We start from the raw sequence: 55,981 nt of genomic DNA on the forward strand, positions 1-55,981 counted from the left end.
GGCGCCGATTTTTTCAAGGAGGATTTGGGCTTCATCTTCGTTCCTTCGTCACTACGACGAAGCCCAAATCCTCCTTAAATCACAACCTCAAATCTGTGCCATTGGCGCTGACGGCGGACACAGTTGGGTTCGGTCAGCGCCTGATGGAACGCTGGGCGCCGCTCCGATTGCGGGATGGCCACACCCTTGGTGGTGCGCAAGCCAATGTCCGCTACGGCGTGACAGGTGGTGCAGCGGTCGGCCGAGGCCCCCTGAAACGGCGCGTGGCACGCAAAGCAATTGCTCTCCAGCCCCGCATGCGCCGGGATCAGGTTGCCAGGGCTGACCATTTCATGTGGCCGGGTGAAGCTGAGGTAGATGATTACCGCCAGTATCAGCGAACTCCCGATCCAGACTGAGCGTTTCACTTCCACCCCCAGAACAGGAAGGTTGAGAGGATGTGGGCAGTGGCAAGCACAGCGAACGCGCGCGCAATCGGCAGGTGAATGGTCCGCCATTTGCGCACCAGGCCGGCGGCCAGGCTGTCCCAAAACAAACGCTGCTCAATTTCAGGTTCAGCGAAACCTGCCTCTCGTAAATCGGCTTTGGCCTGCTTCATCCAGCGCTGGGAGCGCGACATGAGATACTTGCCAGTCAGACCACTGATTATGTTCACGCCCATCGCCGCAACAGCGAGCCAGGCAAGGACGGCATTGAAGTGAATGCCTGCGTGGACAAGGACAAGCGTGGAGCCGATCCAGGCCAGCCATTCGTGTAATCGTAGCAGGCGGATCGGGTTATCACTCTTGATCAAGCCCCGCTTGCGCAAGGAATGGCCGAACGACAGCAGTATCAGGATCACGCCGGGGATGCCGAGGTAGCGGCCAATCCAGACCAGATCTGTGAGGTGGAGAATGAGGTCGATGAACAGGGTGACAGCCGCAAGCACCACCAGCCTGAAGTAAAAAGGCACAATTTCCTTGAAAATCAGGCGAATTCTCATTTTAAAGGGACCTGACGTGAAGCGTTGTCATTCTGCCCTTGGCCTTTCTCACACTCGTGATTTGCTGGTGGCCATCAGCGCCGGCCCGGCAACATCCGGCGCAAGGTATCGTCCTTGACGACATAATGATGGAAGAGCGCCGCCAGAGCATGGATGCCAATCAGGAAGTATCCGATCGTCCCAACCGTCTCATGTAACTCCTTTACCTGCCCTGCCAGCGCCTTACTCTGACCGACTAGAGCGGGAAGTTCCAAGCCAAAGAAGGGGATCGTCTTGCCTGAGGCGCTGAGTATCACCCAGCCGGCGACAGGCATCGCCAACATGAATGCGTAGAGCGCAAAATGCGTCGCGCTGGCGAGCAGCGACTGCCAGGCTGGCGGTTCCGGCGAGATAGGCGGCCTACGGCTGCTGAGGCGCGCTATCAGGCGGATGATAACCAAGGCGAGGACAGTCAGCCCTAGCATGAAATGCCAAGCCTTAAGACCTTCGCGGATGTCGGTTCCCTTGGGATAGATCTCCCGCAAAAGGATCGTCGCATACACAGCGGAAATCAGCAGGACCATGACCCAGTGAAGAGCGATCGACAGGGAGTTAAAACGCTGGCGAATATCAGTTGAATTCATTGCGAGCCTCACATTCGGCTTTCAGGCTATATGCAGGGCCAAGAGCAATGCATTGTCCTTGGTCAAGGCCACTGATCACACGACCGTCCCGAATATCGATCCGATGCCCGCAGTCAGGGCCATGGCGAGCGCCCCCCAGAACGTCACACGGACAGTCGCCCGAACTATGTTCGCGCCTCCCGCCCGCGCGCCAATCGCTCCCAACAGAGCCAGGAAAATCAGCGAGGCGATCGAAACACCGGCGACCAGCAGTGTGTTAGGCAGAAGCACTACCATGGAGAGAGGCAGCGCAGCACCGACGGCGAAGGTAGCGGCCGAAGTCAGGGCAGCCTGTATCGGTCTCGCCGCAGTGACTTCCGAAATCCCAAGTTCATCGCGTGCATGGGCCGTGAGCGCATCTTTTGCCATCAACTGGTCAGCGACTTGGCGCGCCAGCTCTGCATCGACGCCGCGATCCATATAGATGCGCGTCAGCTCCTCTCGTTCGAATTCCGGCTGGCTGGCAAGCTCAGCCCGTTCACGCGCGAGGTCCGCCTGCTCCGTATCGGACTGCGAGCTGACTGAGACATACTCGCCCGCGGCCATCGACATGGCGCCAGCGACAAGACCGGCGACCCCGGCCACAAGCACTTCAGAGGTGGCAGCCGATGCCGCAGCCACGCCGACGATGAGGCTGGCGGTCGAGACGATGCCGTCATTGGCCCCGAGAACGGCCGCACGAAGCCAGCCAATGCGGGCGACCAGATGGCTTTCCGGATGTGGGTGAAGACGGGACACCGGCGTTTCTCCTGTTAATAGTGTAACAATAGGCCCGCGCCGATGGTCTGTCAGCGACGATTCACAAGCTGATAACCGAGACATTAAATCAAGGGGACTATTATCCGTGCAGAAATTTCTGGTGTTCCTCGGGTCAGTTCGTGACAGCACGCCTCCGCGCCCAGCCAGGCTTGGCCTGCGAGTTGCCTGGCAATGCGAGAAGCATCTGCAGGAAATGGGTCATGCCGTTGAATTAATCGATCCATTGTCGATCGAACTTCCGGCCGCGTTCAAGCCCCACTTTGCCTATGCGAAGAGCGCAGCTCCGGAGGCTCTGGACGCTTTGGCTGCGAAGATCGAAGCGGCAGATGGCTATGTGATGGTCAGCCCCGAGTACAACCACTCCATGAGCCCGGCATTGGCGCATCTGCTGAACCACTTTGGCAGCTCGCTCTTTTCCTACAAGCCCAGCGCCATCGTGACCTATTCGGCCGGACAGTGGGGCGGCGCCCGTGCAGCGGTGAACATGCGCACCTTCCTGTCGGAGCTGGGTTGTCTGCCGGTTTCGGCAATGATCCACCTGCCGCAAGCACAGGATATCCTGACCGAAATTGGCGATTTTGCCGAGGGCATCGATGCTGAGGCCTGGCAAGGGTATTTTGGACGCACACTTGCCCAGTTGGATTGGTGGGCTGCAGCCGCCCGGGCGCAGCGGGCCGTTGAGGGCATACCAGCCGCAGCGCCCACCTTCAGCCGCGATCCTTCACAGCGGAACGCCCCTTGAACAGGCAACCAATGGAACCGGTTATCACAGTGAAACGCATATACCCCGGATTCTCACACCACATCCGCTGCCGGGTTTGCACGGAAACGGTATAGATGACGGCAAGGCAGAAAAGCCCAGAAATGCGTCATTTCCGAGGCCTATACCTTCCGCGCCAAGGTTTAGGTGAAAAGAGACGAAAGCCGATCAGAGACTGATTTTGGCGTGTCTGGCAGTCTCTTGGGTTTAGGCGCCAACGGCAAAACGGCGCGTAAGCTGGGGGTTTTCTGGCCCCACGAGGCCGATCTCATTGATTCGCATTGAGATGTTGGCGGAGCGGGAGGTTTCAAGAACCTAACCGCATGTATTTGATATATATTTTCAAATACTTGCCGCGTAATTCGGGTCCCACACGGTGCTCCCCGTGCGCCTGAATTCATGACTCAGTCCGTAGAACCTCTATGCCATTTTATCCGATTCTTGTCGATCCTTTTCGAAGCTACGACATATCATCGAACTTAGATCGCGAACGAGGGCGGACCGGCAAGTGATGGAGCGGCGGAATAGTTTGGGTCGGGATTGCGCCGCGTCCCGGCGGCTTCGACCTGGATTCGCTTTAGTCGACAGCGGTCGGCCCACCGTCCCGTCTGTAGTGGAAAGTGTAGGCCGACAAGCGGGCTCGAAAAGATAGATTATCACTTCGAGCGATATTCCATCTTGCCATTCTTTCCTGGTCGTATATGAAGGAGGGGCGATGGTAGCTCATACTGAACCCGTCAGAAGCTGGGGCGAAAAGCCCTGTGGGGAGATTGTCTTCCCGACTACCACCTGCGTCTCGGCCGGGGGCGGTGCGCCGCGCCCGCCCGGGACCGGGCGCGGCAAGCCCGAGGTACAAACGCTCCGGAACAGTGCTCTCAACAGTGCCTACGGGGGCCGGCAATTTGTCGCCGGTCTGGCCGATAGGAGAGCAATCAATGAGCCGTCATCCTCGCACGCAGCGGCACCGACCGCCTCGTCCTCCTTCGCGTTGGCTCCTTCTGATGAAGGTTGTCATCGCGATCGGGCAGGTTGTTTCTTTCGTGAAGTATCTTCTTCACATGGATTAGTTGGTGACCTCGGGACAGCCGCACCATGACGAAGCGCAAGAGCCTCAACGACGCGCTTCGCCTCTTGCGTCTCTATTGCGGTTATTCGCAGACGGAGATGGCAAACAGGCTCGAAGTCGCGCAATCGCTCATCTCGGATATCGAAGGCGGCCGTAAGAATGTCACTATGGACCTTCTTGAGGCTTATAGCGCGGCGGTAGGGGTGCGCATGTCGCAACTTCTCTTCTTTGCCGAAGAAATCGAGGGCCAGCCGATTGCGCGCCGCGGGCAATTGATCGTGGCCGACAAAGTGCTCAAGCTCCTTGAGAAGCTGAAGCCCGCCGAACGTGAAACGGCGTAAAGTATCTCGTTACGAACGCTACGCGTTCGAGGATTCGCCGTGGGTCCAAAAACTGACCCAAAAAGAGCTTGCCACACTGCTCGGTTATACCAAGGATCAGCTCGAGGCATTAATCCGCGACAAAGACAAATGGATTGGTCGCCGCGCCGAGGTAATCGCAGGCAAGAAGCGGAACCTCGCGGTTCCTTATGGGCGTCTTCGTGGCCTCCACGAGCGGTTGAAGTTCCATCTCAACAAGATCCGCCAGCCCGATTATCTTTTTAGCCCGCGAAAGGGCAAGGCTCAGCGTGATAACGCCGCACATCATGTTGGTCAGACGCAGTTTCTCACGCTCGACATTCGCCAATTCTATCCATCCACGACGGGCGAACATATCTTCCGTTGGGCACATCATGAAGCCGGCTTGCGACCCGATGTCGCTGGGATGCTCGTCCATTTGGTTGCTGTCGATGGGAAGATGCCATTCGGCTCGCCGATCAGTCCCGTGCTGACTGCTCTCGTTCACCGACCTATGTTCGACGCGATTTCGGGTCTGTGCGCCGAGCGTGATCTCCATATGTCCCTGTGGGTTGACGATCTCACCATTTCGGGCCGCGAGGTCGGCGGCGACTTGATCGACCAGGTTCGCGCGATCATGCGCAAGGCTGGGTTTCAGACGCACAAAATCCGGTTCAAGATGGGCAATCGACCGGTGGTAGTCACGGGCGTGCCGATTGATGGTAGTCGCGTCACCGCGCCGCGTTCGGTGAATGAACGGGTCAGGATAGGATACGCAAACCTCCGCGTGGCTGCGAACGATAATGAACGTCGGCAGGCGATCGACGCTCTCCTCAGCGCACTTGGCACATACCGCTATCATATGGGACGGGGAACCGCGGAAGGCCGGAAAGCCGCCAATCGGATGGATGCTTTGCGGAGACGTCGAAGCGCGCTTTCAAACTCATATAGGTCGCCAGCAGAAGTTGAGCTCGATTCGGCAAGCGAGGCAGCAGCGTATGACGGAGAAGCGCCTCCCTGGGAGTAGGCGGCCAAGTCCGGATGGGCTACATTGCTTGCCATCATCGCAGGGCCACCGTGTTGAACATGTGGGCAAAAATGCGCTTGATCTCTGTCTATCATCCTCGCGCCAGCCAAGGCCAGGCTTCCTAGGCGGTCGTCGGCGCCGGATCGGATTTCATCCGGGGCGCGCGAAATGTCATAGGCGCCATCCTCGGCTCTAAAGGGGACGAGGTGTCTCGACGCGGCCGAACGCATAGCGAAACGGATCGCCGCGCGGGAGGTGTTCAGTGAGGCGATCCCATTCGGGGAGATCCTCCTGTCCCGCTCAGATTATGTGGGCGGGCTTGCCGGCGGATATTCGCGGCTGTTCGAAGCACGGCGCGGGGTCTAGAATGAAACGTGAACCTTTGAAGGAGTGGCGGCAAGTCTATCCGCCCTCCATCTCGCGCCGGTAGGTCTCGCGAAACATATTGACGCCGATGTCGATGATACCCGGACGTTTCGTGAACTCGGTGTCTTCGAGGATGGGAATGCGCAGCGGACTCTTGCTATTCGCTTTGATACGATCGAGCGGCTTGTCCGCCCTGCGATCGTTGAGTTTCAGGAACCAGCGGAGCCCACCGAGGCCGAATTCCCAGAGGCGCTTCTCGACCTTGTAGGGCGCGATGATCATCTCTTTGAGTTCGATGCCCTGACTCATCCATCGCTGGCGGATGATGACAAAAGTCGGATCATAGCGCCCCTCGGCGAATATCTTCTGTCGTAGCTGCCATTCCCATGGCCCCATATCCATATCGAAGGCGCTGTTCCGGGGCGAGACGGCGTGGCGCCAGACATGCGAGTATACGAACTTTGCGAGGAGATCGGGGCGAGGGTTGGCGACGGTGAGGAAGTCGCCGCATGGTGAGATTTGAGCATCGGCCTGGACATCGCGGACCCAATTGACCGCATAATCATCGCAATCTTTCAGATGATCTTCGTGAAGTTGGCAGAGGATTGTGCGGTCGAACGTGCCCGCCTGCGTATAGCGCGTTCCCTCATAGCCGATGCTTCCCTCATAAGCTCGCGTATCATTGCCGCGAATGTCATGAACGAAGGCACGCGGGGTGAGGTGCGATTTGACTGTCTTGGGATCGCCACAGATAAGGCAAGGCATAGGTAAGGCCTTTCGATATTTGCTTCATACCCGGACGCGAGATGAACTTCGCGCATGAGAAAATTTTGTGGTTCGCCAGAGAATTCGACCGTTGAAACCGATGCGGACCAATTATGTACTCTTCATCCCTTCCTTTTGCTTGAGTTCGTCTCGCTTATCGTGAAACTTGCCATTGGGAACTGGTTCGACAGCGTATCCGAGGATGTTCGAAAAGCACGGCGGGCCGGAAATTTGGAGGGGCTATGGCTAGCATCTTGGGTTCTGTTCCTGGGCCAAGGCGGAAGATTTTCGTGAGCTATCACCATAAAGGCGACCAAGCCTATTATGACGCTTTCTCAAAGGCTTTTCACGATACTTATGAAGCGATAACCGACAACTCGCTTGAGCGGGAAATCGACAGCGATGACGTCGATTACGTCATGCGGCGGATCCGGGAGAATCATATAACGGGCACGTCGTGCACCATCGTCCTGATCGGAGCCGAAACAGCGCTCCGCAAATATGTCGACTGGGAAATCAAGGCGACGCTCGACAAGAATCATGCCTTGCTAGGGGTGTATCTCCCAACCGCGGCGCGCTCGGTGGACAATAAGGTCATCGTGCCTGGACGTTTTCTCGACAATTACAACAGCGGCTATGCTGTCTGGGCGAGTTGGGCGAATCTGACGGCGAACATCACCAACTGCAAGAAGCTGATCGAAGAAGCCCGCACCCGAGATTGTGGCCTCATCGACAATAGCCGTGCGCGGCGGGTGAGGAATGGCTGATGAACAGCCTCTCGACGCGCCCCCCGCTTGCTCTCTACGTCGCTTGGCACCCTGCATTCACGGGCGGCGCCGAGCTGGCCGAAATATTGCGTGCCCATTTTCGCCGCGACCTTTTCGGAAGCGTCACGGGCGGCGCAGGCATTAGCCTGCTGTTCCGCTGGGAGGCGCCGCAAGGAGAAAATGTACCCATCCCCGTTGAGGCGGACGGTGCGGAGGCGACGGCGGTCATCTTGCTCGCCGACGATGCGATGGCTGCTGATGAGTCCTGGCGGGCCTACGTCGCGACAATCGCCGGGCAAGCGGCCGCCGCCGGCCTGGCTTTTCGTCTCATACCGGTGGCTATGACCCGCGAGGGGCTCGGCCTTACGACAGAGCAGGCAGTGCGGGTCGACAGCTGGTCCGAAACTGGGCAGGATATGTACGCTAGGCTAATCTCCGAGTTGACGCTCGAGATTTGTCGGATGCTGCGCTATTATCTGGCCCACCTCGAGCGTCCGTCCGACCCCATTACCGAGCTCGACCAGTATCTTGAACCAGTCCGCATATTCATCAGTCACTCCAAGCATGCCGGTAAAGGGGAAACCATCGCCCGCGCATTGCGCGACTATCTTCATCAGGGCCGCGGCATCGACAGCTTCTTCGACGTGTACGATATTCCCGCGGGGCTGAACTTCGATGCCGTGCTCGAGCATCGCGTTCGTCAATCGGCCGTTGTCGCCATCCATACCGATAGCTATTCGTCGCGCGAATGGTGTCGCCGCGAGATTATCGAAGCGAAGCTCCACAACGTGCCCCTGATCGTGGCCAATTGTCTGGGTGATCGCGATGAGCGAGGATTCCCCTATATGGCCAATGTTCCGATCGTTCGGATGAACCCGGACCGGATGGATCGCTTCGCCGTCTTGGTCGGAAGAATTTTGGACGAGGTATTGAAAGATTATCTCTGGAAATGCCGGTTGAAAGTGTCGGGGATCGCCGATTCGAAAATTCGCCCGGTTCCGCGACCACCCGAGTTGATCTCGCTAGCCGGACTGTCCGGTGCAGAGGCGACAGGCGGTCAAACGATCCTCTATCCCGACCCGCCGTTGAGCCGCGAAGAGCAGAGGCTCTTCGCATCGGTGTCGCCCAACGTTATACTCCGTACGATGAATGAGTGGCTGGCGGAGAATGCGTGATGGCTTATAGCGAAGCGCTTTCGACAAAGACCGTGGCGATATCCGTATCGGACAGCGCTGATCTCGGTGCGCTCGGCATGGGCGCTGCGCACCTTCAGGATGCCATGGCGGAGCTGGCACGACATGTGCTCGCGCTCGGTGCCCGCGTTGCGTACGGCGGGGACCTGCGTGCCGGAGGCTTTACCGAAATTCTCTTCGAACTAGTTTCGCGGCATCGCCGCGACGCCGACGAGGGCGACAAGCGGACACCCGTTGTAAGCTATCTTGCTTGGCCTGTTCATATCCTGAAGCCGTACGCAGAATTGCGCGACCTACGCCGCGACTTGGACAGCTTCGCTACACTCGAACTGCTCGACAATTACGGCGAAAGCTTGGCTGCCGCGGAGCGTGCGAAGCTCGATGCGCGCCAGCCGAGCCTGGAAGAATGGTCGACGGGACTCACCGCAATGCGGCATCGCATGAATGCAGAGGCGCACGCCCGAATTATCGTTGGGGGACAAATTTCCGGATATAAGGGTGCCATGCCGGGCCTTGCCGAAGAAGCCCTTCTTGCGATCGAAGCAGGGCGGCCGTTATTTGTGCTAGGCGGATTTGGCGGCTGTGCCGCGGATATTGCATCAACCATGGGACTTTGTGAACAGCCCGCGATTCCTGCTCGCGACTGGGAGCGGCGCGGCGATTTTGCAGGGGCCGACACAGGCACACTTTCAAACGGTCTCGACGAGACCGACAACCGAACGCTCGCGCGGACGCCTCACGTAGATGAGGCAGTCGCCTTGGTATTAAAGGGACTGCTGCGCTTGGAAGGAGCGCGCACCTGAAGACTGGATTTCCGAGCTTTCAGGCTCGAAGCCAGGCACGCAACTCGGTCGCTGTGTTGTCCTCCTCGTCGAGAACCATCCATATCTTTTCGGAATATTGCTGGTGGTCTCCCCATACGATCCGGTCGTAAAGGCCGAGATATTCCCATTGAGCCCAGCTTTTTTCGCTCTGATCTTCAACCGTCGGTAAAATCGCGACCCGGCCCATTCCCTTGTACCCGTCGGCCAACCCCAGTTCCCAAGGGACCCATCGACTGTCCTTGCTATTCTGCGACGCGAGCAGCACGAACTTTCTCGATTGCTGGATCCTGTTCTTGAGACCCGCGGCGGTGGCACGCGATGTATAAGGAGGCAACGCAGGATCCTTCTTATCGACATACACCGTCGCGCCATGATTTTCGAGAAGGGTGATAGCCGCGGGAAGCAGATCCTGGTCCTTGCTGCTATGCGAAAGAAATGTTGCGCCCGATGGAGAACGACTTTCGGCGCTTTTGCGCAAAGACGCCTGTTCGGTGGCGCTCTTGGTCGCTGCTATGCGCAGCATGTCCGAGCGCGTGGGATAGCGGATCAAGATTCATCTCCTGGAGCGGGCACGGCGAAAATTTTTTGCACGCTGGATTTCACAGTCGCTGGCGATCAACATTGACGATTATAGGACATGCGTTCGCGCGGATTAACGATCAGATGGGCGTGGGAGGTCCTGCGCTGATACGCTGCCTCGACCGCGTCGGTAAGCGCTGCCGTGGTGGCGGGGTAGTCCATATGCCGGGCGTAGCAGTCCTTTGCGGGCCAATCGGACGAGAGATTCGCCAGAAAGCGTTGGGGGAAGCTGGTGAAACCCGGTAACTTGATCCCGAGAAGACCATTCGGCGTCGCGCTTGAACCACTACGGAGAGAGGATTGAAGCTCCCAGTCCACATAGCGGCGCGCCCAGGTGCACTTCCCCATAAGTACGATTGTTACGGTCGAATCTGCCAGAAAGCGCTCGCGGATTTTCGCCATGACATAATCGGTGTTAGTGCTGTCGATGACATCGCCGGGCATCTCCTCGCCGAGACCCCGCGCTATGAAACAATCGTGCGAATGATCGAAGTCACGGACGAATTGATTCACCGCCGCCTGATCGGCGTGATGGTAAGAGATGAAGCATTTTCTTCGGACAGACGCCATATTTCCCCCTTTTGATCGAATATGCCAGCAGCTGTTGCGCTGGCAATATGCCAAAGCCGGATTGACCCATAGTGGACCTTAATTTGTGAGGCGGCATTTTGGTCGCCTCGCGCCTGTGGCGTGTCCGCTGCTGATTGATCTGGAACTGCCCGACATTCTCGGCGCTCGCGGCATGACGCGAGAGCCCCAGACATGTTGCATCAGCCGCAACGCTCGCTGGGCCGATTTACATCGCCGCTAGCAATAATCCGAGGCGTCTACCCGAATTGCTCAATTTGGACGCAATCGCGATGCTCCCGGCGCTTGTGAGCCGGAAAAATGAGCTACCTTTCCTCAAATAGAGGCATCGAGCTGCGTTGGGCTCTCGGGGGGCGGCTCTCGCTGCTTCCTGCTCGATTTGTAGGCTTGGACTCCTTGCTCTTTCCCTCCGACCTGTCCGCAATCGGTATCGCCCACCGGCTAAGCTGACTGCCGCGCTGCCTCTCGATGAGCTCGCGCAGGCTTTCGGTCAACACCAGCGTAGCAGCGCCCATTTTGACGATCTCCACGTCTCCCCGCGCTATCAGCAGATAAAGGGTGCTACGGCTGATGCCGGTAAATCGGCAGGCGTCAGGAATTCGCATGCTGATCGGCTCGATCACCAGAGGCGACGATGGCGGCGGGTATGAGAGCAGGACGGGCATCGCAGTCACCGGTTTGAGCGTGGGGTAGCGGGATGGCGGGGAGAAAGAGAGGGCAGCCACCGCGCCGCGTTTAATTATCCCGATTTGCGCCGCCAATTGCCACACGACATTTCTTACCCAGACTATCCTTTTCTACGATCAAATCCGGGAATCTCGCTTATTCCTCGGCACGATCCTCGACCCCAAGAAGCAGAGCCTGACCGAGATCGGTTCGACCGCTGGTGGCTATCGTTTTGCGACGTGGATCGATGCGACGCTCACCGAGCGCGGCGCCGCCATCATCATAATCGACGATCCGCTGAAGGTTAATGAGGCGCACTCGCCGACGGCACGCGGGACTTGCATCGAGTGGTTTAATTCGACAGTGCACACCCGCTTCGACGACCACAAGAAGGGCAAGATCATCGTCGTCGCTCATCGCCTGCACGCCGAGGACTTGCTTGGACAGCTCATCGAGACGGGCGGCTGGCAAACGCTGATCCTCCCCGCCATCAATCCCAAGGATCAGGTCTATCCCATCGTCGCGGGCGGTCAAAAGGCGCTGTTTAAGACTGGGCGCATCCTGCAGCCGTCACGGCACGACGAGGCCTATCTGGTGCAGTTGAAGAAGGAAACGGGTGAGCATGATTTCGAGGCCCAGTGCAGGCACGGCCGCAGCAGGGCGAGAAATGGATGATTGGCAGATTGATTGTATGGAATGATTGATCCAAACCTTCCGCTGAGGGGAACCGAGTTGAAGCACAACCCATACACTCATTTTGGCAAACCGCTGCTTGGATCGGGCCTTGCGACGATGGCGATCGGTGGCTTCCTACTCGCTGTAGGTGGTGAAGAGTTTCGGAAGGCGTATGCTCGCGAGGTGTTCATCCACTGTATTTACGCAGCCGCGATAGGGTTCTTGGTCTGGCTTGTCTTTGAAGTGAGGACAAACAGGTTCAAATTTCCGGAGGTTGCGAGGGTCATTCACCAAGATTTGATCCTCCTTTGCAAGCCAGAAGATTGGCTCGGCATGGGAGCAGCAGTTTCAATTTATCGAAGCGACGGAGACTACGAGCGTATCGTTGGGCCCGCGGAGGTGATAAACATCCAACAGAATGGCTTGGTCCAAATTCAAGTGCTCGACGTCTTTGAAGACGAGGTAGAGCGCCAGCAACTAACCGAAGCATTGCGCGCCATCGACAAAGCGCACTTTGTTATAAAGCCGGGAACAATGAAGGGTTGGTCACGATGACAGAGCAATCGGCGGAGAACGCGGACGCAATTCCCGCTCCTAAGGCAATACGAGTTGCTTCCGTCATAGATGACCGCCGCGTTGTGCTGAACGTCGGCTCGAACGACGGCGTAAAAATCGGTCAGACATATCTGATTTACGGTATTGGTCAAAACGTAGTCGATCCGGAAACCGGCGAGGATCTGGGAACGCTAGAATTAGTCCGTGGCCGTGGAAAGGTTGAGCATCTTCAGCCCGCAATGTGCACTGTCCGCAGCACTATGCAAAAAAAGGTTCCAGGGAATAAGAAAGTATATCGCCAAGGGAAGACGGGCCTCGGAAACTTTTTTGGGAATCCTATTCACGAAGTCGAGGAAGGCGAACGAATGATCGAGTTGCCCTTCGACGCTGCCACTGTCGGCGACTACGCGCGGCAGATTTAAGCGGTCAGCAATCGACCCAACTTCTAGAATCTCAGTCTGCCTGTAGAACGGTGCAAAGTCACACGGTGCCAAAATAAGAGGGCAAGATAAAAGCCGTGCCAGCTTCGGGCCCGGTATGGTCGGTTTTCAGCGGCTTTGCGCGTATGGCACTGCGCAAAAATGCCATACGTCGCGCGCGAGATGGCGCGCAGCCGCGCGCTTTTCGTATGGCATCGGATGGTCAGGAGCGAGTTGACGCGGTTGCTTCGAGCTGCGCGATCCGCTCCGAGCAGATCGCGTGGACCGCGCGGCCGAGCTCCTCGACGCAGCTGCCGAGCCAAGTCAGCTCCTCTTCGGTGATGCGGTAGTGCTTCGAATAACGGGCCTTTACATAGGCCTCTTTCAACTTCTCGAACCGCGCCCGATCCTCGCGGCGCTCACGTGGCCACGCATCGACCAAGCGCATGTCGATGCGCTCAGCCTGCGTGCGCAGGAAGGCGAGATTGTGAACGTGCGGCGTATAGAACGTGCAGACTAGCAAGACGCAGTGGTAAAGCCGCTCGGTGGATTGATGCAGCTGAAAGGCCGCATTGTTGTCACGGCCTTGGTCCTTGTTGAACCGATAATTGTCGAAGAACTCGCCGGCGCTCGGATACCATTCGTCGAAATATTCCCGCGCCATTGCGAGCGCCTGTTCGGGCGTTTTCGGTTTGGGAGTGTGCAAAGGCTTCTCGTCATATTCGTAGAGCGCGATCCCGTCGCGCTCGACGTCCATGAAGAAATAGCGGCCGTGCGCGAGCCCGTCGTTCACCTCCTGTAGCGTGTGAACGATGAAGTTGACTGGCGTCTTGAGCGTCTTGTCGATCGCGAGTTCACGAATGAGCCGATCTTCGAGCTTGCTCCAGAAATCGACCTTCTCGGTCAGGCGTTTGTCATTGACGATGATGAGAAGGTCGAAGTCCGAGCGATAGCCCTTCGCGGTGTGCGGTTCATCAACCCAACCGCCGCGCGCGTAGCTGCCGTAGAGGATGATCTTGTCGATCCGGCCCTTCTTCTTCCACCCCATCGTGCCGAGCGCGATGGCGTCTTCAAACTCTTCGAAGACGATTGCCTTCACGCGTTCAAGCTCGCGCTGTTTGTTGGCGGGAAGATGGTCGAGGTCGGTTTTCATCGCTGGCGGCACCCTGTCGGCGCGGCGGCTGCTTGGCAAGGTCTAGGCGGCCTTATCGCCTCCAGAATTGCCACCACCTACGGTTCTTTCTGTCGACCGATTGTGCGATGACCCGCAAACTGCGGATCATCGCGTCCTCGACTTCGGCAACGCTGACGCCATGGCGCTCGGCAAGCTGGCGATAGCTCAGCTCCTCGACCCGGTGGCCGAGAAAGATGGCGCGGTCGTGCTCGTCGATCCGATCCACGGCGCGCTCATATTGACGGAGCAGGTGGCGCCGCGCGCGGGTGTAGCTGCTCACCGCTTCCTCCCGTCGCAATAGTTCGCCCAATCCTCCATCATCAGGCGGCGCTTTTCGAGAAGGTTGCCGCGCCGATAGGCAGCCTCGACCTTGTTCGCGACAGTATGGGCGAGGGCGGCTTCGGCAACATCACTTGGGTGGTTCGTTTCCTCGCTTACCCAATCACGGAAGGATGAGCGGAATCCATGCGCCGTGTATGGCTCGCCCATTTCCTTGAGCAGCTTGGTCAGCGTCTGATCGGACAGCGGCCGATTGCGCCGCATGCCGGGAAAGACAAGGTCACACCCCTTGACCCGCAACCGCGCGCACCGCTCGACGATGCGCAGCGGGCGGCGGGTGAGGGGAACCACATGCTCCCGATATGCCTTCATGCGATCCTTGGAGAGCTTCCAAAGACCCTTTTCCAGATCGAACTCGTCCCACGTCGCCCCGCGAACCTCGCCCGACCGTGCCGCCGTGAAGATCGCAAATTCGAGGGCGAGGCGGCTGAACGATTCCCGCTCGCGCAGGCGCTGCACAAAGGCGGGCACATCCTCATAGGGCATGGCCGCGAAATGATTGTCCCGGCGCGGCTGGCGGGGCAGGCCTTTCGTGATCGCCCGCATCGGTGCATCGGTTTCGCGATAACCCGACGCGTAAGCCCAATCGAGGACGGCGCCGACGCGCTGACGGACGCGGCGCGCCGTCTCGGGCTTTGCGAGCCATATTTCCGCGAGCAGGTCGCGGATCATCGGGCCGCTGATCTGATCGACCTTGAATTTGCCGATATGCGGAAAGGCATAGAGTTCGAGCGTCCGCGTCCACTGCGCATGATGCTTGCCGTTGCGCCATGTCTTCGAGTGGATTTCGTAAGTCTTGGCGGCGGCTTCAATGAAGGTGGGCACTGCCTGCCGCTTGCGCCGCTCGAAATGCGGGTCGATCCCTATCTCGACCTGTTCCCGGATTTCCTGCGCCAGTTCGCGCGCCTGCGCGAGACTGACTTTCTGGCAGCTGCCAAGGCCGAAGTCTCGGCGCACACCGTCCTTCTGGACCCGGCACACCCAGCTGCTTGTGCCTCCCGGCCGATCGAGCCGGACGAGTCCGTCGCCAAGGCTGACCCGGCGCTGTTTGCCCTTGGGCTTCGGGAGCCCGTTCGAAGTGCTTTTCATCCCTTGAATCATAAGATTTAGTCCCACATTGGCAAAAATGTCGGACTGGACGATGTGGGACGCACAGGGATACGAAGCGCCCTTCAAACCCGCAGCTAAGCTGGGGTCTTGGGGACGGTTCGGGAGAGAGTGGGATTAGAACTTGGCGGAGCGGGAGGGATTCGAACCCTCGATACGCTTTTGACGTATACTCACTTTCCAGGCGAGCGCCTTCGACCACTCGGCCACCGCTCCGCATCTTGCACTGGAAGGCGCGCCCTAATCGCTTGGCGGGGCTTTCGCAAGTCGCATGGCCATGGCAGACAGGCGGCATGAAATATCTTTTGCTCGCCGCGGCTGCGGCATCGCTCGCCATTCCCGTTCAAGCCCAGGAAGCGACTGAGGTGCCGTCGCCGGGCGAGATTGCGGCCGCGGCGCCCGCGAAGGACTGGGTTGCGATCCCGACGTCGGATCTGCTCGTGATGGACCTTGCGCCCGACGCCAAGGGCAAGGCGCGCCGCGTGGTCATCCAGCTGATGCCCGCGCCGTTCAGCCAGGGCTGGATCGGCAATATCCGCAAGCTCGCCGCCGCTCACTGGTGGGACGGCACCAGCGTCAACCGAGTGCAGGATAATTATGTCGCGCAGTGGGGGGACGCGACCGAGAAGAAGCCTTTGCCCGAGGGTTTGGTAACGGTACCGGAGAGTGAATATTCGGTACCGCCCCATATTTTGGTGGCTCATGAAACCCGTAGTCCGGCCTTGGCGCCGTCCCCGCACCGACCGCGCGGCGATGCCTACGCAGAATTCACCGGTTTTGTCGCAGGCTGGCCTGTCGCCTATGATCATCAGAGCGAATGGCCCATCCATTGCTATGGCATGGTGGGCGTCGGCCGTAACATGTCGCCCGATACCGGTTCGGGCGCCGAGCTTTATGCCGTCATCGGCCACGCGCCGCGCCACCTCGACCGCAATATCGCGCTCGTCGGCCGCGTGATCAGCGGGATCGAATATCTGTCCAGCCTGCCGCGTGGCACTGGACCGCTGGGTTTTTACGAGGATGAAGCCGAGCGCGTCGGGATCCGCTCGATCAGGCTTGCCAGCGACTTGCCGGCGGCGGACCAGCCGCGCTTCGAATATCTGTCGACCGACAGCGATGCCTTCACTAACTATGCCGACGCCCGCGCGAACCGGCGTGATCCCTTCTTCATCCGCCCAGCGGGCGGCGCCGATATCTGCAATATCCCCGTGCCGATCCGGCCCATCGCGGCGAAATAGGCGCGCGTGGAAGATTTCACCGTCACAACGCCGCTCTGGCGCTGGCAGTCGGCGACCGCGCCCGCAGCCTGGTTTTTCCTGACCATCGCGGGTGAGGCGGCAGACGGGATCCGCTTCGCAGCGATCGGCGGACAGTGGCTCGACGGCCGCAAGGGATTCGGGTCGGCAAAGGTCCGCGCGACCGTTGGCGATACCTGTTGGAACACCTCGGTCTTCTCGCACAAGGAAAGCGGCGGCTGGCTGCTGCCGGTCAAAGCGGCTGTGCGCAAGGCAGAGGGCTTGGCGGAAGGCGACGCGGTAACGGTGACGGTCAGTCTTTAAGTGCGTCGTCGGACTTTTCGACTTGCGTCCGGGCTTCGCGCGTCTGTGCCTTGCGCTTGCGCAGGTTCGCGCGCAGCGCTTCCGCAAGGCGGCGTTCGCGCTCGATATCGGCGGGGGAAGGCGTCTTGGACATTGCCGCGTCCATGCCCGGGAATTCGGCAAAAGGTCAAGCCTCGCACCTTGACAGGCGCGGGCCGCCCCGCCATAGGCCGCGCCTGCCCAGCGAGCGTGACGCCGCGATGGGCCCGGATGCTGCTGTAGCTCAGTGGTAGAGCGCACCCTTGGTAAGGGTGAGGTCGAGAGTTCAATCCTCTCCAGCAGCACCATTTCTCCCTGAACTCATATGTGAGGACCGGTGCAATCCGGCGTCCCATATATTGCCACCTATGCGGTCGACTGCGTCGTCGCTAGAGAAGGGGAATTGCTGCAGGGGTAATGGATCATGGCGAGCGAGGGTGAAGGGCGGGGCACGGACGGGCGTTGGTCCTTTCTGGTCATCCTGATCGCCATCTCGGCCGCTTTTGCGCTCGTTCTGTGGCCATTTCTGACGGCCATCCTCTGGGCGGTGATCGCGGCGATCCTGTTCACGCCGGTCTATCGCCGCTTGCTCGCGCGCATGCCCGGCTGGCGGAACAGCGCCGCCTTGCTGACCCTGCTGCTGATCGTCGGGATCGTCATCCTGCCGGCGGCGATCCTGAGCGTGGCGCTGGTCGGAGAGGCGACGACGGTCTATCTGCGTATCCAGTCGGGCGATATCGACATTGCGCGCATTTTCACGACCTTGTTTGCCGGATTACCCGGTTGGGCGACGACCCTGCTCGCCAATCTGGGAGTCAAGAATCTCGCCGACGCGCGCGACGTCTTCGGATCGGGCGCGGCCGACGGCGTGCGCGCGGTGCTGGGGCAGGCGCTGCTGTTCGGACAGAGCATCTTCGGCCTGCTCGTGAAGCTGAGCGTCGTGCTCTATCTCGCCTTCTTTCTGCTGCGCGACGGCGATGCGCTGCAGCGCCGTGTTGCGGCCGCCGTGCCGCTGCGCGCCGACCAGCTTGGCCTGCTCGTCGATCGGTTCATTGTGGTGGTGCGCGCGACGATCAAGGGCAGCATCGTTGTCGCGATCATCCAGGGGATGATCGGCGGGACGGTGCTGTGGATGCTGGGGGTCGAGGCACCTTTGCTCTGGGGCGTGCTGATGGGCGCGGCATCGCTAATACCGGCGGTCGGAACCGGGCTCGTCTGGGTGCCGATGGCGCTCTATCTCTTTTTCAGCGGGGCGATCTGGCAGGGAGCGGTGCTCGTCTTTTGCGGCCTCTTCGTCATCGGCATGGTCGACAATCTGCTGCGCCCTATACTGGTGGGGCGCGAGACGCGCATCCCCGATTATGTCGTGCTGATCACGACACTGGGCGGGCTGCAATTGTTCGGATTTCACGGCATCGTCATCGGGCCGGTGATCGCGGCTATGTTCATCGCGGTTTGGGATATAGCTGCGCAGATGCGCGGCGAAGCCCTGTCGCCGCCGACCTAGCGTCCTGACCCTAGATCTTCGCTTCGAGCAGCCAGTCGTGGAACAGCTTGACCGCGGGCTGGCGCAGCGCGCGGGGGCGGCAGACGAACCAGTAGCTGTAAGGGCTGTCGACGTCGAAATCGAACAAGCGCACCAGCCGCGGATCCTGCGCGTCGTCGAAATGATGACCGTGCATGAAAGCGACGCCGATGCCCTGTGCTGCAGCCTCTAGCATCAGCGGTCCCGAATCGAAGAAATCGGTCCCCATCGGTTCGAGATACGGCATGCCGATCGCATTGCGCCATTCGTTGAAGGTTTCAGGCATTTCGCGGTGCAGCAGGATCGTCGCGCGCTGCAGCTGTTCAGGCACCGCAATCGGGCGCTCGCCATCGGTCAGTCCCCGCGCCGCGATCGGGAACACTTTGTCCTGATCGAGCCTGGCTGCATAAAGCGCCGGATCAATTGCGCGGGCAAGCGCGATCGCGGCGTCGATGCCTTCGCCGAGCCGCGCTTCCCCGTGCGACAGCGTGTCGATGTCGATGTGCAATTCGGGATGCGCGCGGCGCAGTTCCGGCAAACGCGGGAACAGGCGCTGCTGCGCAAAGAGCGGCAGCACATTGAGGTGCAGCCTTACCGACGCGTCGGGACTCCCGACCTGGCCGATAACGCTGCGCAGCTCGTCGAGGATTGGCGACAACTGGTCCTGCAGGTCGCGCCCTGCCTCGGTCAGTCGCAGCCCATGGTGATGCCGATCGAACAGCGGTCGACCGACCGCGTGTTCTAACGTCTGGATACGGCGCGATAGGGCAGGCATCGAAAGGCCAAGCTCGCTCGCGGCGGCCTTCACCGTGCCATGACGGGCAACCTCCAGAAAGGCTTCCATACTGCTGAGGGGAGGAAGGCGTGGCATGATCTGTCTCGATGGCGATGATGACATGCGTGTCAATCCCGCGCCAGACTTTTGTGCAGTGCGGCATGATTGGTCGGCGGTCCGGGGGTCGCAAATCGGGAACTGCCGTCCTATCTCTGCCGTTCTGAACTCTTTGTGGGAGATTGGCGTTGGCCGACGCACCGGTAAAAGAAAAGCAGGTCAAGCTTCAGGTGGCGACTCTGCGCGCAGAAGAAAGCGGCGCGGGGATCGCCCGGATTCCGCGCACCGCAATGGCCGAACTCGGCGTGACCGAGGGCGATGTCATCCAGATCAGTGGCAAGCGCGACACCGCGGCGCGTGTGGTCGCACCGTACGCCGAGGATGAGGGGATCGAGGTGATCCGCCTCGATGGTCTGCAACGCGCCAATGCGGGCGCCGGCGCGGGCGATATGGTGCACCTGAGCCGGGTCGAGATGCGGCCCGCGACGCGCGTAGTCTTCGCGCCAGCACAGGAAAATCTGCGGCTGCAGGGCTCGGCCAATGCGCTCAAGCGCAGTTTCTTCGGCCGTCCGCTGGTCGCCGGCGACACAGTCGCGACCGCCGGGCAACAGCGCGTTCCTGCAGGCGATATGCCGCCGCAACTGCGCCAGATGCTCAACGCGCCAGCCTATGCGCTCGCCGAGGTGCGCCTGCTTGTTGTCTCGGCGAATCCGAAGGGCGTCGTGTTCATCGATGAAAGCACCGAAGTCGAACTGCTTTCGGAATATCAGGAGCCGCAGGACGCGCGGCGCACCGACGTTACCTATGACGATCTGGGCGGGCTTGGTGACACGATCAATCAGCTGCGCGAGATGGTCGAGCTGCCGCTGCGCTATCCCGAACTTTTCCAGCGGCTCGGCGTCGATCCGCCTCGCGGCGTGCTGCTCCACGGCCCGCCGGGAACCGGCAAGACGCGGCTTGCGCGCGCCGTTGCGAACGAAAGCGATGCACAGTTTTTCCTGATCAACGGGCCGGAGATCATGGGCAGCGCCTATGGCGAGTCCGAGAAGCGCCTGCGCGAGATTTTCGAGGCCGCGACCAAGGCCGCGCCGTCGATCGTCTTCATCGACGAGATCGACTCGATCGCGCCGAAGCGCGGACAGGTAACCGGCGAGGCCGAAAAGCGCATCGTCGCGCAGCTTCTGACGCTGATGGACGGGCTCGAACCGCGCACCAATCTGGTGGTCATTGCGGCAACAAACCGCCCCGACGCGATTGACGAGGCGCTGCGTCGTCCTGGCCGCTTCGACCGCGAGATCGTGATCGGTGTGCCCGATGAGAGCGGGCGCCGCGAGATACTCGCGATCCATACCCGCGGCATGCCGCTGGGCGAGGATGTCGATCTCGGCGAGCTTGCCCGCACGACGTTCGGCTTCGTCGGTGCCGACATGGCGGCGCTGACACGCGAGGCGGCGATCGAGGCCGTGCGGCGGATCATGCCCAAGCTGAACCTTGAGGAAGGGACGATTCCGCCCGAAGTGCTCGCGGAATTGCGCGTGACGCGCGACGACTTTCTGAATGCTCTGAAGCGCGTCCAACCCTCGGCGATGCGCGAGGTGATGGTGCAGGCGCCGAAAACGCGCTGGAGTGACATCGGAGGACTCGACGCGGCGCGCGACAAGATGATCGAGGGCATCGAACTGCCGCTCAAACACCCCGAGGCGTTCCGGCGGTTGGGTATCCGTGCGGCGAAGGGCTTTCTGCTCTATGGCCCGCCTGGTACGGGGAAAACCTTGCTGGCAAAAGCCGCAGCGCGCGAATCGGACGCGAATTTCATTGCGATCAAATCCTCGGACCTCCTGTCCAAATGGTATGGCGAGAGTGAGCAGCAGATCGCGCGGTTGTTTGCACGCGCCCGCGCCGTCGCACCGACGATCATCTTCATCGACGAACTCGACAGCCTGGTGCCGGCGCGCGGCAGCGGAACGTCGGGCGAACCGCAGGTGACCGAGCGCGTCGTCAACACGATCCTGGCCGAGATGGACGGAATCGAAGAGATGCAATCGGTCATCGTCATCGGCGCGACAAACCGCCCGAACCTGATCGATCCCGCGCTGCTCCGCCCGGGACGGCTCGACGAATTGATCTATGTGTCGGTCCCGAATGCCGAGGGACGGAGGCGCATTCTGGAGATCCATACCGCCAAAATGCCGCTCGCCGACGATGTGTCGCTCGACACGCTCGCCGAGCGCAGCGACCGCTTTACGGGCGCCGATCTGGAGGATCTGGTGCGCCGGGCGGGGCTTGCCGCGCTCAAGCGATCGATCGCGAGCGATCTCGTCACCATGGCCGATTTCGAAGCTGCGCTGAAGGATACCCGCGCTTCGGTCACGGAGGCGATGGAGCGCGACTATGAAAAAATCCAGGGCGAGATCAAGCAGCAGGCGATGAGCATCGACCCGATCGGCTTTTTCGCGCCCGGCATGCTGAAACCCGTTCGCGAGCAGAAGCACGCCGATGATGCGAAGGGCTGACGCGAAGCGCTAATGCTCAGTTTGCGGGCTGGTCCTGTCGTAAGGCGGACCAGCCCCAGAGGACGAGCCAGCCGCAAAAAGCGGCCATCAGTCCGTAGCTGATCATCGGGTGCCAATTGTAGAGCAGGACGCCGATGGCGGGCGAGATGATATAGGCCGATCCATTGATCGACGCCGTCATCCCGGCGACGCTGCCTTGGTCGCGGCGCGGGACCGAGAGCGAGGCGCCGGCGGTAAATCCGGGCCGGAACAGTCCGAAGCCGAGCGAGGCGAGGGCGAAACCGATAACGATCGCGTGCAGATCCTGCGCCAGCCCGGTCATGAGGATGCCGACGCCCCCAAAAGCGGCACCGTAGAGGACGGTGGTGCGCGGCGTCATCTTGAGCAGCGGGATCAGCCCCCATTGCGAAAGTAGTGTTGCAAAGGCGCCGGCCATCAGCACGATACCCGTAATCGCTGCGCCTTCGTCGGGCCTCAGACGCAGATGCAGCCGGTCGAGAATGAGAAAGCCGATGACGCCGAGCATCATCGCCTGCGCCTGACCGCCGAAAAATCCCGCGAGCAGCCAGGGGCGCACGCGCCGGTCGCGCCAGCCGAGCGATTCCTGCTCGGCGGGGTCGCGTTCATTCTCATCCTCGGCGGTCGGTTCGCCCGGTCCTGCAGAGAGCGGATAGGAGGCGATCGCACCGCGTGCCGCGAAGCGCGGCATATCGTCGGGAAGCCGCCAGCGCAGCATCACAAGCACCGTGAGGCCGATCAGGGCAAAGACGAGCAACGGCCCTGCAAGGCCGAAGATCGGGAGGATGAAGAAGGGCGCAACCGCGGGGCCGATCACCGTGCCGAGCCCGAAGGAGGAGGAGACCAGCGACAGCGCCTGCGTGCGCTCCTCGGGATCGGTGCGTGCGGCAACATAGGCCTGGACCGCGGGCGGCGCGGCCGATCCGAAGCCGCCATAAAGACTGCGGAACAGCGCGAAGAGAATGAAGGTCGCGCCGGCGGCGAGCCAGCCCTGGAGCCCGGCCCACAAGGTCACGCCGCACAGCGCCATCGACAGGAAAAAACCGATGATTCCGCGCGCCATCAGCACCTTGCGCCCGCGCTTGTCCGACTGGCGCGCCCAATAGGGAGCGGTAAGCACCCAGAGCAAGGCCGACCAGCTGAACGCCAGGCTGACCCAGACATCGGGGATGTGAAGCTTGGCGCCGATGGCGGGAAGGATCGACTGCATTGCGGTATTGCCCGCGGCGGCGACGAGCATGATGGCGAAGAGGACAGCCATGCGATCGGCCGGAATCGAGCGCGTCATATTGCTCAATTCGTCCTCCCCCTGTTTTCCAACCATTTACCGCAAGTGCCTGTTTCCCTACACGCCGCCGGGCGTCTGTCCAGTGTCAAGACAGACTCTTTTCTTGCGCCGCCGCCACGATTTTGCCACTCCACCAAGAACCGCAACAACGCGAAAGCCATCATGACCAATCCGCGGGCGCAGGCCCAAGAATCGAAAATCGCGATGTCCCGTCGGATCCGCGAGAGGCTGAAGCGATTTTTTGGCCCTTGGGGTATGTTCGTGAAGGGATTCATCAAGCATCCCGTCATGGTCGGGTCGATCGTGCCCTCGTCACCGACGCTGATCCGCCACATGCTGCGGCCCGTCGACTGGAAGAATACCAAGCTGTTCGTCGAATATGGCCCCGGCGTCGGCACCTTTTGCCGCCCGGTGCTCGAACGGCTGGCGGGCGATGCGATGCTGATCGCGATCGACACGAACGAGGATTTCATCGCCTATCTGCGCAAGGAGATCCGCGACAGCCGCTTCGTTGCGGTGCATGGCTCCGCGGCAGACGTTGAAGAAATCGTCAAGGCGCACGGTTTCGACAAGGCCGATTATGTGCTGTCGGGTCTGCCCTTTTCGACGCTCCCGGCAGGCGTCGGGCCGGCGATCGCGGCAGCGACGCACCGCGTGCTACGCCCGGGCGGGGCCTTCCTCGTCTATCAGTTCCGCGCCCGCGCGCGCGATTTTCTGGCCGCGCATTTCAAGCGCATCGACAATGCCTTCGAATGGGTCAATGTCCCGCCCTGTTTCCTGTTCTGGGGCTGGAAAGACTGAGCGCCGTCAAAGCTCGGGATCGGGTTCGGCAAGCCCGAAATTTAGCCGCCGCGATACCGTATAATCAGCGATGCCCACCACGAACCAGGCAAGCGTCCAGCGCAGGCGGGTCAGCCAGCCGGCGCGGGCCTTGTGCGTTTCGGCGGTGATTATGTCGCAATCCTCGTCGAGCCCCGCAACGAAACCGCGCATGCGCTGTGCAAAGTCCGCATCCGCGATCCGCACCATGATCTCGACATTCACAAACAGGCTTCGCACGTCGAAATTGGCCGATCCGATATAGACGATGTCGTCGATGACGATCAGCTTCATGTGCAATTTGCACGGCCGATATTCCCAAACCGCCCCGCCTTTGCGCAGAAGATAGCCGTAGAGCAGACGTGAGGCGCCGATCGTCGCAGCATTGTCCGATTTGCTCGCCATGACGAAACGCGCGCGCCCGAAGCGCGCGACGCGTCCGAGCCGGCGCAACATCCCCTGCGTCGGCGAGAAATAGGCCATCGCCATGTCGAGTTGCCGCGCTCCGTCCAAATCGGCGCGCACGGCGCGCGCCCATGGTGAGAGGCGCTGCGTCGGTCCGCCGACAAGCCAGGTTACGGCGCCATTTTCGACCGGCCATTCGCGGATCAGCCGCCGGAGCATGAGGAGTTTGCCGTCGTGGTTGACGGCATAGTTGCGGATTTGCGCGAACCACTGGACGGCGCGCGCGACGCTCGGCCCGCGCAGGACCATCCCCAGATCGAACCAGCAGTCAGCGCGCGGTGCGCTCAGATAGTCGTCAGATATGTTGAAGCCGCCGGTGATCGCGATATCGCCGTCGACCAGGATCAACTTTTGGTGGTTGCGGATCAGATAGCTCGATCGCCAGCGGCGCGAGAAATAGGTCACTTCGCCGCCCGCATCACGCAGCGGCACGAAGATGCTGTCGGCCGTGTTCGACGAACCGAAACTGTCGATGACCGCGCGCACGCGGACGCCGCGCCGCGCCGCGCGGGCAAGCGCTTCGAGAACGTCGGTCCCCGCGCCGTCGCCCTCGAAGATATACATGACGAGGTCGATGCTGCGGATCGCGCCATTGATCAGGGTGAGCAATCGTTCGAGCCGCGCGGCGCCGTCGAACAGCAGCTCGATCCGGTGCCCCGCCACATCGGCGCTCCAATGCAATCCGTCGCGGGCAGGGGCAGGGGGTTCGGTCATCCTGCGCCTGTCATAAGCAGGAGCCGCGAAGCGCCGCAAGCTCCCCGGTTTTGTTGACATATCGGGCGCTGCCTGCTAGCGCGCAGCGCTTGCCGCCATGCCCATCGGGCTGGCCTCTCCTCATCTAAGGAAACAAGATGGCCCGCGTTACCGTCGAAGATTGCGTCGACAAAGTTCCCAACCGTTTCGATCTGGTGCTGCTTTCGGCGCATCGCGCCCGCGAAATTTCGGGCGGCTCGGAGCTGACCATCGATCGCGATCGCGACAAGAATCCGGTCGTCGCGCTGCGCGAGATCGCCGAGCAGACGATCCGCCCCGTCGACCTCAAGGACGCGCTCACCGGATCGCTGCAGAAGGTTGTCGTCGACGATGACGATACGCCCGATGAAATCAGCTCGATCGCCCGCTCGGCCGAGGCGCTTCGCCTCACCGCCGCTGCGCCGCCGCGCAGTCCCGCGGGTGGCGGCGCCGATTTCGACTAAGATCGGCGAAAGCACTACCGAAAGGGGCTGCGGGAAACCGCGGCCCCTTTTCGTTTCTGGGCCCCCTTGGCGGCGCGCTCAGGGAAGCTGCGTGAGTTCGGCGACGCGGATCGCGCGCGAGGCGAGCATCGGTTCGATAATGATGCCGATGCGCCGTGCACGCGGTGACGCGACCTCGACATTATAGAGGCTGTTCGCGACGACATCGGCGATCTGCACGCCTTCCGAGCGGCGGCTGTCGGCAAGCGACGCGCGGCCCCAGCCGCCGAGCCCGGTCTGGATCGCCTCGCGGACATTTTCGAGAATTTTGGGATCGTAGCGGCCGTCGTCGATCACCACGTCGCTGCACACGCCGCCGGTTTCGGGAAGCCAGCTTCCGATCGCGAGATCGAGAAGCGCCGCGTAGAGCGCCAGATCGCTTGTCGGCTGGCCGTTGGCCGGCGGCTGGAGCCGCGCGCGTTTGGCGACGGCCACCCAGGCGCGTCCGCCCGCCCGGTCGAAAAGTTCGAGGAGATAGGCGCGCTCGGTCAGACTGATGCGGCTGCCCTTGAGTTCGCCGCGCAGGCCCGTCACGGCGCGAAAGCGCGCATGAATTTGCGCCGCGGCTTCGGGGGTGAGCATCACCGCGGCAAAAGTCATCGCGCCGGCATTGAGGCCGCCCGATTCGTCGCAATAGATGGTCATGCCCGCGCCGCGCCCCGTACGTCGATCATTTGACGCGGCCGAAAAAGGCAACCGAGCGCGATCCGCCTGCCGGTACGGCGGTGCTCCAGAGCCAGCGGACATGGGTCACGTCGGCATCGGTCGCCGCGCGCGGCGACCCATCGGCGCCGGGGAGGGTGAGTCCCGCAAGATCGCCGAAACTCTTGCCGCCGTCGACCGAGACGCTGAAATCGGCGCGGTCGTCGGTGCCGTCGAAGACCAGCCCTGCGGGGATCGGGTTGACAATACGAACCCCCGTCGCCGGGCTTGGCCCGGGATTGGCGAACAGCAGCGTGACGCGCACGCGGTCGCCGGGAACGACGACATCCGGGGCGACGTAGGATTTGACGGGCTTGCCGCTGTCGGCGCCGCTCACCTTCTCGAGTTCCACCGTCGAGGTCAGAGCGCCCTTTTCCTGCGCGGCGGCCATGGGGCCGGCGGCGCCAAGGCCTGCCGCGAGAATATATGCGAAAAGCCTGCCGCGCATCATCTGGTCCTTAGAATGTTGGAAATCGGCCTGGTCAAGTGGGGCAGGGATAGCGTTTCCGCATCAGCCCGTCGAACGCCATGTTGATCGTCGTGCGGCTGCGGCTCTGCGGCGGATAGGTGCGAAGATGCGCGAGCCATTGCTCGGGGGTCAGCGTGCCGCTTTTCGGCGGACAGCTCGCCGATTTGCGTCCCGCTTTGCGGTCGGCCTCGATCCGTGCCTGATAGCGCTTGCCTGCCGCGATGACCTCGCCCTTGAGCTGGTCCGTCTCGGGCATGGCGAGTGCGAGCGGCCCAAGCCGCTGCAACGCTTCGGCGCGCTGCAGGAAGGTCGCGACGCTCATGTCGCCGGGCGACGCTGCGGTCAAAACCAGCCCGGCGGCCAGAGCCGCCGAAACCAATCCCATGCGCTGCATCCTGCCGTTGGTCATGTCGCCGAAATTCCTTCGGCGCCCTGAATACCGGCTGAATCGACGGTCGTCACGCGCCCTGAGGATGCGTGTCGCCGAAGGGGCGCGGTTTGCGCTTGATCTGCGGCAGGCCGCCGGCGTGACCCTGAATGGGGGCGCCGGGCTTGTTCGCGTCGCTGTCGCGGCCAATGTCCTCGCCCTTGATCGCGCGGCGCGCCTCCTCGCCCGAGAGCGTCTCATATTCGAGCAGCGCTCCTGCAAGCAGATGCAGCTCGTCGAGATGGTCGGTGAGTACCTTGCGCGCCGTCTTCTCGCCGTCCTCGACGAGGCGGCGAACTTCGGCGTCGATCAGCTTGGCGGTCTCCTCGGACATATTCTGCGCGCGCGAAACGCTGTGGCCGAGGAAAACCTCGTCCTGATTGTCGCGGTAGCGCAGCCAGCCGAGCTTGTCGGACATGCCATATTCCATGACCATCGAGCGCGCCATGTCGGTGGCCTGCTGGATGTCGTTCGACGCACCGGTATTAAGCTCGTCCTTGCCGTAGATGAGCTGTTCGGCGATGCGGCCGCCGAAGCAGAGCGCGAGGCGCGCCTTCATCTGCTTCATGCTCATCGAATAGCGGTCGCGTTCGGGTAGGTTCCACGTCACGCCGAGCGCGCGGCCGCGCGGGATGATCGTCACCTTGTGCAGCGGATCATTATGCTCGACATGGATCGACACGAGTGCGTGGCCCGCCTCGTGATAGGCGGTCGCCTTCTTTTCGTCCTCGGTCATCACCATCGAACGGCGTTCGGCGCCCATGAGCACCTTGTCCTTGGCTTCCTCGAATTCGCCCGACGCGATCAGGCGCTTGCCCTTGCGGGCCGCAAGCAGCGCGGCCTCGTTGGCGAGGTTGGCAAGGTCGGCGCCCGAAAAGCCGGGCGTGCCGCGCGCGATGCGGCGCAGGTCGACGTCGGGCGCGAGCGGCTTCTTGCGCGTATGGACCTCGAGGATCTTCTGGCGGCCTTCGATGTCGGGGCGCGGGACGACGACCTGGCGGTCAAAGCGGCCCGGACGCAGCAGCGCGGGATCGAGCACGTCGGGACGGTTGGTCGCTGCGACGATGATGATGCCCTCGTTCGCTTCGAAGCCGTCCATTTCGACGAGCAACTGGTTCAGCGTCTGTTCGCGCTCGTCATTGCCGTTGCCAAGGCCGGCACCGCGATGGCGACCGACCGCGTCGATTTCGTCGATGAAGACAATGCACGGCGCATTGCGCTTGGCCTGCTCGAACATGTCGCGGACGCGGCTGGCGCCCACGCCGACGAACATTTCGACGAAGTCCGAACCCGAGATGGTGAAGAAGGGGACGCCCGCCTCGCCCGCGATCGCGCGAGCGAGCAGCGTCTTGCCGGTCCCCGGCGAGCCGACGAGCAGTGCGCCCTTCGGAATCTGACCGCCAAGCTTTGAAAATTTGGTGGGATCCTTCAGGAATTCGACGATTTCCTGCAACTCCTCGCGCGCCTCGTCGATGCCCGCGACATCGTCGAACGTCACGCGGCCCTGCTTCTCGGTGAGCATCTTCGCGCGGCTCTTGCCGAAGCCCATCGCGCCCGACCCGTTATTTTTCTGAACCTGGCGGAAAACGAAGAAAGCGATGCCGAGGATCAGCATGAAGGGCAGCGCCTGGATCAGCAGATAGACCCAGATATTGCCCTGATCGGTCGGCTTGCCGTCATATTTGACGCCATTGTCGTTGAGCAGCTTGAGCAGTTCGGGATCGCGGACGATATTGGCCGAAAAGCTTTCGCCGCTGTTCAGCTTGCCGGAAACGCGGTCATCGGAGAGGACGACTTCCTTCACGGCGCCTTCCTGAACCTTCTCACGGAATTCCGAATAGGCCATCGGCGAACCGGTGCCCTGCGAGGCGCCGCCGAACATCGACGCGACAAGGAGCATGGCAAGCAGGATGCCGCTCCAGATCATCACGCTCTTCATCCAGGGGTTGCCCTGCGGTTCCTTGTCGTCCTGCATTCGGAGAATATCCCAATCAACGCCAGCATCGCGAGAAGCCGCGACCATAGGCTGCAAGATAGGAATATCCGGTTAAATGACAATGCGCCAAGCGCGATAAATTCAGCTTTTCCGCCGCGGCGCCGAGGAAATGCGCCAGATTGAGCCGTCGCGCTCGCCCGCGGCGTCGATCAACAGGCTGCCGACCATTGCGCGCCGGCCCTCGCGCATCGCCGCGATGACCGTGTCGAGGGTGACGCCGCGCAGCACGAGTCGCGGGTCGGCATGCGACAGGCGGCGCATGACGATGCGGCGGAAAAGCTCGGGCGGATAGCCGAGATCGCGGATGACGGCCGTGTCGTCGACCTCGGGCCAGCTCGTGATCGCCTGGTCGACAGCCCAGTCGAGCGCCTCGTCGGCTTCGGCGAGCCAGCGCGCCGAGCGCGCGGCGGCTTCGGCGTCGATCGTCGACTGATAGCGCAGCGCATGGCGCAGCCGCGCCCGGTCGAAGCGCTCGTCACTGTTCGACGGGTCGTCGACGAACGGAATGTCCTGGTCGAGCGCGAGCCGAGTCAGATCCATGTGCCGCCAGCCGAGCAGCGGGCGCAAAACCTGGCCGTTGCGGGCGCGGATCGATGCGAGGCCGCCGACGCCGCTGCTGCGGTTGAGCCGCATGATCATCGTTTCGAGCTGATCATCGGCATGGTGCGCGGTGACGATGAAGTCGATTCCCTGTTCGCGGCGCCAGCCGTCGAGCAGATCATAGCGCGCCGTTCGCGCCGCGGCCTGCAGCGAGCCCGCGATTGGACGATCCGGCGTCAGCGTCGCGTGGGGAATATGTTCACGCGCGCAGAAGGCAGCGACCATGCGCGCCTCTTCGGCCGAACCGCTGCGCAATCCGTGATCGACCGTTGCCGCTCGGACCTGCCCGGGCAGCAGCGAAGCCATCAGCCAGAGCAGCGCCATGCTGTCGGGGCCGCCCGATACGGCGACGCCATAGTCACGGCGATGCCAGTCGGCGCCGACGAGCGCGGCGAGTTCGCCGCCGAGCCGCTCGACGGCGTCGCTGTCAACAGCCTGCTTTTGCTTTTGCGGCGGCAGCATCGTCGCGGACATCCTTCGGTGCCTTGTCGCCATAGACCTCATCCAGTTCGCGGAAGGCCTTGCAGGCGTCGGCTTTGCGCCCGAGCTTGTCGAGCGCTACTCCCATATACATCAGGCTGTGCGGCGCGCGGGGCCCGCTCGGCCGATCCTTGTAATTATTATAGAAAGCGACGGCGGCAAGGCTGGGCTTGCCTTCATCGAGATAGGCGCGCCCGAGCAGGTTCTGCGCATAGCTTGCCTGGTTGCTCTTCGGCCATTTTGCCACGACCTGTTTGAGCTGCGCCTGCGCCTCGGGATAGAGTTTGGCATCCCACAGGCGGAAGCCGTAGGTATAGGCATCTTCGGCTTCATTGCCGGTCGCCGGAATTTCGACCTTCTTGACGAGCGCGAGCCGGTTGGCGTCGGGTTTGCTCGCGGCGGGCGTCGTTGCAGGTTTCTTGGTCGTCGTGGTCGTCGACGCCTGTGTCACCGTGGCGGGCTTGGTGGTCCCCGATGTCGAGCTGAGCGGCAGGCTGGCCGGCGTTTCACCGCCGATGGCAGGGGCGGCAAGGCGCTTTTCCATTTCGGCCTTATAGGCAGTGAATTGTTTTTCGAGCTCGCGAAGCTGATAGCTGTTCTGCTCGGTCTGGCCGGTGAGCGTTTGAAGCTGGGCTTCGAGCGCGTCGACGCGCGCGGTGAGGTCGATGACGGGGGCATTGCCCTTCGCGCGTTCGCCAGGCTTGTTGTCGGGCGCGATCTCGCCCTCGAAGAAGGCGGGGCTGCCGCCCGGGAATACCGAGCGCTGGACCGCCCGCATTTCCTTTTCCAGTCGCTCGACGCGCTTGTCGATCCCGGCGTCCTGCGCCTGAGCAACAGGCGCCACTGTCAGCGCGAGCATCGCCGCGCCGATCAAAGACCCGTGTACCTTCCTCATCTGCCGTGCGGCCCCCACCAGTTAACTATCTTGTCTCTATGCTCTCATAACGCGGCAAACGGCGGATACGCAAACCCATTTCGGCGCGGGGCCGCGTCGATCCGTCGGGAACCGAGGGGAATCAGGGGCGCTCGGGGGCGCCTTTCGCCTTGGGCAGCGGCACCGTCGCGGTGCCGCCGCTTCCTTCGGCGCGTGCCACGAGGTCAGCGGGTTTGAGCGAGATTCCCTTGACGAGCGTATCGGCGGGGCCGGTCGCGCCGACGTCGCGGCCGCCGACGGTGATCTTGAGCGCCTGCGGGCGGCTCGTGCGCAGCGTGAACTGCTCGATATAGGCTGCGGGAACCTCATAGGTCTCGCCGGCGTCGAGCGTGCGCCAATTTTCGGTCTTGCCCGCGGCATCGTCGAACCCGATCCACACTTCGGAAAGGCCGGTAAGCACGACGGGGGCGTTCGCCGGCACTGCCGCGTTCGGCGCGCCCGCCTTGGGAGCGCCTGCCGCCGGAGTAGCGGCTGCAGGAGCTTCTGACGCGTCGGCGTCGGCATTTTGTGCAGCGATCAGCGCCTCGTCGGGTTCGACCGACAGGAAGCGCCACACGCCATAGGCCGAGACCAGCAAGAGCGCGACGATGACGAGCGTCCAGGTCAACCGTGCGGTCGGCAGGCGGGCGGGGTCGGTCGGCTCATAGGCTTCGTAGAGCGGCCGCGCGCCATATTCATCCTCGTCGAGTTCGCGGCGAAGCTCGGCGGCGATTTCGGCCTCGGGCAGATCAAGCGCGCGAGCGTAGGCGCGGGCGAAGCCGGTGACATAAGTTCGGCCCGGAAGTTCCGAAAATTCCGAGTTTTCTATGGCTTGAAGATGCCGCTGGGTCACGCGCGTACGCGTCGCGATGTCGGCGAGCGAAAGCCCTGCCGCCTCGCGCGCTAGGCGAAGCCGGTCGCCGGTGCGCGTGATCGCCAACTCGCCCTGCTGCGGGGCGACGTCCTCATCTGCCATTACTGTCTCCGTGCCGGTCGCTTGCAACCCGTTTCGACCGTGTCGCCTCGTTCTCGCATTGTGGACGCGCGAAAGTCAAATGAAGTTCCGCAAACAACAGGCCGAAAGGAAGCGGATTCCGGATTGGCGGAAAAGCCGACGTGCGGACGCGAGGACGGGGCGCGGAACATTCGCTGCCGCTCATTCGTTCAATTCTCAGTTCCCGCGAAACAAAGCGCGCGAATCCGGATGATTAGGTGTCGAAAGGAATTCAGCATGTTCAAATGGGCGTTGATCTTCGCCGTGATCGCATTGCTCGCGGCCGTTCTCGGTTTCTCCGGCGTGGCCGGTGCGGCAGCCGGGATTGCCAAAATTCTCTTCTTTGTCGGCCTTGCGCTGGTCGTTCTGTTCCTCGTTCTCGGTTCGGCCGCGGCGAAGAAGATCAGCTGACAGGTCACGACATAAGCGACAAAAGAGCGGGCGGTTTGAAACCGCCCGCTTTTTTCCGCGCAATTACGAGGGGCGGCTCCTGCCGCCATCCGACGGTGGGCAGCTAGTCGTCAAAGCACATATTTGCTGAGATCGGTATCGCCAACGACATCGGCGAGTTGCTTGTCGACATAGGCGGCGTCGATTTCGAGCGTGGTGTCGGGCATGTCTTCGGCAGTGAAGCTCACTTCTTCGACAAGCCGTTCCATGATCGTCTGGAGTCGGCGGGCGCCGATATTTTCAACCTTTTCGTTCACCTCGGCCGCGAGCCGGGCGACGCGTGCGATTGCATCGGCGGTGAAGCTCAGCGTGACCCCTTCGGTTCCGAGAAGCGCGGCATATTGCTCAGGCAGACCCGCTTTGGTTTCGCTGAGGATGCGAACGAAATCTTCCTCGCTGAGCGCGCCCAATTCGACGCGGATCGGCAGACGGCCCTGCAATTCGGGGAGAAGGTCGCTGGGCTTGGCGACGTGGAACGCGCCGCTGGCGATAAAGAGGATATGATCGGTCTTCATCGGACCATATTTGGTCGCAACGGTCGTGCCCTCGATAAGCGGCAACAGGTCGCGCTGGACGCCCTCGCGGCTGATCGAGCCACCGCGCACGTCGCTGACCGCGATCTTGTCGATCTCGTCGAGGAACACGATCCCATTGGCCTCGGCATCGGCGAGCGCGACGCGCGCGACATCGTCCTGATCGAGCCGCTTGTCCTGCTCTTCCTCGATCAGCCGGGTTGCGGCGTCGATGACCTTCATCTTGCGGCGCTTCTTGGGCAGGCCGCCCATCGCTTTGCCGAGCATGTCGGACAGATTGATCATGCTCATCTGGCCGGGCTGGCCGGGCAGATCGAAGGGCATGCCCGGCGCGTCGGAGACCTCGATCTCGACTTCGCTGTCGTCGAGATGACCTTCGCGGATGCGCTGGCGGAAGCTCTGGCGCGTGGCTTCGCTGGCGCCTTTGCCGGTCAGCGCGTCGAGGAGGCGCTCCATCGCGGCTTCCTCGGCGGCCGCGCGCACCGCGCCGCGGCGGCGATCTTTCTCGAGCCGCACTGCTTCTTCGACCAGGTCGCGCGCGATCTGCTCGACGTCGCGGCCGACATAACCGACTTCGGTGAATTTGGTCGCCTCAACCTTGATGAAGGGAGCATCGGCGAGCTTGGCCAGGCGGCGCGAAATCTCGGTCTTGCCGCACCCCGTCGGGCCGATCATCAGGATATTCTTGGGACTGACCTCATCGCGCAGATCGGGGGCGAGCTGCTGGCGGCGCCAGCGATTGCGCAGCGCGACGGCGACCGCGCGCTTGGCATCCTTCTGGCCGATGATGTGCGTGTCGAGCGCGGCGACGATCGCCTTCGGAGTCAAATCCTTGTTCATGATATTATGCCTGAATTTCGATGGTTTCGAGCGTGGTCTGGTCGTTGGTGTAAACGCAGATCTCGGCGGCGACCTGCATCGCCTTTTTTACCAGCACCTCGGGGTCATTTTCATAATCGGCGAGTGCGCGCGCGGCCGACAGCGCGAAATTGCCGCCCGAGCCGATCGCAGCGGTGCCGCCGAGCGGTTCGAGGACGTCGCCGTTGCCAGTTATGACGAGCGTCACTTCCTTGTCGGCGACGATCATCATCGCTTCCAGATTGCGCAGATATTTGTCGGTGCGCCAGTCCTTGGCGAGCTCGACAGCGGCGCGCAGCAACTGACCATTGTGGCGCTCGAGCTTGGCCTCGAGCCGTTCGAACAGGGTGAAGGCATCGGCGGTCGCACCCGCGAAGCCGCCGATCACACTGCCGTCGTGAAGGCGGCGGACCTTGCGGGCATTGGGCTTCATCACCGTCTGGCCCATCGACACCTGACCGTCGCCGATTACGACAACCTTTTCTGCATTGCGGGCGGAGAGGATGGTGGTTCCGTGCCAGGGCGCGTCACGGTGCGTGATCGATTGGGTCATGCGGCGCGATATGGGTAAAGCGGCGCCGGGCCGCAAGGGGAGGGGGCGATCAGGCGGCCCAGCAGAGCAGCGCGCGGGCGCCGGGCGCCATTTCGAGCGAAGATAAGTCTTCGAGCAGGCCGACTTCCCCGAACGGCAGCGGTTCGTCGCCTATCCGGCAGCCGTCCGCCAGCGGCACGAGCGTCAGGCTTTGCCCGGTCGGTCCCACAAAGTCGCGATCGAAAGGCTCCGCCAGATGCAGGAGATGGAAGTGGGGGCCATCGACAAGGCGCTTGTTCGCCGCCGGGTCGATCGCGCAGTGCGGCGCGCCGTGCGATGGCGCAGCGTCGACAACCGCAAGCCCGTCATCGAGGTGCAGTTCGCGCGGCCGGCCGTAATCGAAGAGGCGGTAGGTGCAGTCGGCATTCTGCTGCACCTCCACCAAGGTCAGCCCGCCGCCGATCGCATGGATCGTGCCCGCCGCATTATAGAAGAATTCGCTCGCCTGCGCCGGCCGCCAATCGATCATGTCGACGATCGATCCATCCTGCGCCGCGGCGCGAAGTGCGGCCACGTCGGCGGGGGCTTTCAGGCCGAGGCCAAGTTCGGCGTCCGGCTCGGCGCCCAGGATCAGCCAGCATTCGTCCTTGCCGCGCGCATAACCGGCGGCGCGCGCGCGGACATCGTCGGGGTGAACCTGAATCGACAGCCGCTCGGAGGTGAACAGGAATTTGATCATCAACGGCGCCGCATCGCCGTCGGGATGCGCGAACCATATCTCGCCGATGCGCCGTTCGCCGAAGTCGCCGAATGCCGCGGGTATGTCGGTCCGTCCCCACGGCTTTTCTACGATATGCGGGGGAAGGCGGGTCAACATGACGATGTCATGTGTCGCGTGCGCGAGGACGTCAAGCGACCGCGCGCATCAAGCGGCGCGATTGAGCCGGTTAGGGGTGCTCCCGCCCGGCTGGTCGAGCCAGAGACCGCGCGTGTCATAGACAATCTTGTCCGACCGTTCTTCGAGCGGGATCGATTTGAACAGGTCGTGATCGACGAGCACGATCAGCAGGTCGCACTTCGCGAGTGCGGTATCGAGGTCGATGAGTTCGGATCCGGTACCGGCGAATTCGGCCGGCAGGCCGCGCGCATAGGGCTCGACGATGTCGACCTGCTTGCCGAAGCGGCGAGCGAGGGCTGCCGCCACCTCGACCGCGGGACTTTCGCGGAAATCATCGATGTTCGGTTTGAAGGCGAGGCCGAGGCAAGCGACGCGCGCCTGAGGGTGCTGCGACACCAGCATTTCGGCGGCACCGATGACATGCGCGGTCTTCGCTAGATTGACCTCGCGCGCGGTGCGGATCAGGCGGCTGTGATTGGGCGCGCCGTGGACGAGGAACCAGGGATCGACCGCGATACAATGGCCGCCGACGCCGGGGCCAGGCTGGAGGATGTTGACGCGCGGGTGGCGGTTGGCGAGGCGGATCACCTCCCAGACATCGACACCCATTTCCTCGGCCATCATCGACAGTTCGTTGGCGAAGGCGATGTTGACGTCGCGGTAGCTGTTTTCCACGAGCTTGACCATTTCGGCGGCGCGCGCCGAGGTCGTGATGCAGGCACCCCGCACGAACTGGCGGTAGAAGGTCATCGCACGGCGCGCGCATCGCGGCGTGATACCGCCGATGCAGCGGTCGTTGTCGACCAGCTCGACCAGAATCCGGCCGGGCAGGACGCGTTCCGGACAATAAGCGATGAAGATGTCGGCGGCACCGGCGCACGCGCCGGGCACCTTCAGGTCGGGGCGCAATTCGGCGATCAGCGCGGCAACCTTTTCGGTCGTGCCGACGGGCGATGTCGATTCGAGGATGACAAGATTGCCGGCTTGCAGTTTGGGCGCGATCGCGCGAGCTGCTGCCAGCACATAGCTGATGTCGGGGCGATGATCGGCGTCGTGCGGCGTCGGCACGGCGATCACGAAGCTGTCGCCGGGAGCGACTTCGGTCGAAGCGATGAGTGCACCGCGTGCAACGACGCCCTGGACGAGACCATCGAGATCGACTTCCTCGATATGCACCTTGCCGCTGTTGACCGTTTCAACGACCTTTTCGCTGACATCGACGCCGGTGACCTGGCAGCCCGATCGCGCGATCAGCGCCGCGGTCGGCAGCCCGATATAGCCGAGGCCGAGGACGGTAACTTGCTGGTCGGTATCAATGGGCACGCGCGACAATCTCCGCAATTCGCTGGGCAGCGAGGCCGTCGCCGAACGGATTGTGCGCTCGGGCCATCGCCGAATAGGCTTCGCTATCGTCCAAAAGGCTGAAAATTTCGGTAACGATACGGTCCTTGTCGGTGCCGACGAGCTTTGCCGTGCCTGCCGTAATGCCTTCGGGTCGCTCGGTCGTCTCGCGCATGACGAGCACTGGTTTGCCGAGAGAAGGCGCTTCCTCTTGCACGCCGCCGCTGTCGGTCAGCACGAAATCGGCTTCGGCGAGCAGGCGCACGAAATGCGGATAATCGAGCGGGTCGATCAGCGCGACGTTGGAAAGCGCGGCGAGCAGCGGCTCCATCGCGCTGCGGACCTGCGGGTTCGGGTGGACGGGAAAGATCACCGCGACGTCGGGGCGCGCGGCGATGGCTGCGATCGCCTCGGCGATCGCGCGCATCCCCTCGCCGAAATTCTCGCGCCGATGCGAGGTGACGGCGATGATCCGCTTCCTCGCATATCGTTTTACCAGCGGATCGAGGCCAGCTGCGAGCGACGGGTCTTCGTTGATGCGCGCGTTCGTTGCGAGCAGGGCATCGATGACGGTGTTGCCGGTGATGTGAATCCGCTCGTCCGGCACATTCTCCGAACGCAGCGCAGCGGCGGCGGTCTCGGTCGGGGCGAAATGCAGGTCGGCGACCGAGCCTGTGACCTTGCGATTTACCTCCTCGGGCCAGGGATGATAGATATCTCCGCTGCGCAGCCCCGCCTCGACATGGCCGACAGGTATCTTGCGGAAATAGGCGGCGAGCGTTGCTGCCATTGTTGTCAATGTATCGCCATGAACGAGAATGCGGTCCGGCCTTTCTGTGTCGAAAGTCTCGCCGAGTCCGGTGACCAGTCTCGCGAGAAGGGCATCGAGCGACTGGCTCGGGGTCATGATGTCGAGATCGACGTCGGGAATGATTCGGGCTATTGCAAGAACCTGGTCGAGCATCTCGCGGTGCTGGGCGGTCACGCAGACACGAACGTCGATGCCGTTGGTGCGCTGAAGCGCGTGAATCACGGGAAACATCTTGATAGCTTCGGGTCGTGTGCCGAACACGACAACGATTTTTCGCGCCGCTGAATGCTGTGATGAACGCAATTCCGGACTCATAAGGCAAAGGCTTTCTCGGCGATTCCTTCGCCCGCCTTAGCGCAAAGCTCTTGCCGCTGGCTTAACTTGCCACTATTCGCCCGGCCGTTCGCGGAATTCTGGTTCGAAACGATCGGATACGCCTCCCGTGGGCCGTAACACATGCCATCGCGGGGGGCGGCAGGTGATGCATTTGTCTGTAATTTCAGAGTTCTACTCGTAAAGCCCCATATGTCCTTACTTGGTTTTCTGAAGCGCCGGCGAGGCGAAGAGCGCGGTTCGCGCGCGGCGGAGCCGCGTGTGCCCGCTGGCGAGCGAGTTTATGCGATCGGGGACATTCATGGTCGTGACGATCTGTTCGAGCAATTGTTGGCGAAGATCGAGGCCGACAACGCCGGCCGAGGCCAGGCGAAAACGACGCTAATCCTGCTCGGCGACCTCGTCGATCGCGGACCCGATTCTGCATCTGTCATCGAGCGCGCGATCCGCCTCGGGGCTCCGTTCGACAAGGTGACTCTTCTCATCGGAAATCATGAGGAATGTTTTCTGTCCGCGCTTTCGGGCGACTTGCGGCGCGTGCGCTATTTTATCCGGATCGGCGGCGATGCGACCATAAGAAGCTATTGGTGCGACGATGCCGCCTATGCCGCAGCGGACTTTGAAGAGGTTGCCGAGCGCCTGCCGCATCTGGTTCCCCAATCGCACATCGATTTTCTGGGGCGCGGCGAAGATATGGTTCAGATCGGAGATTATGTGTTCGTCCATGCCGGCGTCCGGCCTGGCATCCCGCTCGATCGGCAGCAATTGTCGGATTTGCGTTGGATTCGTGACGAGTTTATCGATGGCGAGCATGATCATGGCGCAACCGTAGTTTACGGCCATACGATTTCGGATGGCGTCGATGAGGCGCGTGGACGCATCGGCATCGACACCGGCGCATATCTAACGGGCCGCTTGACAGCCGTTGGACTGGAGGGAAGCGAACGCTGGTTTCTCGACACCGCGGATATTGAACGCGAATAGTCTTTTGCCTGCTTTATTATGAAGCGATAGACTCTGAACCGGCTGGATCGCTCTTCCGGTTGCGCTAAGAACATTGGGACAGGATTTTAATGAGGCCGACCAAGTCGATGAAGCCGGTATCGGGCAATTTGCTGCGGAACCAATTGTCTCCAGCAGCGAGTGCTGTCATTCTCGCCCTATTCGTCTTTGCCGTCGCGCTGACCGGGGGGGGGTCGCGCAGCGATATTGCCTCGCTGCCTCTGCTGCGCGGGCTCGCCACGTTGACACTTTTCGCTATGCTTGCGTTCGTGCCGACCTATGCATGGAGGGGTATTCGTGTCCCGCTGATCCTACTCGGCCTGCTGGCGATGTGGATGCTCGTCCAGTTGATTCCGCTGTCTCCCAACATCTGGAGCGTGCTTCCGCTCCGCGATCGCATCTTTGCGATCGATGAGCTGCTCGGCACGGCAGAACGGTGGCGACCGATCAGTCTGACCCCGACCCAGACGGTGAATAGCTTGCTTGCGCTCATCGTTCCTGCGGCGGGTCTGCTCGTGGCTGCTGCGGTTCCCAACGACGAGCGGATACGCTTGTGGTGGGCGATTTGGTCCTTCGGCGTGGCGTCGGCGCTTTTCTGCCTGTTTCAGTTCGTCGCAGGGCCCCGAAGCCTGTTTTATCTCTTTCGTATTACCAACGAGGGCTCGCTCGTTGGCCTGTTCGCCAACCGCAACCACAATGCGCTGCTGCTGTCGCTGTCGATCCTCTCGGCCGGCTGGCTCGCCGCAAACGAGATCGCGAGCCGCACGAAGCGGCCACTGATCCTGCCTATGCTGGCCGGCAGCGTGGTCTTTTTCCTGTTGCTGATTCTGATCATCGGGTCGCGCTTCGGCTTGGTTTTCGGGTCTGCAAGCCTCCTTTTCTCGTATCTGCTCGTTAGGTGGAGCTATCGTTTCGAGCCCAAACCGCTAAATCAGGCGCGGGATCGCGCGCATCGCCGCACGTCGGCTGCTGCGCAAACAGCGAGGCCCTCGCGACGCATTCTTCTGAGCCTGTTTCCTTTCCTCCTTATCGCGGGGCTGGTTGCGGTCTTTTACTTCTCTGGGCGTGACAATACGGTCGGGCGCCTCGTGGATGGGGACGGTGCGGAAGAAATCCGAATCGCCGCGCTCGGGACTGTTGCTTCGCTCGCGAAGGGGCAGTGGCTGCTCGGTTCCGGTTTCGGGTCGTTCGCGAGCGTGTACCAGATAGTTGAACCCGACGCGCTTCTGCGGCAAGATTATTTCAATCAGGCTCACAACGATTGGCTGCAGTTGCCGATCGAGGGCGGATTGCCCGCTGTACTGATCTTTCTCGCCGGAGCGCTGTGGATCGTCGCAGGTCTGGTCGGTGCGTTGCGGCAACGCTCGCGACCGCTCGGGGTTGAATTTATCGAGCCGCTCGTTCTTGCCGGCGCCTTCTCACTGATCGCACTGAATTCCATCGTGGATTATCCCTTGCGAACTCAATCGCTTGCAATGGTCGGGGCGTTTTTGCTTGTCATTCTCGCTCGCCTTCATCCCATGAGCGGAGGTCAGGCCCGGCAGGGCTAAAGAAGCTTTCGCAACCTCGATTTTCTTCCTATGGCCGCTCAGTCCCCCCCCCCAATATTCTTGCTTGGAACTTTCTAATATGACCGGCCTGCGTTCCCTTGTTGTTTTTGTCTGCCTTGGCCTTGCAGCCTGCGGCGGGAGGGCTCCCGTGGCGAATGTCCCGACCAGCGGCGTCACCGTGCTTGAAGCTCTGCCAGAGCCGACCGGTGTCGATGTCCAGCAGGCGTCGCGCCAGACATTCGTCGGTCCTTTTAGCGAGCTCACAGTCGAAGTGTATGGGGTTCCCGATCTCACGCGCGAAGTGCTGACTGACGGCAACGGCCGCTTTTCCTATCCTTTCGCGGGGATAATTGACGGCGCAGGCAAGACGACGGCCGAGCTCGCCACCGAAATTGAAAGCCGGCTCGCTGGACGCTACGTCCGCAATCCACAGGTCACTGTTAATCTAAAAGCGTCGAGCAACCCGGCCTTGTTAATGTCGCAGGCGGTGACCATCGACGGCGAAGTGACCAAGCCCGGCCAATACCCCCTCGTTGGCAAGCAGACCCTCATGCGCGCGATCTCGCTTGCGGGCGGGATAACTGAGTTTGCAAAGCTCGATGATGTGCTTGTCTTCCGCAAGGTCCAGGGCAAGCAATATGTAGGAATCTATAATCTGAAGGCGATCCGCCGTGGTAACTATTCCGATCCCGAGATTTTTCCGAACGATGTGGTGGTAGTGGGCGATTCTCCGCAGCGCCGCCTGTTCGAGGACGTCATCAAGGCGGCGACTTTGCTCAGTACGCCGCTCGTCGTGATTAGCAATCTCTGAGGCGATCTCGGAGCACCCGCAATTTCTGAACGGATGAAGCTGAATATGGATAGCGTGAAAGACCGTCGACCGGTCGCGAATGCGGTGACCCTGGATGTCGATGCGGACGCACCGGCGTATCGAAGCGGCTTTTTTGACATGCATACGCTTGAGCGGGCCTTTGTAGCGGTCCTCAATTACAAGGTCTGGGTCGCGGCCGTGATTCTGTCCTGCCTTTCGCTCGGCCTGATTGCGACTTTCCTCATGACCCCGCTCTACACGAGCACATCGCGGATCGAGATTTCGCCGCAGGCGCCTGTGGAAACCGATGTCGAGGGCGCGCGCGAAAAGACAATTGCCAACGAAATCGCTTTTTTCAACACGCAGTACAGCTTGCTGGAATCGCGCTCGCTCGCTGCTCGAACTGTTCGAGCCGGAAATTTGTTGAATGACAAGGAATTCCTCGCGGTTTATGATTTGACCGAAGGAGATGAGGGCCGCGCACCTAACAGCGCGCAACGCACACAAATGGCCGAGCGCGCCGAGAAGATTCTGCTTGAAGCCGTGAGCATTTCACCCGTGCGCCAGTCGAGCCTTGTGGACATCAGCATCTCGACGCCCTCTCCAGGGCTCTCCGCGAAGCTTACCAACCTATGGGTGCAACAGTTTGTTGCTTCGAACCTCGACCGGCGTTTCGCCGCGACGAGTGACGCGCGCAAATTCCTCGAGCAACGCATCTCCTCGCTCCGCCGCAATCTTGAGGATTCTGAGCGCGAATTAATCACTTATGCTACGAATAGCGGCATCATTACGATTGAGGGGCGTGTAGATCCGGTTAGCGGCCGTACGGTTTCAGAGCGAACGCTTGCATCGGCCGATGTCGAAAAGATTAGCGAAGCGCTGGCCAAGGCGCGTGACGAGCGCATTCAAGCGGAAAGCCAACTCAACAACTCGACATCGTCAGCGGATAGCTGGAGCAACAATGCGGTCAGTGGGCTCCGGCAGAAGCGCGCCGAGCTGTCTGCCGACATCGCGCGACTTAGTGCCATTTTTGGCGACGATTATCCAGAGCTCGTATCGAAGCGGGAGCAGCTCGCGACCTTGACCCGCAATGTCGAAATGGAAACGAGCCGAGCAAAAAACATCAATCGTGAAACCTATTCTGCAGCGGTGAAGCGGGAAAATGATCTTATCGACGAACTCGACAAGATTACCGGAAAGTACCGCGATCAGCAGCGGAAATCGATTGAATATGCTATCCTCCAGCGCGAGGTCGACACGAACCGCCAGCTCTATGACGGCTTGCTTCAGCGCTACAAAGAAATCGGCGCGGCGGGCGTCGGTACTAACAATATCGCAGTTGTCGATACAGGCATTCCCGCTCGCAAACCGTCGAGCCCCAATCTATTCCTGAACCTTGCGCTTTCGCTGCTGGCAGGGATTGGTTTAGCTGCCGCACTCGTTTTCCTACTCGAGCAACTCGACCAGTCGATCCGCGATCCGAGCGAGGTTGTCGACCGATTCGGCCTGCCGCTGCTCGGATCGATTCCAAAGGTGGACGCGGACGCTTTCGAGAAATTACTCCTCGACAAGAAATCAATGATCTACGAAGCTTATCTCGCGGCGCAGACCAACCTAACCTTCCTGACGAACCATGGTGCCCCGCGCAGCTTTATGCTCACCTCTACGCGACCGGCGGAAGGCAAGAGCAGCTCCGCGATTAGCTTGGCGAGCGTATTCAGCCAGACGGAAAAGAAGATAATTCTCATCGACGCCGACATTCGCAGTCCTTCGCTGAACGAGTTACTAAAGATTGACAACAAGATTGGCCTCAGCAACTATCTGACTGGTTTCGACGATATTGAAAAGTTGGTCGAGAAGGCGCCAAAGTTCGGATTCGACTATATGCTCGCTGGCCCGATGCCGCCGAATGCCGCCGAACTTTTCAGCTCATCGCGTCTTGGTCAGCTGATTGAGGTCCTGCTGCGCGACTATGACCATGTAATCCTCGACGCGCCGCCCGTGCTCGGCCTTGCCGACGCGCCGCTCCTCGCGAGAGCTGTTGAAGGCGTTATGTTCACTGTGGACGCGTCGAGCAACAGCTCGCGGGCGATCAAGTCGGCGCTTGCTCGCCTGCGTCAAACTGGCGCGCAGATCTATGGCGCGCTCGTCACCAAGGTGGGTCGCCGCAACGAGATCTACGGATATGGCTACGGCTACGGTTACGGCTACGGCTATGGTTACGGTGCTGAACAGAAAAGCGGCGGCGAAAGCTGAGCGGTTTGGTCAAAGAAGATGCGACTGTCAGGCAAATCCTATCTGCTCCTTGGCATCGGCCTCGTCACAGGCGTGGCCGCCGCCCTACAGAGCTTTGCTATCGTCAATCAGAGGCGGGCGCCGGCGCGCTCCTTGGCGCTGGGCATGCCTTTCGACGGCGCTGCCCGTGCGTCGCTTGCAAGCCTGCTGCAGGCTGTGCGTATCGCGAAGAATCCTAACTCAAAGCCCTCGAGGCGTGAAGTCGAGCTGGCCAGTCAGGCTTTCGCTTCTGAGCCTCTCGCAAAAGGATCCTTGCCGATTCTTGTCCAATCGGAGGTGAGGCAGGGCAAAACAGGGCAGGCCGAACTGTTGCTCGGCTCCGCCGGCAGACTGACGCGGCGCGACAATCTGGTCAACGCGATGCTGATCGACGATGCCATGAAGCGCAACGAGCCGAAACGAGCCATTCTGCTGCTGGGACGGGCGATGGCGGTCAGCTACAAGGTTCGAGATCTTTACGTTGGACGCATGGCGGCGGCGACGGTGAACCCCGGCGCGCTTAGCGCGCTGCCGCCGCTGCTTGGTCGTAGACCCGAATGGGGACGGGAATATTGGACGACCGTTGCGGGCAACAGCGCGCTCGTTCTCAACGGCGCGAGGGTTCGTCAGAAGATTGCGGGCTCGCCTTGGAACCTTAACACACCGGAAGAGAGCGATTTTCTCCTGATACGCGAGCTGGCCAATCTTGATCCCGGCGCCGCGTTGAAGCTCTCGCAGGCGCTGGGTCTCAAGCGGGGATCGACCAGCGAAATCCTTGCAAATTCGGATTTCAGGCATGAGCCGCGCTTCGTCCCTCTAGATTGGGAGTTGCTACAATCGGGCGACATCGGTGCCGATATCGAACCGGAGGCGGGACGGCTCGTGCTGTCAAGCCTTCCGGGCTCTTCGGGTATCGCTGCGCGCCAGCTCGTTCAAATTGGTGCTCCCGGTCGCTATCGCCTGCGATGGAAGGTGTCGGGGCTGCCAGCAAATACTGATGCATCTCTGAAATTCCGACTTGCTTGCGCCGAACGGTCGAAGACTGCTGCGTCGATTGCTCCAGCTTCGCTTGGACGAGCAACGGGGAACGCGACGTTAGACGTTCGCGTTACCAGCTGTGGCTGGTATTGGGCGACGCTTGAATTCGACACGTCTACGAGCACGGAGGGTGTCGACGTGGAGGTCCACCAGTTGAGTCTACGTCGTGTGGGCGCCGCACCGACTGCAGCGGACTCTCTACGATCCTAGTTCTGATTTTTTTGCTGTGGAGAAACGCGTGGGCCGCAAAATTTTCGTGACCGGCACGGCCGGCTTTATTGGATTCCATCTGGCGAAACTACTTCTCGCCGAAGGGTTTGAGGTCGCCGGTTTCGACGGCATGACCGACTATTATGACGTCAATCTGAAGCGTCGCCGTCACCAGATCCTGCTTCAGAGCCAGGCGTTCCAGGCGACCGAGGCGATGCTTGAGGATCGCGAGCGGATCGACGAAGTCATCGATGCCTTCCAGCCCGACGCGATCGTCCATCTCGCGGCGCAGGCCGGCGTGCGCTATTCGCTCGAAAATCCGCACGCTTATCTGCAGGCGAACGTCATCGGGACCTTCAACGTCATGGAGGCGGCGCGCCGGAACAATGTCGGTCACCTGCTCATGGCGTCGACCTCGTCGGTCTACGGCGCAAACGAGGACATGCCGTTTCAGGAAATCGAAAAGGCTGATACCCCGCTCACCATCTACGCCGCGACCAAGAAAGCGACAGAATCGATGGGGCATGCACATGCGCACCTTTGGAACGTGCCGACGACGATGTTCCGTTTCTTCACGGTCTATGGGCCGTGGGGCCGCCCGGACATGGCGCTCTACAAGTTCGTCGATGCAATCCTCGATGGCCGTCCGATCGACCTCTACAACGGCGGCGACATGTATCGCGACTTTACCTACGTCGAGGATCTGGTTCGCGGTATCCGGCTGCTGATCGATGCCGTGCCGCAGCGCCCGGCGTCGGCCGGTGATGTCGAGGAAGGCGACAGCCTGTCGCCGGTCGCGCCGTTCCGCATCGTCAATATCGGTAACAACGACAAGGTCCGCCTGCTCGACTTCGTCGCCGCGATCGAAGAATCGCTGGGCCGCAAGGCTGAACGTAATCTGATGCCGATGCAGATGGGTGATGTGCCCGCAACCTGGGCCGACGCCAGTCTGCTTGAAAAGCTGACCGGCTATCGTCCGCAGACAGATTTCCGCGACGGCGTCGCGCAGTTCGTCGCTTGGTACAGGGATTATTTCCAAAAATGACCGCCATATCTTCCCTGCCTGATTTTGCCTCGGCGCCGATCGCCGTTATCGGCCTCGGCTATGTCGGCCTGCCGCTTGCAGTCGAATTCGGCCGTTTGCGCGACGTTACCGGTTTCGACATCAACCAGGAGCGCATCGCGGCGCTTCGCGAAGGTCGTGACGATACTCTGGAGACGACAGCCGAGGAACTCGCCGCAGCGGCGCGCCTCGGCTTTTCCTGCGACGCCAACGATCTGTCGGCGGCGCGCGTTTTCATCGTCACCGTTCCCACCCCGATTGACGCGCACAAGCGCCCTGACCTGACCCCGCTCGTCAAAGCATCGGAGACAGTCGGCAGGGCGCTGAAGCGCGGCGACATCGTAATCTATGAAAGCACGGTCTATCCGGGCTGCACCGAAGAGGATTGCGTGCCGATCCTCGAACGCGTGAGCGGGCTAAAGTTTAACGAGGATTTCTTTTGCGGCTACAGCCCCGAGCGGATCAATCCCGGCGACAAGGAGCATCGCCTGGCGACCATCCGTAAGGTCACGAGCGGTTCGACGGCGGAGGTCGCCGAGTGGGTCGACCGCCTCTACGCGGAGATCATCACGGCCGGAACCTTCAAGGCAGAGAGTATTCGCGTCGCCGAAGCGGCAAAGGTCATCGAGAACACCCAGCGCGACCTCAACATCGCACTGATGAACGAGCTGTCGATCATCTTTGGCAAGCTTGGCATTGACACGCACAGCGTCCTTTCCGCAGCGGGGACGAAGTGGAATTTCCTGAAATTCACACCGGGGCTTGTCGGCGGACACTGCATCGGTGTCGATCCCTACTACCTGACGCATAAGGCGCAGGCGGTCGGTTATCACCCCGAGGTCATTCTGGCCGGGCGGCGCGTCAACGACGGAATGGGGGGCTATATCGCTAGCCAGACGGTGCGGCTGATGATCAAGCGCGGGCTGCCGGTGCAGGGTGCACGCATCCTGCTGCTCGGCCTTGCATTCAAGGAGAATTGCCCCGACATCCGCAACACGCGGGTTGTCGACGTGATTAGCGAACTTGCCGAGTATGGGGCCGAGGTTGACGTTTACGACCCGTGGGTCGACGCCGAGGAAGCGCGGCACGAGTATAGCCTCGACGTGATCACAAAGCCGGGTGCCGGCTACGACGCGGTCGTCCTCGCTGTGGCGCATCGCGAATTCATCGAAGGCGGCGCCGCGGCGCTCCGCGCATTCGGTAAGGATGATGCGATCCTCGTCGACGTGAAGGGCGTGCTTCCCCTCGAAGATGCGGACCTGCGGCTTTAAGAAGCGGCTTGGCGCATTCTTCCTAGCGGCGGGAAGGGAGGGCATTTCGTGATCCGGGCTAGCGGTATCTACATGGTCGGTCGGGCACTCGCCGCCCTTCTCACTATCGCTTCGATTGCCATTTTCTCGCGGCTTCTCGGGCCTGCGGACTATGGCGTCTACACTCTGACGATCACGACCTCGGCGCTGTTCAACGCCCTGTTCTGCACCTGGGTGATCCAGTCGGTGTACCGCATGTACGCCGAAGTTCCCGACCGCGTACGGTTGCAGAGCAGCGGATTGTTTGCGCTGTTGCTGTCGGGAGTGCTGTCCGCGTCGGCCGCACTTGCTGTCATCCTGCTCTCAGGACGGTCGATTACAGCGGAGATGACGATCGGCATGCTGATGCTGCTGAGCGGTTATTCGGTGTACGAATACAGCAATGTGCAGCTGACGTTACAGCGCCGTCCCGCGCTGTTCGTCCAGCTCCAGATCGCCAAGCTGCTGCTGACGCTCGCGCTGCCGCTGGCGGCCTTTTTCGTGTCACGGCGCTTCGATCATTTCATGTTCGCGCTCGGACTCGCCTATTGGTTACCACTGCTGATTCCGCGCTTTCTGACGTGGGCCGACGGCGTACGCCCGCGCCATGTCGACCGCACGATCCTCGGGCATCTCGCGCGCTATGGTCTGCCTTTGTCCTTTTCGATCCTGCTGGTTCAGCTCGGAACCAGCCTCGATCGCTATATTCTTGGGGCCAAACAGGGCGTCGACGCTGTGGCAGGTTACGCTGCGGGCGCCGATCTTGCGATCTTTTCGATCGGAATGATGGCCTCCTCACTCAGCCAAGCCTTCTACCCCCGGCTGCTCGAACTGCATTCGGCGCAAGAGGGCCGGGAAGAGCGGAAACTCTATTCGCAATATATCCTGCTGTTCGTCGGTTTACTGTTGCCGAGCGCGGTCGGCCTGCATTTCGTCGCCGATGATTTGGCGTGGATGATCACCGGCAAGGCGATCCGCGCCGACGCTGCGATATCGCTCGGCCTGTTCGCGGCGACCGCATTTTTCATGAACCTGAAGTCGTTCGTTGTCGATCTCAGATACCAGATCGCCAAGCGCACGGTGCTGCCGATCGTCAACGCCGGGGTGATGATCGGCCTGCTCGTTGCCGGGTGTTTCGCGCTGATTCCCGCCTATGGCGGTGCAGGCGCGGCGTGGGCCAGCCTGATCGCGGCGGCGGCCGGCTGTACCATCGCGGCGCTCGTTTCGACCCGGTTGCCAGGGACGGTCTCGCTGCCGATTGCCGATCTCGGAAAGATAGTGGTGGCGGTAGCCGCTATGGCCGCAATCCTCCAGGGCATTGATCGATGGTCATATGGCGCCACCGGCTGGACTGTGGCATTGGTACGGCTCGGAGTTCAGATTTTCGCAGGGATAGCCGTCTATTGCGCGATCCTCGTCGCAATGAATTTCGGGCCCGCGCGTCTCGCGCTGAGCCGCGTTGTCGTTTTTCGGGCCCGCAGGCGCCCGCTTTGAGCTGATTTGAATCGTCTGCCTGCAAATGCGCGGGCCATGGAGCTTTTTTTAGAATGTCTGCAAGCCTGACCGATGTTTCGACCCACTTTGAATTCGGTGCAAACTGGAAGGATTATTCGGAGAAGATCGACGACGAGGCGATCCGGCACGCCGAAGCGGGTGTCCTCAAGCTGATCCCGAGGGAAGATATCGAAGGGCGGACCTTCCTCGACATCGGCAGCGGATCGGGGCTCCACAGCCTTGCGGCGCTGCGTCTCGGCGCCAAGTCGGTGATGGCGGTCGATATCGACGCCAACTCGATCGAAACGACGCGCAAGGTCTTGGCGGCGAACTGGGCCGGAAAGAACGTTGAGGGGCGGCTCGTGTCGATCCTCGATCCCCAAGCGCGCGATCTTGGAACGTTCGACATCGTCTATTCTTGGGGTGTGCTGCATCACACCGGCGCGATGTGGGATGCGATCGACAAGGCGGCTACTCACGTCGCCGCGGGCGGCCAGTTCGTCCTCGCCATCTATCGCAAGACGCCGCTATGCTGGGCGTGGAAGGTCGAGAAGAAGATTTTCACAAATGGTCCATCGATTTTCCGCTCGCTCATCCGCGTGCCCTATGTCGCGGGATACAAGCTACGCCTGCTGTTGACTGGAATACGTCCGTCGAAGTTCATCGCCGAGTACAAGAGCCAGCGCGGGATGAACTTCTATAATGACATCGACGACTGGCTCGGCGGCTATCCCTATGAATCGGCCTCCGAGCAAGAAATCATCAAATTCATGCGCGCGCGTGGTTTCGAACCTGAACTTGTGCTCGAACTCCATCCAAAGCTCGGGCTGTTCGGCACTGGTTGCTCAGAGTTCCGTTTCCGTCGCCAATCCTGAACGGACGACCTTCGCAAACAGGTCGTCCCACATCGCGAGAACATGATTCCTTGAATAGTCGGTGGCGGTTTCGAGCGCTGCGCGGCCAAGTTCGGCGCGCTGCTCTTCGTTAGCTAGCAGAGTCGAAAGTGTGGATGCGAGCGCGCTGATATGATTGCGGTCGGGCAGGAGGATGAGTCGCCGGCCGCCGGCGCTTAGGTCTGCTGGGCCAGTTAGCACATCGAAGGCTATCGAGGGCAACCCATGCGCCATCGCCTCCAGCAGGGCATTCGGAAAGCCTTCGTAGGAGGATGTCATGACGAACGCGCCCGCGCGCGCGTACCAGTCGATCAGGTTTCCCGCGAAGCCGGGAAGATGGATTCGGCCTTCCAGTGCATGACGCCTTGCGAGCGCAATAGCTGAAGAGCGCGCCGGACCGTCTCCGAGCAGGACAACGTCCCAGTCGGGTAAAGCGCAGGCGATGCGCGCAAAGGCATCGATCAGAACGTCGGCGCGCTTCGATTCCTCGAACCGGCCGGCCCAAAGGACGACCTTTCGGTCTGGGGCCAGCACCTCGTTCGGCCGAACTTCCGGGGGGCTCGAAGGAAGCGGATCGGCAACAGGATTTGGAATGACGCAAATTAGGGCTCGCCCACCGCGTGCGCGCAGCCATGCAGCGGTTGCTTCGGTTTGCCCAACAAGCGCGGTAGCAAAAGGATAGGTTAGTCGGCGTGCGATCCGATACAGCAGCGGGAGGGGCGGCAGAAGTTTGGGAGGATAGGTTCGCTCACAGGCGATAACGGGAATCCTGAGCCCTGCTGAAGCGGCGAGCGCGGCGCTATTCACGTGCGGCAGAAATGAGAGAATGACTTCAGGGCGCGCGCTCTTTATGAAGCTTCGGAGCGCTCTAAGGCGCGCAAGTTTGCTAGGATTTGAACCGACAACGTCGGATAAAAAACGTAGTTTTACCGAGGGAGAAAGCGGATAGGCGCAATTGCCGCCGCCCGAAAATGTCGGCATGAGGATCACATCGTCGCCGCGGTCGGCCCAAGCGCTGGCAAGTAGGGCTGCAACTCTCTCGGCACCGCCGGCCTCCATGGATGACAGAAGGAAGAGGATTTTCATCGGAAAAGAAGTGCCACAGTTTCAATCTTCGTCACAGCGGTGATATTCCCGCCATCCGGTCCTTCGTAGCGAGTCGCTTGGCGTGATGCTGCGATTCGGAACATCGGCGCCACCTTGTCTTGACCACGCTCCTATATTTCTGAGAAATGCGAATTGATGTCAATGCCGCTAGCGCAACAAGTGTTTATAGCTGTCGTCATTTTTGGCGCTATATTTCATATTTTTTCGCGGCGTGCGGTAGATTTTCTTTCGGCGTCCTTCTTTGGTCTCACGCTATATTTTCTACCCGGCTTCATCGGTTTCGTACTTGATCCCTATCTGCCCGATACGCCCCCTCTGGTACCGCTGATCCCCGAAACATACTGGGTCTTTTGCGCTGCGCTGGTCGGAAATATCGTATTTTCGATCATCTACCGGCCCAATTCGCATATTGTGGCGAAGCCGATCGAGACCTCGGCAACCTTCGATCTAGTGCTGTCGTTCGCCACGATTGTTTCGCTGGCGCTCGCATTCGCGGAATCAGGAAGTGCTCTGCTCGACCCGGACAAGAACAATGTCCTAGCATCACAGGGCCGATTCTGGATCCTATTCAGCGCCCTGTCGCAGATATGCGCCTTTGTCGGCGTCGCGTCTCGCCGGACTATCCCGCTGATATGCGGCTTGGGAACGGTGGCATTCGCCGTTTTCGTAGGTTTTCGTTCCTACCTAGCCGTCACGGGCGTCGCCATGATTCTTTATTATGTATCCATCATTGGAACGAAACGAATTTTTTCTCTCAAGACCGTCGTGCCGGCGATTATTCTCATCTTCTTCGTTTTCATCTATAAGCAAGTTTATATCGACATCAAATATGGCGAATATGCCCGCGCCCTGACGCGATTGTCGGATCCTGAGGTCTATGTGGGCTCGATCAAGAATTCGGAGCCATTTGCAACGCAGGCGATCCTTAACACCGTGCTGATGTACGACTATCGTGTGCCGTTTGAGTCGCTCATTAGCGTTCTTCTGTCGCTGGTTCCCTTCTTGTCGATTTTTTTCGATCTGGATCCGCGACTCGTTGGCTTCAATTTCCAGGAAATCCTCTTCCCGGGTCTTGAATATGGCCTTGCCTCCAACATCTATGCTAACTTCTATGGTCTGTTCGGTATGTTTGGGATATTCTTGTGGATAATTCTCCACAACGCGATACTGATGTGGTTCTCAAAGGCTATCTATCGCTGGAGCGGATATAAGCGGATACCGCTTTTCCTTTGTGGATCTCTCATGTGCTTCTATGTTATCCGGAGCGACCTAGTTTACAATATTTCATCTTTTAATCGGATAATTTATACTTTCTTGGGTATATTTATTGCGTACAGGCAAGTTGCTATCGTGACCGATGACGCACCGCGCGCGCGCATTCGGGTTCGCGGTCCTCAGTCCTGATGTGGTTAGGCTACACGGCAAGACGCCTTCCCTCGTGAGCGCACGCATTCTCCACATAATCACTGGGCTCGGCCAGGGGGGCGCCGAGCGTTCGCTGGTCAACCTGCTCGAAAGCGATCTTGGTCGAAGGTTCGACCATCGCGTCCTGTCGCTTGGAGGCGCTGGCCATTATGGGCCAGTACTGCGCAAGCAGGGAATTGCGGTTGATACGCTAGAGCTTGCGGGCGCAGGGTTCGCGATTTCAAGCATTGCGCGCTTGCGTCGCCTGATGCGCGATTTTCGGCCTAACATTGTGCAAGGATGGATGTACCACGGCAATCTCTTTGCGGAGCTAGCGGTAGGAATTTTCGAGCGTTCGGCGGCGACGTCGTGGAATATCCGACAGTCTCTTTATGATATCGGTACCGAGAAGAATGGAACGCGGGCTGTAATCCGTTTGCTCAGACGGCTGTCTTCGCGACCGCGTGCAATCATCTACAATAGCTATCAGTCGCGGGCACACCATGAGGGCTTCGGCTTTGTGGCCCCGCCCGGACGGGTGATTCCGAACGGGTTCGATACGACGCGCTGGCGTCCGGATGCGGCGGCGCGGTTGGCATTCCGGGCGGCGCTGGGGGTCGGGCCCGGGACGCCGGTACTAGGCTTCGTCGGTCGTCTCCACCCCCAAAAGGATGTTCCGACTTTTCTGGCCGCGGCGTCAGCTGCAATGGCAAAACAGCTGGACATGCATGTCGCTATGGTGGGCGAAGGGCTGGGACCGGACAGCGAAGCGCTCGCGCCTTGGCGGGAAAATCTTCCGCGCGCGCGTCTCCATCTGCTGGGCCGACGCAGCGATATCGAGGCGATCCTGCCCGGGTTCGACCTCTTCTGCCTGTCATCAACGAGCGAGGCGTTCCCGAACGTGATTGGCGAGGCGATGGCTACCGGCCTACCGTGCATCGCCACCGACGTGGGCGACTGCACGCGATTAATGGGCCAGACCGGCCGGATCGTCCGACCGGGCGACCCGTGCCAAATGGCTGCGGCGATATGCGAAATTGCCGCGATGGACCTTGCGCGCCGTGGCGAAATGGGCGAAGCGGCGCGCGCGAGGATTGTCGCCAAATACGAGCTCGGCGCCACTGTGGAAGCTTATGCCGAACTCTACGAATCGATGCTGAAAAGAGACGATTGATGTGTGGCTTTACGGGGTTCCTCGATCGGACGGGCTTTGCCGACGGTGAAGCGCAGCTGCGGCGAATGGCGGACACCATCGTCCACCGCGGACCCGACAGCGACGGCTATTGGGTCGATAGCGATGCGGGGATCGCGCTGGCGCATCGCCGCCTTGCGATCATTGACCTGTCGCCCGCGGGACACCAGCCGATGCTCAGCACCGACGGCCGCTATGTGCTGAGCTACAATGGCGAGATCTACAATCATCTCAACATGCGCCGCGAGCTCGAGACCGCGGGTGCTGTCGCGTGGCGCGGCCATTCGGACACCGAAACATTACTCGCGGGCTTTTCGGTGTGGGGTATGCTCGGCACGCTGCAACGCGCAAACGGGATGTTCGCCTTTGCACTGTGGGACCGCGCAGAACGCAAGCTCTACCTCGCCCGTGACAGAATGGGCGAAAAGCCACTTTATTACGGGATGCAGGGTTCGACACTTCTTTTCGGGTCTGAGCTAAAGGCGCTGCGCCAGCATGCCGCGTGGCGGGGCGGTGTTAACCGCAATGCGCTGGCGCTGTTTCTGCGGCACAATTATGTGCCAGGCCCCTATTCTATCTACGACGACATCCTGAAACTGCCGTCCGCGCATTATCTGGAAATCGGCCCCGACGACCGTACGCTTCCCGAGCCGGTCGCCTATTGGGACATCGCCGAAAAGGCGCGCGCGGCGCGCGCCAATCCCTTCGCGGGTTCGGCCGAAGCATCGGTCGATGCGCTCGACAGGCTGCTAAGCGATGCGGTCAATATCCGCATGGCCGCCGACGTCCCGCTCGGTGCCTTCCTGTCGGGCGGCTATGATTCGAGCACGATCGTCGCCTTGATGCAGGCGCAGTCGCGGCGGCCCGTGAAAACCTTCTCGATCGGCTTTTCGGAAGCCGAATATGACGAGGCCCATCATGCGAAGCGCGTCGCAGCGCATTTGGGCACCGACCATACCGAGCTTTACGTTACGCCGCAGGACGCGCTCGACCAGATTCCGTTGTTGCCGCATCACTGGGATGAGCCCTTTGCCGATTCTTCCCAAATCCCGACGCTGCTAGTCAGCAAGCTGGCGCGGACCGAAGTGACCGTCAGCCTGTCGGGCGACGGCGGCGACGAACTGCTCTGCGGCTATAATCGCTATGCGCAGGGTTATGATATCTGGCGCCGGCTCGGAAAGCTGCCGCGCGGGATGCGCAAGGCGGCAGCTGCTGCACTGCGACTGACCCCGGGGCGGGCAATCGACGCGATCATGAAGGTTGCCCCGTCGAAACTGCGGACGCTTGCGGTCGGCGACCGTCTACTCAAGCTTGCCGACGTCCTCGACGTCGAGCGCTCGGATGATTTCTACCGCTCGTTAATTTCGCATGCGAAGCACCCAGATCGGCTCGTTCCCGGCGCGCGCGAGCCAGAGACGCTCCTCACTGCCCACGACCCGGACTGGGAGGGTAGCGATTTCCGCGATCGCATGATGTATCTCGACATGCGGACCTATCTGCCCGACGACATCCTCGTGAAGGTCGACCGCGCGAGCATGGCGGTTAGCCTCGAATCGCGCGTGCCGCTTCTCGATCACCGGGTTGTCGAATTCGCTCTCGCGTTGCCGCTCGACTACAAGCTTCGAGAAGGGGCGTCGAAGTGGCCGCTGCGTCAGCTTCTATACCGTTACGTTCCACGCGAAATAATGGAGCGACCCAAGATGGGGTTCGGCGTGCCGATCGATCACTGGCTGCAGGGTCCGCTGCGCAACTGGGCCGACGATCTGCTCGCTGAAGACCGGCTGCAGCGCGAGGGCTTCTTCGACGTCGACGAGGTACGCCGTCTGTGGAGCGAGACGCGGAGCGGCCGGCGGCGCTGGCATTACCATGTCTGGGACATATTGATGTTCCAGGCGTGGCTCGACGCGCAGCGGGCGAATTGAGCGCGGCGCGATGCTGAAACGCGGGTTCGACCTGGTGATGTCGGCGCTGCTGTTGGTACCGGCGGTCTTCGTCTGCCTTCTCGCGGCGCTGTTTTCGGGGCTGGAGTTCCGCGCCAACCCGCTGTTCGTGCAATGGCGCGTCGGCCGCGATCAGCGACCATTTCGCCTCTACAAGATCCGCACGATGGCGCCGACGACCGGAGACCGTCCGTCGCACGAAGTCGCGGTCACGCGCATTTCGTGGTCCAGCGCGCTGATCCGCAAGCTGAAGCTCGACGAATTACCGCAGCTCATTTGCGTGCTGCGCGGCGACATGAGTCTGGTCGGTCCGCGGCCGTGCCTCCCGATTCAGCACGAACTGATCGATGCGCGCGAGCGTCATGGCGTATTTCGCGTCCGGCCCGGGGTGACTGGGCTGGCGCAGGTGCAGGGGGTCGATATGTCGGAGCCTGAGCGACTTGCGGCGATCGACGGCGAATATGTCGCGAACCAGAGCCTCGCGGGCGATATAC

At 61.1% G+C, this 55,981-nt stretch carries 58 protein-coding genes and 2 tRNA genes (1 of these 60 cut by a window edge); 31 read left to right on the top strand and 29 right to left on the bottom strand.

The window, feature by feature from the left end; all coding sequences use genetic code 11:
- The coding region (locus tag L0963_RS13435) for a hypothetical protein (RefSeq protein ID WP_234179987.1) at window positions 1-398 on the top strand (398 nt) is incomplete at its 5' end.
- 5 nt (window positions 399-403) lie between these two features.
- Here the strand turns inward: L0963_RS13435 and L0963_RS13440 are convergent.
- The 3 genes from L0963_RS13440 to L0963_RS13450 form a co-directional block, all read right to left on the bottom strand.
- Entirely contained in the window at window positions 404-982 is a 579-nt protein-coding gene (locus tag L0963_RS13440) for a hypothetical protein (protein WP_234179989.1), read from the bottom strand.
- A gap of 74 nt (window positions 983-1,056) precedes the next feature.
- Window positions 1,057-1,605 carry a cytochrome b gene (locus L0963_RS13445; protein WP_234179991.1) on the bottom strand — a complete coding sequence of 183 codons (549 nt, stop codon included), beginning with the start codon at window positions 1,603-1,605 and terminating at the stop codon, window positions 1,057-1,059.
- Window positions 1,606-1,680: 75 nt separating this feature from the next.
- Window positions 1,681-2,382 carry a VIT1/CCC1 transporter family protein gene (locus tag L0963_RS13450; protein ID WP_234179993.1) on the bottom strand — a complete coding sequence of 234 codons (702 nt, stop codon included), beginning with the start codon at window positions 2,380-2,382 and terminating at the stop codon, window positions 1,681-1,683.
- A 106-nt stretch (window positions 2,383-2,488) separates the two neighbouring features.
- On the opposite strand from L0963_RS13450, the gene L0963_RS13455 reads away from it, so the two are divergent.
- From L0963_RS13455 to L0963_RS13465, 3 genes are all read left to right on the top strand, one after another.
- Window positions 2,489-3,145 carry an NADPH-dependent FMN reductase gene (locus L0963_RS13455; protein ID WP_234179995.1) on the top strand — a complete coding sequence of 219 codons (657 nt, stop codon included), beginning with the start codon at window positions 2,489-2,491 and terminating at the stop codon, window positions 3,143-3,145.
- A 1,110-nt stretch (window positions 3,146-4,255) separates the two neighbouring features.
- Complete coding sequence (locus L0963_RS13460) at window positions 4,256-4,570, top strand: helix-turn-helix domain-containing protein (RefSeq protein WP_234179997.1); 315 nt, start codon at window positions 4,256-4,258, stop codon at window positions 4,568-4,570.
- On the top strand, window positions 4,557-5,594 hold the full coding sequence (locus L0963_RS13465) for a reverse transcriptase family protein (RefSeq protein WP_234179999.1): 1,038 nt from the start codon (window positions 4,557-4,559) through the stop codon (window positions 5,592-5,594). The genes L0963_RS13460 and L0963_RS13465 overlap by 14 nt, the downstream gene beginning before the upstream one ends.
- Before the next feature lie 402 nt (window positions 5,595-5,996).
- Here the strand turns inward: L0963_RS13465 and L0963_RS13470 are convergent, their stop codons facing one another.
- Complete coding sequence (locus L0963_RS13470; protein WP_234180000.1) at window positions 5,997-6,725, bottom strand: hypothetical protein; 729 nt, start codon at window positions 6,723-6,725, stop codon at window positions 5,997-5,999.
- 290 nt (window positions 6,726-7,015) lie between these two features.
- On the opposite strand from L0963_RS13470, the gene L0963_RS13475 reads away from it, so the two are divergent.
- Genes L0963_RS13475 through L0963_RS13485 form a run of 3 tightly spaced genes read left to right on the top strand, consistent with a single transcriptional unit; the run spans window position 7,016 to window position 9,488 of the window.
- Window positions 7,016-7,492, top strand: coding sequence for a TIR domain-containing protein (locus L0963_RS13475; RefSeq protein WP_234180002.1), 477 nt, complete (start codon window positions 7,016-7,018; stop codon window positions 7,490-7,492).
- Complete coding sequence (locus L0963_RS13480; RefSeq protein ID WP_234180004.1) at window positions 7,492-8,667, top strand: toll/interleukin-1 receptor domain-containing protein; 1,176 nt, start codon at window positions 7,492-7,494, stop codon at window positions 8,665-8,667. Before L0963_RS13475 ends, L0963_RS13480 begins: the two co-directional genes overlap by 1 nt.
- Window positions 8,667-9,488, top strand: coding sequence for a hypothetical protein (locus tag L0963_RS13485; protein WP_234180006.1), 822 nt, complete (start codon window positions 8,667-8,669; stop codon window positions 9,486-9,488). Before L0963_RS13480 ends, L0963_RS13485 begins: the two co-directional genes overlap by 1 nt.
- Window positions 9,489-9,507: 19 nt before the next feature.
- Here the strand turns inward: L0963_RS13485 and L0963_RS13490 are convergent, their stop codons facing one another.
- From L0963_RS13490 to L0963_RS13505, 4 genes are all read right to left on the bottom strand, one after another.
- Window positions 9,508-10,059, bottom strand: coding sequence for a toll/interleukin-1 receptor domain-containing protein (locus tag L0963_RS13490; protein WP_234180007.1), 552 nt, complete (start codon window positions 10,057-10,059; stop codon window positions 9,508-9,510).
- 65 nt (window positions 10,060-10,124) lie between these two features.
- The gene (locus L0963_RS13495; RefSeq protein WP_234180009.1) at window positions 10,125-10,658 is read right to left on the bottom strand and encodes a TIR domain-containing protein; all 534 of its coding nucleotides are present in this window, start codon (window positions 10,656-10,658) and stop codon (window positions 10,125-10,127) included.
- A 323-nt stretch (window positions 10,659-10,981) separates the two neighbouring features.
- A complete protein-coding gene (locus L0963_RS19835) occupies window positions 10,982-11,341 on the bottom strand; it encodes a helix-turn-helix domain-containing protein (protein WP_326490194.1) in 360 nt (119 codons plus the stop codon).
- A gap of 157 nt (window positions 11,342-11,498) precedes the next feature.
- Window positions 11,499-11,660, bottom strand: a complete 162-nt coding sequence (locus tag L0963_RS13505) for a hypothetical protein (protein ID WP_234180011.1) — start codon at window positions 11,658-11,660, stop codon at window positions 11,499-11,501.
- Between the two features lie 45 nt (window positions 11,661-11,705).
- On the opposite strand from L0963_RS13505, the gene L0963_RS13510 reads away from it, so the two are divergent.
- From L0963_RS13510 to L0963_RS13520, 3 genes are read left to right on the top strand one after another with little or no spacing between them, the layout of a single operon-like run.
- Window positions 11,706-12,017, top strand: coding sequence for a hypothetical protein (locus tag L0963_RS13510; protein WP_234180012.1), 312 nt, complete (start codon window positions 11,706-11,708; stop codon window positions 12,015-12,017).
- Window positions 12,018-12,038: 21 nt separating this feature from the next.
- Complete coding sequence (locus L0963_RS13515) at window positions 12,039-12,572, top strand: hypothetical protein (RefSeq protein WP_234180015.1); 534 nt, start codon at window positions 12,039-12,041, stop codon at window positions 12,570-12,572.
- Window positions 12,569-12,994: a hypothetical protein gene (locus L0963_RS13520; protein WP_234180017.1), complete on the top strand. Its 426-nt coding sequence runs from the start codon at window positions 12,569-12,571 to the stop codon at window positions 12,992-12,994. The genes L0963_RS13515 and L0963_RS13520 overlap by 4 nt, the downstream gene beginning before the upstream one ends.
- A gap of 220 nt (window positions 12,995-13,214) precedes the next feature.
- Here the strand turns inward: L0963_RS13520 and L0963_RS13525 are convergent, their stop codons facing one another.
- From L0963_RS13525 to L0963_RS13540, 4 genes are all read right to left on the bottom strand, one after another.
- Window positions 13,215-14,144: a HEPN domain-containing protein gene (locus tag L0963_RS13525; RefSeq protein WP_234180019.1), complete on the bottom strand. Its 930-nt coding sequence runs from the start codon at window positions 14,142-14,144 to the stop codon at window positions 13,215-13,217.
- Window positions 14,145-14,196: 52 nt separating this feature from the next.
- Complete coding sequence (locus tag L0963_RS13530; protein ID WP_234180021.1) at window positions 14,197-14,445, bottom strand: sigma-70 region 4 domain-containing protein; 249 nt, start codon at window positions 14,443-14,445, stop codon at window positions 14,197-14,199.
- Window positions 14,442-15,593 carry a tyrosine-type recombinase/integrase gene (locus tag L0963_RS13535; protein ID WP_234180023.1) on the bottom strand — a complete coding sequence of 384 codons (1,152 nt, stop codon included), beginning with the start codon at window positions 15,591-15,593 and terminating at the stop codon, window positions 14,442-14,444. Before L0963_RS13535 ends, L0963_RS13530 begins: the two co-directional genes overlap by 4 nt.
- A 143-nt stretch (window positions 15,594-15,736) precedes the next feature.
- A tRNA-Ser gene (locus L0963_RS13540) sits at window positions 15,737-15,827 on the bottom strand.
- A gap of 77 nt (window positions 15,828-15,904) precedes the next feature.
- Here L0963_RS13540 and L0963_RS13545 point away from each other — a divergent pair.
- Window positions 15,905-16,849, top strand: a complete 945-nt coding sequence (locus L0963_RS13545; RefSeq protein ID WP_062766421.1) for a peptidylprolyl isomerase — start codon at window positions 15,905-15,907, stop codon at window positions 16,847-16,849.
- Window positions 16,850-16,855: 6 nt separating this feature from the next.
- A complete protein-coding gene (locus L0963_RS13550; protein ID WP_234180025.1) occupies window positions 16,856-17,170 on the top strand; it encodes a DUF1905 domain-containing protein in 315 nt (104 codons plus the stop codon).
- Here L0963_RS13550 and L0963_RS13555 read toward each other — a convergent pair.
- Complete coding sequence (locus L0963_RS13555; RefSeq protein ID WP_234180027.1) at window positions 17,160-17,303, bottom strand: hypothetical protein; 144 nt, start codon at window positions 17,301-17,303, stop codon at window positions 17,160-17,162. The genes L0963_RS13550 and L0963_RS13555 overlap by 11 nt on opposite strands.
- Before the next feature lie 118 nt (window positions 17,304-17,421).
- On the opposite strand from L0963_RS13555, the gene L0963_RS13560 reads away from it, so the two are divergent.
- Window positions 17,422-17,496, top strand: a tRNA-Thr gene (locus L0963_RS13560).
- Between the two features lie 116 nt (window positions 17,497-17,612).
- The gene (locus L0963_RS13565) at window positions 17,613-18,695 is read left to right on the top strand and encodes an AI-2E family transporter (RefSeq protein ID WP_003044853.1); all 1,083 of its coding nucleotides are present in this window, start codon (window positions 17,613-17,615) and stop codon (window positions 18,693-18,695) included.
- 10 nt (window positions 18,696-18,705) lie between these two features.
- On the opposite strand, the gene L0963_RS13570 is transcribed toward L0963_RS13565, so the two are convergent.
- A complete protein-coding gene (locus L0963_RS13570; RefSeq protein ID WP_040590058.1) occupies window positions 18,706-19,584 on the bottom strand; it encodes a LysR substrate-binding domain-containing protein in 879 nt (292 codons plus the stop codon).
- 143 nt (window positions 19,585-19,727) lie between these two features.
- On the opposite strand from L0963_RS13570, the gene L0963_RS13575 reads away from it, so the two are divergent.
- Complete coding sequence (locus L0963_RS13575; RefSeq protein ID WP_440514060.1) at window positions 19,728-22,058, top strand: CDC48 family AAA ATPase; 2,331 nt, start codon at window positions 19,728-19,730, stop codon at window positions 22,056-22,058.
- 16 nt (window positions 22,059-22,074) lie between these two features.
- Here L0963_RS13575 and L0963_RS13580 read toward each other — a convergent pair whose 3' ends face one another.
- Complete coding sequence (locus tag L0963_RS13580; protein WP_186403150.1) at window positions 22,075-23,400, bottom strand: MFS transporter; 1,326 nt, start codon at window positions 23,398-23,400, stop codon at window positions 22,075-22,077.
- Between the two features lie 168 nt (window positions 23,401-23,568).
- On the opposite strand from L0963_RS13580, the gene L0963_RS13585 reads away from it, so the two are divergent.
- Window positions 23,569-24,165, top strand: coding sequence for a class I SAM-dependent methyltransferase (locus L0963_RS13585; RefSeq protein WP_051066408.1), 597 nt, complete (start codon window positions 23,569-23,571; stop codon window positions 24,163-24,165).
- A 6-nt stretch (window positions 24,166-24,171) separates the two neighbouring features.
- Here the strand turns inward: L0963_RS13585 and L0963_RS13590 are convergent, their stop codons facing one another.
- Window positions 24,172-25,362: a phospholipase D-like domain-containing protein gene (locus tag L0963_RS13590; RefSeq protein ID WP_234180030.1), complete on the bottom strand. Its 1,191-nt coding sequence runs from the start codon at window positions 25,360-25,362 to the stop codon at window positions 24,172-24,174.
- Window positions 25,363-25,499: 137 nt separating this feature from the next.
- Between L0963_RS13590 and rpoZ the strand changes: the two genes are divergently transcribed.
- Window positions 25,500-25,844, top strand: coding sequence for a DNA-directed RNA polymerase subunit omega (gene rpoZ, locus L0963_RS13595; protein WP_003044837.1), 345 nt, complete (start codon window positions 25,500-25,502; stop codon window positions 25,842-25,844).
- 78 nt (window positions 25,845-25,922) lie between these two features.
- Here the strand turns inward: rpoZ and L0963_RS13600 are convergent, their stop codons facing one another.
- The 7 genes from L0963_RS13600 to L0963_RS13630 form a co-directional block, all read right to left on the bottom strand.
- Window positions 25,923-26,528, bottom strand: coding sequence for a DUF3800 domain-containing protein (locus L0963_RS13600; protein WP_234180032.1), 606 nt, complete (start codon window positions 26,526-26,528; stop codon window positions 25,923-25,925).
- 25 nt (window positions 26,529-26,553) lie between these two features.
- Window positions 26,554-27,033, bottom strand: a complete 480-nt coding sequence (locus tag L0963_RS13605; RefSeq protein WP_234180034.1) for a hypothetical protein — start codon at window positions 27,031-27,033, stop codon at window positions 26,554-26,556.
- Window positions 27,034-27,067: 34 nt separating this feature from the next.
- Window positions 27,068-27,463, bottom strand: coding sequence for a hypothetical protein (locus L0963_RS13610; RefSeq protein ID WP_234180036.1), 396 nt, complete (start codon window positions 27,461-27,463; stop codon window positions 27,068-27,070).
- Window positions 27,464-27,512: 49 nt separating this feature from the next.
- On the bottom strand, window positions 27,513-29,456 hold the full coding sequence (gene ftsH, locus L0963_RS13615) for an ATP-dependent zinc metalloprotease FtsH (RefSeq protein WP_234180038.1): 1,944 nt from the start codon (window positions 29,454-29,456) through the stop codon (window positions 27,513-27,515).
- 102 nt (window positions 29,457-29,558) lie between these two features.
- On the bottom strand, window positions 29,559-30,551 hold the full coding sequence (gene tilS / locus L0963_RS13620; protein ID WP_234180040.1) for a tRNA lysidine(34) synthetase TilS: 993 nt from the start codon (window positions 30,549-30,551) through the stop codon (window positions 29,559-29,561).
- Complete coding sequence (locus L0963_RS13625; RefSeq protein ID WP_234180042.1) at window positions 30,505-31,452, bottom strand: tetratricopeptide repeat protein; 948 nt, start codon at window positions 31,450-31,452, stop codon at window positions 30,505-30,507. Before L0963_RS13625 ends, tilS begins: the two co-directional genes overlap by 47 nt.
- A 121-nt stretch (window positions 31,453-31,573) precedes the next feature.
- Window positions 31,574-32,446, bottom strand: a complete 873-nt coding sequence (locus L0963_RS13630) for a helix-turn-helix domain-containing protein (RefSeq protein ID WP_234180044.1) — start codon at window positions 32,444-32,446, stop codon at window positions 31,574-31,576.
- A gap of 255 nt (window positions 32,447-32,701) precedes the next feature.
- Between L0963_RS13630 and L0963_RS13635 the strand changes: the two genes are divergently transcribed.
- Window positions 32,702-32,875, top strand: coding sequence for a DUF1328 family protein (locus tag L0963_RS13635; RefSeq protein ID WP_003044814.1), 174 nt, complete (start codon window positions 32,702-32,704; stop codon window positions 32,873-32,875).
- A gap of 110 nt (window positions 32,876-32,985) precedes the next feature.
- Here L0963_RS13635 and hslU read toward each other — a convergent pair whose 3' ends face one another.
- The 5 genes from hslU to wecB are packed head-to-tail and all read right to left on the bottom strand — an operon-like array spanning window position 32,986 to window position 38,118.
- Window positions 32,986-34,287, bottom strand: a complete 1,302-nt coding sequence (gene hslU, locus L0963_RS13640; protein WP_058812083.1) for an ATP-dependent protease ATPase subunit HslU — start codon at window positions 34,285-34,287, stop codon at window positions 32,986-32,988.
- Window positions 34,288-34,291: 4 nt separating this feature from the next.
- Window positions 34,292-34,858: an ATP-dependent protease subunit HslV gene (gene hslV, locus L0963_RS13645; protein WP_234180046.1), complete on the bottom strand. Its 567-nt coding sequence runs from the start codon at window positions 34,856-34,858 to the stop codon at window positions 34,292-34,294.
- Between the two features lie 49 nt (window positions 34,859-34,907).
- Window positions 34,908-35,714 carry a class I mannose-6-phosphate isomerase gene (locus L0963_RS13650; protein ID WP_234180048.1) on the bottom strand — a complete coding sequence of 269 codons (807 nt, stop codon included), beginning with the start codon at window positions 35,712-35,714 and terminating at the stop codon, window positions 34,908-34,910.
- 48 nt (window positions 35,715-35,762) lie between these two features.
- The gene (gene wecC, locus L0963_RS13655; RefSeq protein ID WP_234180050.1) at window positions 35,763-37,058 is read right to left on the bottom strand and encodes a UDP-N-acetyl-D-mannosamine dehydrogenase; all 1,296 of its coding nucleotides are present in this window, start codon (window positions 37,056-37,058) and stop codon (window positions 35,763-35,765) included.
- Complete coding sequence (gene wecB / locus L0963_RS13660; protein ID WP_326490190.1) at window positions 37,048-38,118, bottom strand: non-hydrolyzing UDP-N-acetylglucosamine 2-epimerase; 1,071 nt, start codon at window positions 38,116-38,118, stop codon at window positions 37,048-37,050. Before wecB ends, wecC begins: the two co-directional genes overlap by 11 nt.
- Window positions 38,119-38,343: 225 nt before the next feature.
- Here wecB and L0963_RS13665 point away from each other — a divergent pair, with 225 nt between their 5' ends.
- The 9 genes from L0963_RS13665 to L0963_RS13705 all read left to right on the top strand — a co-directional run bounded on the left by L0963_RS13665 (window position 38,344) and on the right by L0963_RS13705 (window position 49,826).
- Window positions 38,344-39,204, top strand: coding sequence for a metallophosphoesterase family protein (locus tag L0963_RS13665; protein ID WP_326490191.1), 861 nt, complete (start codon window positions 38,344-38,346; stop codon window positions 39,202-39,204).
- Between the two features lie 107 nt (window positions 39,205-39,311).
- The gene (locus L0963_RS13670; RefSeq protein WP_234180053.1) at window positions 39,312-40,772 is read left to right on the top strand and encodes an O-antigen ligase family protein; all 1,461 of its coding nucleotides are present in this window, start codon (window positions 39,312-39,314) and stop codon (window positions 40,770-40,772) included.
- 79 nt (window positions 40,773-40,851) lie between these two features.
- Entirely contained in the window at window positions 40,852-41,583 is a 732-nt protein-coding gene (locus tag L0963_RS13675; RefSeq protein WP_156001137.1) for a polysaccharide biosynthesis/export family protein, read from the top strand.
- A 33-nt stretch (window positions 41,584-41,616) separates the two neighbouring features.
- Window positions 41,617-43,839, top strand: coding sequence for a GumC family protein (locus L0963_RS13680; protein ID WP_234180055.1), 2,223 nt, complete (start codon window positions 41,617-41,619; stop codon window positions 43,837-43,839).
- Between the two features lie 18 nt (window positions 43,840-43,857).
- Window positions 43,858-45,105: a hypothetical protein gene (locus L0963_RS13685; protein ID WP_234180057.1), complete on the top strand. Its 1,248-nt coding sequence runs from the start codon at window positions 43,858-43,860 to the stop codon at window positions 45,103-45,105.
- A 46-nt stretch (window positions 45,106-45,151) separates the two neighbouring features.
- Window positions 45,152-46,150, top strand: coding sequence for an NAD-dependent epimerase/dehydratase family protein (locus L0963_RS13690; protein ID WP_234180058.1), 999 nt, complete (start codon window positions 45,152-45,154; stop codon window positions 46,148-46,150).
- Entirely contained in the window at window positions 46,147-47,439 is a 1,293-nt protein-coding gene (gene tviB, locus L0963_RS13695; RefSeq protein ID WP_234180060.1) for a Vi polysaccharide biosynthesis UDP-N-acetylglucosamine C-6 dehydrogenase TviB, read from the top strand. Before L0963_RS13690 ends, tviB begins: the two co-directional genes overlap by 4 nt.
- Window positions 47,440-47,487: 48 nt before the next feature.
- Window positions 47,488-48,951: a lipopolysaccharide biosynthesis protein gene (locus tag L0963_RS13700; protein WP_234180062.1), complete on the top strand. Its 1,464-nt coding sequence runs from the start codon at window positions 47,488-47,490 to the stop codon at window positions 48,949-48,951.
- 53 nt (window positions 48,952-49,004) lie between these two features.
- Entirely contained in the window at window positions 49,005-49,826 is an 822-nt protein-coding gene (locus L0963_RS13705) for a class I SAM-dependent methyltransferase (protein WP_234180064.1), read from the top strand.
- Here the strand turns inward: L0963_RS13705 and L0963_RS13710 are convergent.
- Window positions 49,797-50,930 carry a glycosyltransferase family 4 protein gene (locus L0963_RS13710; protein WP_234180066.1) on the bottom strand — a complete coding sequence of 378 codons (1,134 nt, stop codon included), beginning with the start codon at window positions 50,928-50,930 and terminating at the stop codon, window positions 49,797-49,799. The genes L0963_RS13705 and L0963_RS13710 overlap by 30 nt on opposite strands.
- Window positions 50,931-51,086: 156 nt before the next feature.
- On the opposite strand from L0963_RS13710, the gene L0963_RS13715 reads away from it, so the two are divergent.
- The 4 genes in view from L0963_RS13715 to L0963_RS13730 are tightly spaced (at most 34 nt apart) and all read left to right on the top strand, a layout consistent with a single transcriptional unit that may run on beyond the window.
- Window positions 51,087-52,355, top strand: a complete 1,269-nt coding sequence (locus L0963_RS13715) for a hypothetical protein (RefSeq protein ID WP_234180068.1) — start codon at window positions 51,087-51,089, stop codon at window positions 52,353-52,355.
- 34 nt (window positions 52,356-52,389) lie between these two features.
- Complete coding sequence (locus tag L0963_RS13720) at window positions 52,390-53,529, top strand: glycosyltransferase (RefSeq protein ID WP_234180070.1); 1,140 nt, start codon at window positions 52,390-52,392, stop codon at window positions 53,527-53,529.
- Window positions 53,529-55,469, top strand: coding sequence for an asparagine synthase (glutamine-hydrolyzing) (gene asnB / locus L0963_RS13725; protein ID WP_234180071.1), 1,941 nt, complete (start codon window positions 53,529-53,531; stop codon window positions 55,467-55,469). The genes L0963_RS13720 and asnB overlap by 1 nt, the downstream gene beginning before the upstream one ends.
- 10 nt (window positions 55,470-55,479) lie before the next feature.
- Window positions 55,480-55,981, top strand: partial view of a sugar transferase gene (locus L0963_RS13730; RefSeq protein ID WP_234180073.1) — the 5' portion only. 56 nt of this gene lie beyond the right edge of the window; 502 of the gene's 558 nt are visible here — the first part of the coding sequence; its start codon is at window positions 55,480-55,482; its stop codon lies off the right edge, out of view.

The sequence above is a fragment of the Sphingopyxis sp. NFH-91 genome, from assembly GCF_021401285.1.
GTDB classification, from domain to species: domain Bacteria; phylum Pseudomonadota; class Alphaproteobacteria; order Sphingomonadales; family Sphingomonadaceae; genus Sphingopyxis; species Sphingopyxis terrae_A.

Coding starts and splice junctions, on each gene's coding strand:
- L0963_RS13460 (WP_234179997.1), top strand. CDS start 4,256: ATGACGAAGCGCAAGAGCCTCAACGACGCGCTTCGCCTCTTGCGTCTC.
- L0963_RS13670 (WP_234180053.1), top strand. CDS start 39,312: ATGAAGCCGGTATCGGGCAATTTGCTGCGGAACCAATTGTCTCCAGCA.
- tilS (WP_234180040.1), bottom strand. CDS start 30,551: ATGTCCGCGACGATGCTGCCGCCGCAAAAGCAAAAGCAGGCTGTTGAC.
- L0963_RS13495 (WP_234180009.1), bottom strand. CDS start 10,658: ATGGCGTCTGTCCGAAGAAAATGCTTCATCTCTTACCATCACGCCGAT.
- L0963_RS13580 (WP_186403150.1), bottom strand. CDS start 23,400: ATGGTTGGAAAACAGGGGGAGGACGAATTGAGCAATATGACGCGCTCG.
- wecB (WP_326490190.1), bottom strand. CDS start 38,118: ATGTTTCCCGTGATTCACGCGCTTCAGCGCACCAACGGCATCGACGTT.
- L0963_RS13585 (WP_051066408.1), top strand. CDS start 23,569: ATGTCCCGTCGGATCCGCGAGAGGCTGAAGCGATTTTTTGGCCCTTGG.
- rpoZ (WP_003044837.1), top strand. CDS start 25,500: ATGGCCCGCGTTACCGTCGAAGATTGCGTCGACAAAGTTCCCAACCGT.
- L0963_RS13635 (WP_003044814.1), top strand. CDS start 32,702: ATGTTCAAATGGGCGTTGATCTTCGCCGTGATCGCATTGCTCGCGGCC.
- L0963_RS13485 (WP_234180006.1), top strand. CDS start 8,667: ATGGCTTATAGCGAAGCGCTTTCGACAAAGACCGTGGCGATATCCGTA.
- L0963_RS13715 (WP_234180068.1), top strand. CDS start 51,087: ATGTCAATGCCGCTAGCGCAACAAGTGTTTATAGCTGTCGTCATTTTT.
- L0963_RS13525 (WP_234180019.1), bottom strand. CDS start 14,144: ATGAAAACCGACCTCGACCATCTTCCCGCCAACAAACAGCGCGAGCTT.
- L0963_RS13515 (WP_234180015.1), top strand. CDS start 12,039: ATGATTGATCCAAACCTTCCGCTGAGGGGAACCGAGTTGAAGCACAAC.
- L0963_RS13610 (WP_234180036.1), bottom strand. CDS start 27,463: ATGACCAACGGCAGGATGCAGCGCATGGGATTGGTTTCGGCGGCTCTG.
- L0963_RS13710 (WP_234180066.1), bottom strand. CDS start 50,930: ATGAAAATCCTCTTCCTTCTGTCATCCATGGAGGCCGGCGGTGCCGAG.
- L0963_RS13555 (WP_234180027.1), bottom strand. CDS start 17,303: ATGTCCAAGACGCCTTCCCCCGCCGATATCGAGCGCGAACGCCGCCTT.
- L0963_RS13520 (WP_234180017.1), top strand. CDS start 12,569: ATGACAGAGCAATCGGCGGAGAACGCGGACGCAATTCCCGCTCCTAAG.
- L0963_RS13535 (WP_234180023.1), bottom strand. CDS start 15,593: ATGAAAAGCACTTCGAACGGGCTCCCGAAGCCCAAGGGCAAACAGCGC.
- L0963_RS19835 (WP_326490194.1), bottom strand. CDS start 11,341: ATGCCCGTCCTGCTCTCATACCCGCCGCCATCGTCGCCTCTGGTGATC.
- L0963_RS13545 (WP_062766421.1), top strand. CDS start 15,905: ATGAAATATCTTTTGCTCGCCGCGGCTGCGGCATCGCTCGCCATTCCC.
- L0963_RS13665 (WP_326490191.1), top strand. CDS start 38,344: ATGCCATCGCGGGGGGCGGCAGGTGATGCATTTGTCTGTAATTTCAGA.
- L0963_RS13470 (WP_234180000.1), bottom strand. CDS start 6,725: ATGCCTTGCCTTATCTGTGGCGATCCCAAGACAGTCAAATCGCACCTC.
- asnB (WP_234180071.1), top strand. CDS start 53,529: ATGTGTGGCTTTACGGGGTTCCTCGATCGGACGGGCTTTGCCGACGGT.
- L0963_RS13650 (WP_234180048.1), bottom strand. CDS start 35,714: ATGTTGACCCGCCTTCCCCCGCATATCGTAGAAAAGCCGTGGGGACGG.
- L0963_RS13570 (WP_040590058.1), bottom strand. CDS start 19,584: ATGCCACGCCTTCCTCCCCTCAGCAGTATGGAAGCCTTTCTGGAGGTT.
- L0963_RS13675 (WP_156001137.1), top strand. CDS start 40,852: ATGACCGGCCTGCGTTCCCTTGTTGTTTTTGTCTGCCTTGGCCTTGCA.
- L0963_RS13590 (WP_234180030.1), bottom strand. CDS start 25,362: ATGACCGAACCCCCTGCCCCTGCCCGCGACGGATTGCATTGGAGCGCC.
- L0963_RS13445 (WP_234179991.1), bottom strand. CDS start 1,605: ATGAATTCAACTGATATTCGCCAGCGTTTTAACTCCCTGTCGATCGCT.
- L0963_RS13680 (WP_234180055.1), top strand. CDS start 41,617: ATGAAGCTGAATATGGATAGCGTGAAAGACCGTCGACCGGTCGCGAAT.
- L0963_RS13605 (WP_234180034.1), bottom strand. CDS start 27,033: ATGCGCGGCAGGCTTTTCGCATATATTCTCGCGGCAGGCCTTGGCGCC.
- L0963_RS13630 (WP_234180044.1), bottom strand. CDS start 32,446: ATGGCAGATGAGGACGTCGCCCCGCAGCAGGGCGAGTTGGCGATCACG.
- L0963_RS13685 (WP_234180057.1), top strand. CDS start 43,858: ATGCGACTGTCAGGCAAATCCTATCTGCTCCTTGGCATCGGCCTCGTC.
- tviB (WP_234180060.1), top strand. CDS start 46,147: ATGACCGCCATATCTTCCCTGCCTGATTTTGCCTCGGCGCCGATCGCC.
- L0963_RS13600 (WP_234180032.1), bottom strand. CDS start 26,528: ATGACCATCTATTGCGACGAATCGGGCGGCCTCAATGCCGGCGCGATG.
- hslV (WP_234180046.1), bottom strand. CDS start 34,858: ATGACCCAATCGATCACGCACCGTGACGCGCCCTGGCACGGAACCACC.
- L0963_RS13705 (WP_234180064.1), top strand. CDS start 49,005: ATGTCTGCAAGCCTGACCGATGTTTCGACCCACTTTGAATTCGGTGCA.
- L0963_RS13440 (WP_234179989.1), bottom strand. CDS start 982: ATGAGAATTCGCCTGATTTTCAAGGAAATTGTGCCTTTTTACTTCAGG.
- L0963_RS13480 (WP_234180004.1), top strand. CDS start 7,492: ATGAACAGCCTCTCGACGCGCCCCCCGCTTGCTCTCTACGTCGCTTGG.
- ftsH (WP_234180038.1), bottom strand. CDS start 29,456: ATGCAGGACGACAAGGAACCGCAGGGCAACCCCTGGATGAAGAGCGTG.
- hslU (WP_058812083.1), bottom strand. CDS start 34,287: ATGAACAAGGATTTGACTCCGAAGGCGATCGTCGCCGCGCTCGACACG.
- L0963_RS13565 (WP_003044853.1), top strand. CDS start 17,613: ATGGCGAGCGAGGGTGAAGGGCGGGGCACGGACGGGCGTTGGTCCTTT.
- L0963_RS13625 (WP_234180042.1), bottom strand. CDS start 31,452: ATGAGGAAGGTACACGGGTCTTTGATCGGCGCGGCGATGCTCGCGCTG.